At 60.0% G+C, this 57,671-nt stretch carries 51 protein-coding genes (1 of these 51 running past the window's edge); 21 read left to right on the top strand and 30 right to left on the bottom strand.

The window, feature by feature from the left end:
- On the bottom strand, positions 1-224 hold the 5' end (the start) of the coding sequence (gene cas3, locus Q6L55_10710; GenBank protein ID MEN9259180.1) for a type I-D CRISPR-associated helicase Cas3'. It extends 1,816 nt beyond the left edge of the window; 224 of the gene's 2,040 nt are visible here — the first part of the coding sequence; its start codon is at positions 222-224; its stop codon lies beyond the left edge, outside the window.
- 177 nt (positions 225-401) lie between these two features.
- On the opposite strand from cas3, the gene Q6L55_10705 reads away from it, so the two are divergent.
- Together Q6L55_10705 and Q6L55_10700 are read left to right on the top strand one after the other, a co-directional pair.
- Positions 402-1,319 (top strand): WYL domain-containing protein, encoded by a 918-nt coding sequence (locus Q6L55_10705; GenBank protein MEN9259179.1) that lies wholly within the window; start codon positions 402-404, stop codon positions 1,317-1,319.
- Between the two features lie 180 nt (positions 1,320-1,499).
- Positions 1,500-1,931 carry a hypothetical protein gene (locus Q6L55_10700; protein ID MEN9259178.1) on the top strand — a complete coding sequence of 144 codons (432 nt, stop codon included), beginning with the start codon at positions 1,500-1,502 and terminating at the stop codon, positions 1,929-1,931.
- A gap of 11 nt (positions 1,932-1,942) precedes the next feature.
- On the opposite strand, the gene Q6L55_10695 is transcribed toward Q6L55_10700, so the two are convergent.
- Both Q6L55_10695 and Q6L55_10690 read right to left on the bottom strand, forming a co-directional pair.
- A complete protein-coding gene (locus Q6L55_10695; GenBank protein ID MEN9259177.1) occupies positions 1,943-2,203 on the bottom strand; it encodes a TIGR02450 family Trp-rich protein in 261 nt (86 codons plus the stop codon).
- 33 nt (positions 2,204-2,236) lie between these two features.
- Entirely contained in the window at positions 2,237-2,995 is a 759-nt protein-coding gene (locus tag Q6L55_10690; GenBank protein MEN9259176.1) for an MlaE family lipid ABC transporter permease subunit, read from the bottom strand.
- A 99-nt stretch (positions 2,996-3,094) separates the two neighbouring features.
- On the opposite strand from Q6L55_10690, the gene Q6L55_10685 reads away from it, so the two are divergent.
- Positions 3,095-5,143, top strand: a complete 2,049-nt coding sequence (locus Q6L55_10685) for a protein-disulfide reductase DsbD family protein (protein ID MEN9259175.1) — start codon at positions 3,095-3,097, stop codon at positions 5,141-5,143.
- Positions 5,144-5,145: 2 nt separating this feature from the next.
- Positions 5,146-5,769, top strand: coding sequence for a thioredoxin family protein (locus Q6L55_10680; protein MEN9259174.1), 624 nt, complete (start codon positions 5,146-5,148; stop codon positions 5,767-5,769).
- Between the two features lie 5 nt (positions 5,770-5,774).
- Here the strand turns inward: Q6L55_10680 and Q6L55_10675 are convergent, their stop codons facing one another.
- The 7 genes from Q6L55_10675 to nth all read right to left on the bottom strand — a co-directional run bounded on the left by Q6L55_10675 (position 5,775) and on the right by nth (position 16,392).
- On the bottom strand, positions 5,775-8,540 hold the full coding sequence (locus tag Q6L55_10675) for an FHA domain-containing protein (GenBank protein MEN9259173.1): 2,766 nt from the start codon (positions 8,538-8,540) through the stop codon (positions 5,775-5,777).
- Between the two features lie 68 nt (positions 8,541-8,608).
- Positions 8,609-9,268, bottom strand: a complete 660-nt coding sequence (locus Q6L55_10670; GenBank protein ID MEN9259172.1) for a HEAT repeat domain-containing protein — start codon at positions 9,266-9,268, stop codon at positions 8,609-8,611.
- The gene (locus Q6L55_10665; protein ID MEN9259171.1) at positions 9,255-9,932 is read right to left on the bottom strand and encodes a response regulator; all 678 of its coding nucleotides are present in this window, start codon (positions 9,930-9,932) and stop codon (positions 9,255-9,257) included. Before Q6L55_10665 ends, Q6L55_10670 begins: the two co-directional genes overlap by 14 nt.
- A gap of 27 nt (positions 9,933-9,959) precedes the next feature.
- The gene (locus Q6L55_10660; GenBank protein ID MEN9259170.1) at positions 9,960-11,114 is read right to left on the bottom strand and encodes an MFS transporter; all 1,155 of its coding nucleotides are present in this window, start codon (positions 11,112-11,114) and stop codon (positions 9,960-9,962) included.
- Position 11,115: 1 nt separating this feature from the next.
- Positions 11,116-13,785 carry a phycobilisome rod-core linker polypeptide gene (locus Q6L55_10655; GenBank protein ID MEN9259169.1) on the bottom strand — a complete coding sequence of 890 codons (2,670 nt, stop codon included), beginning with the start codon at positions 13,783-13,785 and terminating at the stop codon, positions 11,116-11,118.
- 263 nt (positions 13,786-14,048) lie between these two features.
- A complete protein-coding gene (locus tag Q6L55_10650; protein MEN9259168.1) occupies positions 14,049-15,659 on the bottom strand; it encodes a Ppx/GppA phosphatase family protein in 1,611 nt (536 codons plus the stop codon).
- A gap of 13 nt (positions 15,660-15,672) precedes the next feature.
- The gene (gene nth, locus Q6L55_10645; GenBank protein MEN9259167.1) at positions 15,673-16,392 is read right to left on the bottom strand and encodes an endonuclease III; all 720 of its coding nucleotides are present in this window, start codon (positions 16,390-16,392) and stop codon (positions 15,673-15,675) included.
- Between the two features lie 87 nt (positions 16,393-16,479).
- On the opposite strand from nth, the gene Q6L55_10640 reads away from it, so the two are divergent.
- Entirely contained in the window at positions 16,480-17,472 is a 993-nt protein-coding gene (locus Q6L55_10640) for a glucokinase (protein MEN9259166.1), read from the top strand.
- Here the strand turns inward: Q6L55_10640 and Q6L55_10635 are convergent.
- Genes Q6L55_10635 through Q6L55_10620 form a run of 4 tightly spaced genes read right to left on the bottom strand, consistent with a single transcriptional unit; the run spans position 17,387 to position 20,969 of the window.
- Positions 17,387-18,514, bottom strand: a complete 1,128-nt coding sequence (locus tag Q6L55_10635) for an ABC transporter ATP-binding protein (GenBank protein MEN9259165.1) — start codon at positions 18,512-18,514, stop codon at positions 17,387-17,389. The two genes, Q6L55_10640 and Q6L55_10635, sit on opposite strands and share 86 nt — an antisense overlap.
- A complete protein-coding gene (locus Q6L55_10630; protein MEN9259164.1) occupies positions 18,514-19,593 on the bottom strand; it encodes a spermidine/putrescine ABC transporter substrate-binding protein in 1,080 nt (359 codons plus the stop codon). The genes Q6L55_10635 and Q6L55_10630 overlap by 1 nt, the downstream gene beginning before the upstream one ends.
- A gap of 9 nt (positions 19,594-19,602) precedes the next feature.
- Complete coding sequence (locus tag Q6L55_10625) at positions 19,603-20,430, bottom strand: ABC transporter permease (GenBank protein ID MEN9259163.1); 828 nt, start codon at positions 20,428-20,430, stop codon at positions 19,603-19,605.
- A gap of 17 nt (positions 20,431-20,447) precedes the next feature.
- Entirely contained in the window at positions 20,448-20,969 is a 522-nt protein-coding gene (locus tag Q6L55_10620) for a bifunctional nuclease family protein (protein ID MEN9259162.1), read from the bottom strand.
- Between the two features lie 81 nt (positions 20,970-21,050).
- On the opposite strand from Q6L55_10620, the gene Q6L55_10615 reads away from it, so the two are divergent.
- Positions 21,051-21,677, top strand: a complete 627-nt coding sequence (locus tag Q6L55_10615; GenBank protein MEN9259161.1) for a riboflavin synthase — start codon at positions 21,051-21,053, stop codon at positions 21,675-21,677.
- Here Q6L55_10615 and bchH read toward each other — a convergent pair.
- The 3 genes from bchH to bchI are packed head-to-tail and all read right to left on the bottom strand — an operon-like array spanning position 21,674 to position 28,361.
- Positions 21,674-25,450, bottom strand: coding sequence for a magnesium chelatase subunit H (gene bchH / locus Q6L55_10610; protein MEN9259160.1), 3,777 nt, complete (start codon positions 25,448-25,450; stop codon positions 21,674-21,676). The two genes, Q6L55_10615 and bchH, sit on opposite strands and share 4 nt — an antisense overlap.
- Before the next feature lie 14 nt (positions 25,451-25,464).
- The gene (bchD, locus tag Q6L55_10605; GenBank protein MEN9259159.1) at positions 25,465-27,267 is read right to left on the bottom strand and encodes a magnesium chelatase ATPase subunit D; all 1,803 of its coding nucleotides are present in this window, start codon (positions 27,265-27,267) and stop codon (positions 25,465-25,467) included.
- Between the two features lie 5 nt (positions 27,268-27,272).
- Entirely contained in the window at positions 27,273-28,361 is a 1,089-nt protein-coding gene (bchI, locus tag Q6L55_10600) for a magnesium chelatase ATPase subunit I (GenBank protein MEN9259158.1), read from the bottom strand.
- A 248-nt stretch (positions 28,362-28,609) separates the two neighbouring features.
- On the opposite strand from bchI, the gene ppk1 reads away from it, so the two are divergent.
- Positions 28,610-30,778: a polyphosphate kinase 1 gene (gene ppk1, locus Q6L55_10595; protein MEN9259157.1), complete on the top strand. Its 2,169-nt coding sequence runs from the start codon at positions 28,610-28,612 to the stop codon at positions 30,776-30,778.
- A gap of 47 nt (positions 30,779-30,825) precedes the next feature.
- Here ppk1 and hisH read toward each other — a convergent pair whose 3' ends face one another.
- The 3 genes from hisH to radC are packed head-to-tail and all read right to left on the bottom strand — an operon-like array spanning position 30,826 to position 33,161.
- Positions 30,826-31,452: an imidazole glycerol phosphate synthase subunit HisH gene (hisH, locus tag Q6L55_10590; GenBank protein ID MEN9259156.1), complete on the bottom strand. Its 627-nt coding sequence runs from the start codon at positions 31,450-31,452 to the stop codon at positions 30,826-30,828.
- A 7-nt stretch (positions 31,453-31,459) separates the two neighbouring features.
- Positions 31,460-32,416: a hypothetical protein gene (locus Q6L55_10585; GenBank protein MEN9259155.1), complete on the bottom strand. Its 957-nt coding sequence runs from the start codon at positions 32,414-32,416 to the stop codon at positions 31,460-31,462.
- A 13-nt stretch (positions 32,417-32,429) separates the two neighbouring features.
- Entirely contained in the window at positions 32,430-33,161 is a 732-nt protein-coding gene (gene radC, locus Q6L55_10580) for a DNA repair protein RadC (protein ID MEN9259154.1), read from the bottom strand.
- A gap of 41 nt (positions 33,162-33,202) precedes the next feature.
- Between radC and Q6L55_10575 the strand changes: the two genes are divergently transcribed.
- Positions 33,203-34,120, top strand: coding sequence for a hypothetical protein (locus Q6L55_10575; GenBank protein ID MEN9259153.1), 918 nt, complete (start codon positions 33,203-33,205; stop codon positions 34,118-34,120).
- 4 nt (positions 34,121-34,124) lie between these two features.
- Here Q6L55_10575 and Q6L55_10570 read toward each other — a convergent pair whose 3' ends face one another.
- Entirely contained in the window at positions 34,125-34,907 is a 783-nt protein-coding gene (locus Q6L55_10570; protein ID MEN9259152.1) for a 3'(2'),5'-bisphosphate nucleotidase CysQ, read from the bottom strand.
- Positions 34,908-35,227: 320 nt separating this feature from the next.
- On the opposite strand from Q6L55_10570, the gene rpoD reads away from it, so the two are divergent.
- On the top strand, positions 35,228-36,352 hold the full coding sequence (rpoD, locus tag Q6L55_10565; protein MEN9259151.1) for an RNA polymerase sigma factor RpoD: 1,125 nt from the start codon (positions 35,228-35,230) through the stop codon (positions 36,350-36,352).
- Positions 36,353-36,411: 59 nt separating this feature from the next.
- Here the strand turns inward: rpoD and Q6L55_10560 are convergent, their stop codons facing one another.
- The 3 genes from Q6L55_10560 to apcD are packed head-to-tail and all read right to left on the bottom strand — an operon-like array spanning position 36,412 to position 38,832.
- Positions 36,412-37,794 (bottom strand): chlorophyll a/b binding light-harvesting protein, encoded by a 1,383-nt coding sequence (locus Q6L55_10560; protein ID MEN9259150.1) that lies wholly within the window; start codon positions 37,792-37,794, stop codon positions 36,412-36,414.
- 37 nt (positions 37,795-37,831) lie between these two features.
- Positions 37,832-38,317, bottom strand: a complete 486-nt coding sequence (locus Q6L55_10555; GenBank protein MEN9259149.1) for an allophycocyanin subunit beta — start codon at positions 38,315-38,317, stop codon at positions 37,832-37,834.
- 41 nt (positions 38,318-38,358) lie between these two features.
- Positions 38,359-38,832, bottom strand: a complete 474-nt coding sequence (gene apcD / locus Q6L55_10550) for an allophycocyanin subunit alpha-B (protein MEN9259148.1) — start codon at positions 38,830-38,832, stop codon at positions 38,359-38,361.
- A gap of 183 nt (positions 38,833-39,015) precedes the next feature.
- On the opposite strand from apcD, the gene Q6L55_10545 reads away from it, so the two are divergent.
- Both Q6L55_10545 and Q6L55_10540 read left to right on the top strand, forming a co-directional pair.
- Positions 39,016-40,350, top strand: a complete 1,335-nt coding sequence (locus tag Q6L55_10545; GenBank protein ID MEN9259147.1) for a metallopeptidase TldD-related protein — start codon at positions 39,016-39,018, stop codon at positions 40,348-40,350.
- A 43-nt stretch (positions 40,351-40,393) separates the two neighbouring features.
- Positions 40,394-41,128: a D-alanyl-D-alanine carboxypeptidase family protein gene (locus Q6L55_10540; GenBank protein ID MEN9259146.1), complete on the top strand. Its 735-nt coding sequence runs from the start codon at positions 40,394-40,396 to the stop codon at positions 41,126-41,128.
- On the opposite strand, the gene Q6L55_10535 is transcribed toward Q6L55_10540, so the two are convergent.
- On the bottom strand, positions 41,103-42,164 hold the full coding sequence (locus Q6L55_10535) for a DUF1565 domain-containing protein (GenBank protein ID MEN9259145.1): 1,062 nt from the start codon (positions 42,162-42,164) through the stop codon (positions 41,103-41,105). The genes Q6L55_10540 and Q6L55_10535 overlap by 26 nt on opposite strands.
- 108 nt (positions 42,165-42,272) lie before the next feature.
- A complete protein-coding gene (gene pgl / locus Q6L55_10530; GenBank protein ID MEN9259144.1) occupies positions 42,273-42,992 on the bottom strand; it encodes a 6-phosphogluconolactonase in 720 nt (239 codons plus the stop codon).
- Positions 42,993-43,036: 44 nt separating this feature from the next.
- On the opposite strand from pgl, the gene lptB reads away from it, so the two are divergent.
- From lptB to Q6L55_10515, 3 genes are all read left to right on the top strand, one after another.
- Complete coding sequence (gene lptB, locus Q6L55_10525; protein ID MEN9259143.1) at positions 43,037-43,756, top strand: LPS export ABC transporter ATP-binding protein; 720 nt, start codon at positions 43,037-43,039, stop codon at positions 43,754-43,756.
- Positions 43,757-43,790: 34 nt separating this feature from the next.
- A complete protein-coding gene (locus tag Q6L55_10520; GenBank protein MEN9259142.1) occupies positions 43,791-44,117 on the top strand; it encodes an FHA domain-containing protein in 327 nt (108 codons plus the stop codon).
- Between the two features lie 68 nt (positions 44,118-44,185).
- Positions 44,186-44,548, top strand: a complete 363-nt coding sequence (locus Q6L55_10515) for an STAS domain-containing protein (GenBank protein ID MEN9259141.1) — start codon at positions 44,186-44,188, stop codon at positions 44,546-44,548.
- Here the strand turns inward: Q6L55_10515 and Q6L55_10510 are convergent.
- The 3 genes from Q6L55_10510 to bchL are packed head-to-tail and all read right to left on the bottom strand — an operon-like array spanning position 44,545 to position 47,138.
- Positions 44,545-45,894, bottom strand: coding sequence for a ferredoxin:protochlorophyllide reductase (ATP-dependent) subunit N (locus Q6L55_10510; GenBank protein ID MEN9259140.1), 1,350 nt, complete (start codon positions 45,892-45,894; stop codon positions 44,545-44,547). The two genes, Q6L55_10515 and Q6L55_10510, sit on opposite strands and share 4 nt — an antisense overlap.
- Before the next feature lie 12 nt (positions 45,895-45,906).
- Positions 45,907-46,260, bottom strand: a complete 354-nt coding sequence (locus tag Q6L55_10505) for a DUF5331 domain-containing protein (protein ID MEN9259139.1) — start codon at positions 46,258-46,260, stop codon at positions 45,907-45,909.
- 35 nt (positions 46,261-46,295) lie between these two features.
- Positions 46,296-47,138: a ferredoxin:protochlorophyllide reductase (ATP-dependent) iron-sulfur ATP-binding protein gene (gene bchL, locus Q6L55_10500; protein MEN9259138.1), complete on the bottom strand. Its 843-nt coding sequence runs from the start codon at positions 47,136-47,138 to the stop codon at positions 46,296-46,298.
- A 199-nt stretch (positions 47,139-47,337) separates the two neighbouring features.
- Here bchL and Q6L55_10495 point away from each other — a divergent pair, with 199 nt between their 5' ends.
- Positions 47,338-49,554, top strand: a complete 2,217-nt coding sequence (locus tag Q6L55_10495; protein ID MEN9259137.1) for a ComEC/Rec2 family competence protein — start codon at positions 47,338-47,340, stop codon at positions 49,552-49,554.
- Here the strand turns inward: Q6L55_10495 and Q6L55_10490 are convergent.
- Positions 49,543-50,967 carry a TM0106 family RecB-like putative nuclease gene (locus tag Q6L55_10490; GenBank protein MEN9259136.1) on the bottom strand — a complete coding sequence of 475 codons (1,425 nt, stop codon included), beginning with the start codon at positions 50,965-50,967 and terminating at the stop codon, positions 49,543-49,545. The genes Q6L55_10495 and Q6L55_10490 overlap by 12 nt on opposite strands.
- Positions 50,968-51,127: 160 nt before the next feature.
- On the opposite strand from Q6L55_10490, the gene Q6L55_10485 reads away from it, so the two are divergent.
- From Q6L55_10485 to Q6L55_10460, 6 genes are all read left to right on the top strand, one after another.
- Positions 51,128-51,859, top strand: coding sequence for a Crp/Fnr family transcriptional regulator (locus tag Q6L55_10485; GenBank protein ID MEN9259135.1), 732 nt, complete (start codon positions 51,128-51,130; stop codon positions 51,857-51,859).
- A 32-nt stretch (positions 51,860-51,891) separates the two neighbouring features.
- A complete protein-coding gene (locus tag Q6L55_10480) occupies positions 51,892-53,112 on the top strand; it encodes a lipid-A-disaccharide synthase-related protein (protein MEN9259134.1) in 1,221 nt (406 codons plus the stop codon).
- Between the two features lie 212 nt (positions 53,113-53,324).
- Positions 53,325-54,719, top strand: a complete 1,395-nt coding sequence (locus Q6L55_10475; protein ID MEN9259133.1) for a serine/threonine-protein kinase — start codon at positions 53,325-53,327, stop codon at positions 54,717-54,719.
- 170 nt (positions 54,720-54,889) lie between these two features.
- Positions 54,890-56,557 (top strand): SulP family inorganic anion transporter, encoded by a 1,668-nt coding sequence (locus tag Q6L55_10470; protein ID MEN9259132.1) that lies wholly within the window; start codon positions 54,890-54,892, stop codon positions 56,555-56,557.
- Positions 56,558-56,595: 38 nt separating this feature from the next.
- Entirely contained in the window at positions 56,596-56,931 is a 336-nt protein-coding gene (locus tag Q6L55_10465; GenBank protein MEN9259131.1) for an NADH-quinone oxidoreductase subunit K, read from the top strand.
- Positions 56,928-57,671, top strand: a 744-nt coding sequence (locus tag Q6L55_10460; GenBank protein MEN9259130.1) for a proton-conducting transporter membrane subunit, incomplete at its 3' end; no start/stop codon positions are given. The genes Q6L55_10465 and Q6L55_10460, both read left to right, overlap by 4 nt.

Raw genomic sequence — 57,671 nt, 5'->3', positions numbered from 1 at the left:
TGGTCCTCAATCAGTTCAATGGTGGGATAAAGGGCCATAGTCCGCTGGTTCGGCTGGCACAACCCCAACCCCAATGCCGCCAGGGTTTTCCCGGCACCCGTAGGGGCGGTGTTGAAAATAACATTGGCTTGCCCCTGCTGTAGGGCTGCCCAAGTTTCAGCCTGGTGCTGGAACAGGGGACAACTTTGCCCTGAGGACGCCGCAAAGTTGGGAGCCTCTTCCATGACCCAACATTGGCGAGTACACCCCAACGGACACTGCCCTACACCAGGGTTTCGGGCTACATACAAGGGTTGAACCAGAAATCTCATATACTCGTCATTAGCAACACATTCATCCTAAACCACTTTTTCGCGAGTATGTTATCAAAAAATGACAACTTAGCATTCTACTTAGAGTTGTTGCGGCTTTTGACGGAGAAACCCCGGTGGCGACGGGAGTTGGTGGTGGCTTTGGAGGGTTGGCTGGAGCAGCAGAAGCAACCGGTGGGGGACCTGGAGCAAAAGGTGGTGCGAGCCATTCGCCGACTGCGGGACTGTGGGTTTGAGATTCGCAGTGGCCCCCATCGTCCCTACGAGCTAGTGGCTTCAGCGTTTCCAGTGCTGCTGTCGGTCGAGCAAAGGCGAGCATTGGCGCTAGGGACCCACCTACTGGCGGCGCTGGGGTTCAACCGGGAAGCGCATCACCTGCTGCAGGTGGGACGGCTCCAGGAAACGGACTTTCCCAGGGCCTTGAAGGCGGAGTTTCACCCCCCCGTTGATTACAGCGAACCCCACTACCAGGTGTTGCTGGCCGATTTGCAGGAGCGGATGCGGCAGCGGCGGCGTTTTGTGGTCCGCTACCGAGCGTCCTCGGGGCAGGAGAGTCAGTGGGATTGCGATTACTCGGAACTGCGCTGGCACAATGGGGTGTTGTACTTGTTTGCCTGGGTGCCGAATCCCCCCATTCCCCTAGTGCGTCGCCTGCCCTCGCCCAGTGTGGAAGAAAACTTCACCCTGCGGGTGGACCGGATCGTCGGGGTGGGTCCCGCGTCAAAGGTTCCCTGGCGCCGCCAATGTTTTCCCACTTTGACCGTGCGCTATCGGTTATACGGGGAGCTGGCAACCTACCAACCCCGGCGGCCCTACGAACAGGTAGTGGCCACTGCTGCGGATGGAACGTTCGTGGACTTGGAGGCAACGGTGGATTCCCTATTTTGGTTGCGCCAGCGATTGTTGCAATACGGTGCCCAGGCCCAGGTGCTGGAACCGGATTGGTTTGCTCAAGAATTGAGTCAGGAACTGCAGCGGGCGTATCAAAGATATGGCTTGCAGGGGTAGTTCAGCCACCCAACCGCTCATGGGGGCTAGACCCTTGCAGATGCCCAACAAGGGCCTATGACCCAATCCTGGGGGATTGGTGACTCCGGCAAGCGGTGATCAATCCCCTACGTCAACTCCTTGGGGTGGTCTCTATCTCTATACCCTATGATTGACATCATACCCATGGAGGTTTTTCTCATGTTTTATCAACGCTTTGCGCTCCAGGTGACGGCCCTGGGGGCTATGACCATGGTTGGCTTGACGGTCGCTCCCCAACAGACTTATGCCAATCCCATCGTCGTCAACTGTAGCTCAGCCGGACAGACCTGTGACCGCAGCGCCAACTATAACTTTCACTCGGATGGTTCTCACGTGGAGTACTTTATGCAACTTAGGGCACCGGCGAGCCATTGTTCTGATGTGAAGTACATTGTCACAACAAGCAGTGGACAACGTTGGGAAACCGGGTTCTTGGCACCAGGGCAGCAGGCGGCTGTCGAGCTGGGCAGGGGTTTCCCTCGGGGCCATCATGCGTTGCAGATTAGTGCCGTGGGACGTCTAGGGGGCTGTAACGTGGGTCGTCTGGGTTCCTGGGGGGTCATTGCTGGTGTCGGCTCGGTCCCGCAGTAAAATCTAGAGATTTATCCGTCTGATGTCTCCTGTTCGTAGGGGGGGACAGGGGGCATCCCTTCAGGGGGGTCCTGGGATGATGAAAGGGAGTGCCAACCGGGTTGCCACAGGGTTCGGTTGCGCAGTTGTTGAGCATTCAGCCAGAAACGCACCTGCGGGTCGCATACGGCCACCATTTCGACAAAAGTGAACCGGTCCCGGCGCTGGATATTTTTCACCTGAAAGTGTCGCCAACCCCACAGCGGTTCCTGTGCTGTCCAGGCAGACCCCACCCTGATACTGGATAAGCCCTGTCCCATCGGTTCCTAAAACGGTGCCGTCCCCACTCCCCGAAACATTAACCAGGACAGGAAAAAGTCGGCGATGAAGATGGCCAATAAGCCGGTGACCACCGAAGCCGTAGTGGACTGGCCAACGCCCTTGGCTCCACCTGTCGTTGTCAACCCCCAGCCACACCCAATCGTCGCCACCAACATACCAAAAATGGCGGCTTTGACCAGGGCTTTGACCAGGTCCTGGGCCTCCATGAACTGCTCCACTGAGTCTAGAAATTGCCGGATACTCAGGTCGTATAGACCATGAGCAATCAGTATCCCACCGGCGATACCCACCACAAAGGCCACCACAGTTAATAAAGGCAGCATCAGGATACAGGCCAGCACCCGCGGCAATACCAGATAATCCACCGGGTCGGTTTTCAACATATATAGGGCGTCAATCTGTTCGGTTACGCGCATGGTGCCCAGCTCTGCCGCAAAGGCCGACCCCACCCGCCCGGTGACAATCACAGCTGTCAGCACCGGCGCTAACTCCCGGATCAGGGCCAGGGCCAAAACGCCGCCGACCAAATCCCCAGACCCAAACCGGATAAACTCCCGCGCCACCTGAATCGTAAAGACCATGCCGACAAATAAACCGGTGAGGACCACCACCAGCAGGGACTCCGGCCCGACGACGTTCAACTGGGCCCGCAAATTCCGCCGATGGACCCGCCCCCGCAACAGATGGACAATCACCTGCCCCCACAACAGTAGGGCGCTGCCGAACCGCTGCACCCAAATCATTGCCGGATTCTCCTTCCCCTTTGATTGTAGAGGCTGAACTAGGGCTGCCGCTGGTGGGTATAAAATTGGGGTGGGGGGGGGGGTATGACCACAGGGGCTATGGACAGGAGCAAAGGGCTTAGACTAGGCTGGCTGGTGCTGCTATTGGTGAGCTGGCTGGTGGGGACATTACCGGCTTGGGGGGCCACTCCCCGCTATGTGCAGGCGGATTTGCTTAGCGAGGTGCAGGTGGTGCAGCCGGGGCAGCCGTTTTGGGTGGGGTTGCAGATGCGCATCGCGCCAGGCTGGCATGTGTATTGGCAAAATCCAGGGGATGCGGGCGACCGGGTGCGGGTGGACTGGCAACTCCCGGCAGGAGTCACCATCGGTGAATGGCTATGGCCCTACCCCCAACGCATCCCCAATGGACCCCTGGTCAGTTTTGGCTATAAAAATGAAGTCCTTCTCCTGGCCCCGGTGACGCCGCCGGCAACCCTTTCCCCTGGCCAAACCCTGGATTTGCGTGGGGAAGCGATTTGGTTGGTTTGCCAAACCGATTGCGTTCCCGAAGCGACAACCCTGTCGTTATCCCTGCCAGTGGGTTCCCAGGCGGTGGTGGACCCGGCAGTGGCGGCGCGGTTTGACCAGGTGCGTTGGAGTCATCCCCAGCCCGCCCCCTGGCCGGTGAGTTATGCACTGACGGCAGACACCTTGACCCTGCGTTGGCCGGAGGGGGACGTCCAACGGGCGGTTTTCTTTCCTTTGACCGATGGGGTGATTACCAACGCGGCCCCCCAAATCCTGCGTAGCCAAGGCTCCCGGAATGAACTGACATTGCAACGGGGTTACTTGGAGGAACTGTCAACTGTGGAGGGGGTGTTGGTGGCTACGACCTCCCTAGGTACGCGGGCATATCACATCGTGGCCACGCCAGATGGGACTGGCAGCACTCCCTGGTGGCAATGGCTGGGGCTGGCCTTTGTTGGGGGGCTGTTGCTGAATGTCATGCCCTGTGTGTTGCCCATTCTCTCCCTGAAGACCCTGCATTTAGTGGACAAGGTGCGGCAATCCCCGGCGCAGGTGCGCACCAGTGGTTTGGTGTATGGGGCGGGTGTGGTCCTGAGTTTTTGGGCCTTGGCGGGGGGATTGCTGGGGCTGCGGGCGTTGGGACAACAACTGGGCTGGGGGTTTCAGTTACAGTCGCCCGGCATGGTGCTGGGGTTGATGCTGGTGCTGTTTGCGGTGGCGCTGAATCTCTCCGGTGTGTTCACGGTGGGGACGCGCTGGGTGGGGGCAGGCCAATCCCTGACGGAGAAATCGGGATACCTAGGGGAATTTTTCAGCGGGGTGCTGGCCACGGTGGCAGCGACGCCCTGTACGGCCCCGTTTATGGCTACGGCCATTGGCGCGGCTTTGACCTTGCCTCCCCTGGCGGCCCTGGGGGTGTTTACGGGATTGGGGGTGGGATTTGCCCTGCCTTATGTCCTGCTGTGTTTTGTGCCGGCCTGGCGGCGCTGGCTACCCCGCCCCGGGAACTGGATGCACACGCTGCAGCAATTGCTGGCCTTTCCCCTGTACGCGGCGGCGGCTTGGTTACTGTGGGTGCTGACGCGGCAAACGGGAACGGATGGCCTAGCCGTCGGCTTGCTGGGACTGTTGCTAGTAGGTCTAGCGGCCTGGCTGTATGGTCAGGGGCAACGGCACACCTGGGGGCGACGCTGGGGGCTGGTGGTGACCTTGGCGTTGGTGGGTTTTTGCTTGACGTTGCCGGGCTGGTTGCCAGTCCCCGATAAAACTCCCGCCCCCTTGGTCACCGAAACGCTCTGGGAACCCTTTACGCCGGCGCGCTTGGAAGAACTCCGTCGCCAGGGACGACCGGTCTTTGTCAATGTCACGGCGGCCTGGTGCCTTAGTTGCCAGGTGAATGAACGCCTGGTGTTTGGCCGACCCGAGGTCCAACAGGCCTTTCGGCAGCGGGGGGTGCACCTGCTTAAAGCGGACTGGACGCGCCAAGACCCGGATATTACCCAGCTATTGCAAACCTTTGGGCGCAGTGGCGTTCCCCTGTACGTGCTGTATCCCGGTCAAGACCGAGCGCCAGTGGTCTGGCCCAGCCGCCTCCATCCCGACCAGGTGAAAACTTTGTTGTCGTCGCAAATGGGAGGTTAACCATGCGTTGGATGGGACCCGTTACAGCAGCGGTGGTGGTCACGGGAGCCGTTGCAGCTACGTTGACCATACCCACTGCGGCAGCGGTGCGGGTGGGTCAACCGGCTCCGGATTTCACCGCCCGGACCAGTACTGGCCAAACGGTGCGCCTGGGGGATTACCGGGGCCGAATAGTGGTGCTGGAGTGGGCTAACCACGAATGTCCCTTTGTGGTCAAGCACTACCAGTCCGGCAACATGCAAAAACTCCAGCAGGAGGCGAAAGCCAAGGGCGTGGTTTGGCTATCCATCGTGTCGTCAGCACCGGGACAACAGGGGTTTGTGACCGCGGAACAGGCCAATGCCATCCTCAAGGAGCGCAAAGCCAGCCCCACGGCAGTGCTGCTAGACCCGGAGGGCACCATCGGTCGGCTGTACGGTGCCCGCACCACTCCCCACATGTTTGTGATTGATAGGGCTGGGATTTTGCAGTACATGGGGGCGATTGACGACGCGCCGGGTTTAAATCAAGACCCCACCAAGGCCAATAACTACGTCCGGGCGGCCCTGCAACAACTGATGGCCGGCCAAAAGGTGACCACGCCCACTACCCAACCCTACGGTTGCTCGGTGAAGTATAGGCCCTAGGGGCGTTACACCCCATCCCGCCGGCGTTGGAGAAACGGCAGCGCCAACAACATCGCCCCAATCAACAGCCCTAGGTTCCGCCAGGTGGTACCCACATCCGCCTGAAACAGGGGGCCATGGTCTTTTTTGAAGGTGCTGAGCACCCCCTCGGCCTCGTTAATGGCGCGGCTGCGGGCTTCCTGCCAGACTTTGTACTGCTCTTGCCAGGCGGTCATCGCTTTTTCGTAGGCCCGCATGTTGTCCCGGTAGGCCCGTAGGGTATCTCGAAAGGCCGCCAGCGCCGCCGGAGTTTCCGGAATGTCGCCCGGGTCGGCGGGTTTCTGGGGCTGCACCGGTTCCGGTTGGTCCACCGCCGGGTCGTAGTACTTGCCAATGCCCGGGAAATTGCAGCGGCGAAAGACATTGGGACCTTTGCAAGCGCATTGACTCAGTTCCGCTGGGGTCAAAGCTCGGTCGGTTTGCCAGCAGGGGTCCTGCATCAGGTCACGCCCCATCCCCGACAGGCTTACCAGGGCTTCGTAGGGCCAGCGGATCACCGAAAGCTGGGATAGGAAACGGGCGGGGCCGTTCATGGTACTGACTGGTTGAATCCCCCCGCTAAAAATAATCATCGGCACCAGAAACAGGATACTCAACAGGGGGGCCATGTTCTGGTTGGGAGCCAACGCCGACACCAGCAACCCCATCACCATCCCGGCAAACGTCGCCAGCGCCAAGGTGACATACATGGCCCCGACTACACTCCAACCACCGGGTATGTCCACCGCCAGTTTTTTCACCAGCAGAAACATTGCCCCCTGGTAGGCGGCAAACAACAGCGCCAGCACCACCTTCGCCCCCAGATAGGGCAACAATTGCAACCCCACCATCCGCTCGCGCCGGTACACCTCCACCTCCTTGACCAATTCCCGCATGGTGGTGAGTTCCCCAATGAGTACGGCAATCAGGGCGCTGACAAACAACATGGTCATGGCCTGGGCTGCATTGCCCGTGTTGGTCTGAAAAATATCCCGCCGCCAAGCGATGAAATCTAACAGGCCCAGCAGAAGGGGCGTCAGCAGGATCAACGCAAAACTCCCCACATCCTGTTGCAGTAGGGCGATATTCCGGCGCAGGAGAATCCCAAACTGCTGCCAGGGGGACACGCGGGTGCTGACGTGGGGCGGTTTGGGGGGTTGGGGGCGGACACCACCACTGTCCGGCTGGCTAATGGTGCCCAGGGATTGCTGCCGCTCTAACACGTACTTGCGGTACTGGGCCGAGGCCAGATAGGTCTCTTGCAGTTGCAGTGGCGTCGGCGCGTTGGGATTTTTTTCCCGGTCCAGGGCGCGATAAATTCCTGTAATATCCCGAATGGGAAACGGCGCCAGCGCCTCGGCAAAGTGTTCTAAGAAATAGGGCACCAGTTCCCCCGGCGGCCCAAAGTAGGCCAAGCGCCCCCCCTCTGCCATGTAAATCACCAGGTCGCACAGGTTCACGTTTTGGGCGGCGTGGGTGATGAGCAAAACCGTCCGGCCCTGGTCGGCCAACTGGCGCAGCAGCTCCATCAAATCCGTTTCCGTGCCCGGGTCCAGCCCCGAGGTGGCTTCATCCAGGAAAAACAAACTAGGTTTGGTGAGCAATTCCACCCCGATGCACACCCGCCGCTGCTGCCCACCGCTGAGATTTTTGACGGGCACATGCCGCCGATGGGACAGCCCCAGTTCCCGGAGCACTTCGTCAATCCGGGCTTGGCGCTCGGCGGGGGTGGTATCCGCTGGCATGCGCAACTGGGCAGCAAAGTCCAGGGACTGGGCCACCGTCAACTCCTCGTGGATGATGTTTTTTTGGGGCACGTAGCCAATTTCGTTGTGGTAGGCGTCGAAGTAGCGGTATAAGTCCACTCCGTTGACCAGCACCATACCTGCCGTTGCCGGGCGCAGGCCATTGAGGGCATCCAGGAGTGTAGATTTCCCCGACCCCGACGGACCTAAAATGGCCACAAACTCCCGCGGTAGGATGGAAAGGGACACCCGGTCCAGGACCCGAGCGCCTGATTTGACCACCTTGGTTAGGTTCACGGCATCCAGCCGCAGGTTGCCCACCTCATTGGTCTGCACCAGGGTCTCATCCATGTTGAGCACCAGCAGGTGGGAGCCAATGCGGATCGTGTCCCGGGCGCGCAGCACATAGGGCTGGGTAACGGGTTTGCCGTTGACGAAAGTACCGTTGGTGGACCCCAAATCGGTCAGGACAAAGGACCCGTCGTGGCGTTCCACCCGGGCGTGGAAACGGGAAACCGTTGGATGAGCAATCACTAAGTCATTGCGCGGGTCACGGCCGATGGTGAGCACTTGTCGCCCCCGCAGGTTCACCAAAGTCGGCTGGCTTTCGCTGATCGCCACCGGGGCACCAGTCATAACCACCGTTTGGCTAGGGTCCTCCCCCCCGCTTTGCCAAGTAGCCGGCTGGTCGGCACTCAGGATTTGGTAGGTCAAGGTCACCCGGTTGCCGATTTTGAGGACATCCCCAGGTCGCAGGTGGTGGCGTGGTACCCGCTGCCCGTTGTAGTACAAACCGTTGCTGCTTTCTAAGTCCACAATCACGTAGCTGCCGTCAGGTTGCCGTTCTAAACGAGCATGGCGACCGGAAACGACCGATTCTTCAATCACAATGTCGCAAGCTGGATGGCGTCCCAGCAATATCCGTTCTTTCACTAATGGCTCTTTACGGCTGTCCTGGGAAGTAGTAATGACAAGGCAGGCAAGACCTGTCGGCAGGGGAGACGGCATAGGCGTCAGCGGCGCTTTTCTGCTAGATAGATAAAGTACAATAAAGCTGCCCTTCCCGCCAAACCGAGTTACTGCCCTCGCGCCGCAGCGGCGACCGGTGCTACTTCATCTTGGGCCAAGGTGGCCAAAAAGGGTGCAGCCTCGGCACTATTGAGCCGGTGCAGGGCTTGGGCCACCCGCAGTCGAATTTGCCAATCGGGATGGCGCACCAACGCCCCCAGCGCCGGTACCGCCTGAGCATCCCCCAAATCCGCTAGCGCCCCAATCGCCGCCATTTGCAGAAGTTCGTTGGGATCGGTCAAGGCCTCCAGCAGCAGGGGATAGGCGCGGCGATCCCCCAGCACCCCCAGTCCGGCCAGCACACTGAATTTCACCAGCCATTCGGGACTTTCCCGGTACGCCCGCTCCAGGTCCTCGTAGGCCTCCCGGAGACCCAATCCCGCCAAAGCATCCGCTGCCGCCGCCTGCACATCCGGTTCCGTATCCCCGTAGAGCCGTTCCCGCAACAGGGGCAACAGTTCCCGCTTCTGTTCCGGCGATAACCCCCCCATGTTGCCCAATTGACTCACTGCCGCGTAGCGCACCCGGGCGTTGCGGTCCGTCACCACCGTTTTGAGCAAAGCCAGCGCCTCGTCCGGCGGTAAACGGCGACACTGTTCCACCCCTTGCAACCGCCGCCCCCAATCCGCCTCCTGCAACAGAGCCTGGACCTGCTCAGGCGCGGACATAGTTGCCCCCCTGGAGAACCCCACGCAATTGCTGCATTTCCTCCACCAAGCGCAAAAGAATTTTTGTCTGCTGATCCAATTGAGATTGCAGCCGTTCCACCCGCGTTTCTAAATTCACCAGACGGTTTTCCTGGGACTCCCCTTGGGCATCCAGTTCCATCAACCGGGAAACAATCTCCCGCTGCACCAACCCCTCGATCCCCTGAATCAGCAAGGTTTCGATATTGATGAGCTTGTTGGTCAGGGTTTGCATTTCCGTGGCCCCCGCCACCGGTTGGCGCACCGGCATTTCCCCCGTCAGGGCCTTTTTGATCTGCCGCCGCAGGTCCTCCGGTTGAAAGGGCTTTTCCAAAAACTCGAACCCCTCAAAGGGCTGAGGGACTCTGCTGGCCACCTCATCCGGCAGCCCGGACATCATAATGACCGGAATCTGCTGCAAAACCGGGTCCTGGCGCAACAGTTGTAACGTGGCGTAGCCATCCAACTCTGGCATGACAAAATCGAGCAGGATCACATCCGGTTGCAGTTCTTTGGCCAGCCGCAACCCTTCCCGCCCATTGCGCGCCTCCAACACCTGGTACTGGTCCTGCAACAAGTCCACTACCATCTTGCGGATCATGATGCTGTCATCAATGACCAGCACCCGTTGCATTTTTCCAGCCATGGCCGTCCCGCCCACCTGTTGCTTGTATTATAACTGGGCCGGTTCCGGTAAGCGGGTCAACCCCCACACCAAACCACCGGCCATCCCCACCAGCATCCACCACAGGCTGTCTGCCCAAGGTTCCGGCAAATCCAGAAACCAGCCCCCCACCGGTGGCCCCAGCAAATACCCCACCGACCAGCACAGGGAATTCACCGCCAGGTAGGTCCCCCGCAGGTGCGCCGGTGCCCAGGCCGCCACCCACGTGGACGCCGTCGGTAAATAGGCCGCTGTGGCCACCGCCAGCACACTCAATCCCACCCCCGCCCAAACCCGCAGCCCAATCGTGGCAAACCCCACCGCCCACAGCAGCGCCGAAAACTGTAGGGTCCCCACCAGCCCCAGGGGTCGGGCCAAGCGGGCCACCGGCAACTGCACCACCGCCGTCACCAGCACAAACACCGTAAAAAACGTGGCGATTTCCCAGTTGGATAGGCGCTGTGCCCCGGCGACAGTTTTCAGATACAGGGGTAGGGCACTGTTGGTCTGGGCCAGGGAAAAGGTAAATCCCACATTCAGCAGGGCATACCAGCGCAGTGCCCCATCCTGGCGCAGGACCTCCCCCAGGTGCTCCAGCGACAGAGACGTCTTGCGCAGGGGTTCCCGGAAACCCCAGCCCACCAGCACCCCAAACAGGGCAAACGTCACCCCGTCTATCACAAACAGCCAGCGGTAGAAGTCCTCCACCAGAAATCCCCCCAGGGCCACCCCCAACCCCAGCCCCACCGCATCCGCCAAACGGGTTAACGCATAGGCCTCCTGGCGTTGGGCCGGTGTGGTCACATCCGCCACCGCTGCCTCATTGGCCGGCCAGTACAGCCCCACCCCCAGCCCCAAAATCAAATTCCCCAGGGTGAAGCTGGCGAAATCCCCGGCCACCGCCAGCACCCCACACCCCAGGGCTGCAATCGCCGCCGCCAAGAGTAAAACCGGTTTGCGTCCCAACCTATCGCTGCCCCAGCCCCCGGCTATCCGGCCAGCTATGCCACTAAGGGCCGTCGCCCCCAGCCCCAAGCCCACCGCCGTCGCGCTCAGGCCCACCCGGTGGACAAAAACAATCGGTCCATAAAATAAGGTGAAACCGCTCCCCCATTGCGACAGGAAGCGGCCCACCAACAGCACCCAGACCTGGGGATGGATCACCCTAGAAACCCGCCCCCGGTTTGAAGCTGGGCACCACCAGGGAATCGTCCTGCTTCGTCAGGCGATTAAACAGCTTTTCCGTGTTGGGGAAATTGGCCGCCGGCAGCGTGGGGAACCGCCGGTAGGGCACCGTATCCTCCCCGAAGACCGCCGCGTACTCCGCACTGCCGACCAGCGCCTCGACAAACGCCTTCAACCCCTGGGTGGCCAGGATTTGGTTATAGCGGCGGATTTCCTGCTGGTCCCGGGGCGCCCGACCCAGGAAATGCTTGGTGCCCAGTTCGATCACCTTGGTGTTGGGGTAGGGCGTGTAGAACTCCCGTAGGTACAGCTCCGACTGCCCCAACCCCAGGATGAACTCCCGCACCGTGATTTCCCCATTGGCCAGGCGACTTTCTAGGGTGCTGAACTCGTTGCCCACCACGTAGGGTTCGATGTCCCGCTCGAAAATTTGCCGGTAGGCCGCCCGGATCACCTGCTCCACCTGGACCTTGTCGGACAGGCTGGTGAGCTTGAACACCTTGGTTTGGTCCCGCCGCTTGCTTACCCCCTGATTCACCCGGAAGGCAATATCCGGTTCTGTGCGCCGGTTGCTCGGCGTCCCCAGTTCCACAAAGCGCGGCGTTTCCTCCGGCGTCACCGTGATGCCCCGCTCGCCAATGGTTCCCGGCCGCAACGACCGCAGCGCCAGCCCCTGGGGGGTCAGGTACCGCTCGTAGGGCACCGTGTCCTCCCCAAACACCTCGTTGTATTCCGGGCTGTCGATCAGGGCGTCAACCAACCCGTAAAACCCCTTCTTGGCGCAAATGTCGTAGTAATAGTTCAGCTCCTGCCGCCCGTAGGTGGGCCGCCCCAGCAACCGCCGGTGAATGTACTCCACCGCCTTACACACATACAGGCGACTCCAGTACATATCCCGGAACACATCTGAGCGGGCCAACTGGCGGATAAACTCCCGCACGGAAATCTCCCCGTTTTCCAGCTTGATTTCGGCGACCTTTTGCCGCTGCCCCTCGTAAACCATCCGGCCAAATACTTGCAAGTAGGCCGCCCGGATCACAGCCTGGGTAGAGACCTCGCTAAAGCGCACGCTGGATTGGGTGCCAGCTGCCCGGTTGCCCACCCGGGGCGTCTGGGTGAGCTTAAACACCTTGGGTCCCAATGACCCCGGCGCTTGGGCCTTGGCCGCCGGATTGCCCACCTGATTGGTAATCCCCGGCCCGTTGCGGATCAAAATCCGCCGCACATCTTTGCCGATGGGGGCCGGCGCCGCCTTGGGATTCACCGTATCCTTGGGGAAGATCGCCCCGAATTGAATCTCTAGCGGGTCGTTACCCACGCCGTAGGGGTGACGGTCCGGTAACGGCCGGTCATAGCCGGCAAATAGGGTCACAAACTGGGGCACCTTGCGAAAGGGCGCGCTGTAGTTAAACAGGTCAATCTGCGCCCCCCAGTTGCGACACTCTTGCGCTTCAATCCCCAGCCCCCGCAGGTAGGGCACCGTCTCCTCACCGAAGTAATCCCCGTACTCCCGGGAGTCCACCAGGGCATCCACCAGCCCATTGATACCCTTTTCCGAAATAATGCTGAAGTAACGGCTGAACTCCTCCCGGGAGCTAATCCCCCGCCCCAGGAAATGCCGAAACGCCAGCTCCACCACCCGGCTATTGACAAAAGGCTGCACAAACTCCCGGTAGTACAACGGCGATTTCCCCAGGCGGCGGATAAATTCCTTCATGGAGATTTCCCCGTTTTTCACCTTGGACTCCAGGTCCGACAGCCCCAGGCCGTAGCCCTTGACAATGTCCCGCTCAAACACCTGCCGATAGGCCGCCCGGATCACCGCCTGCTTTTCCACCTCCGACAAGCCCGGTTTCATGGCGTAGCGGGGCCGCCCTGCCGTCGCCAGGTAATACACCTGGGGCAACTCCAACCCCTGCAAATCTGGTGACGTCCGTTGCCGTACCTTGTTTGATGGCGCCGGGGCAATGAATTCTTGGATCACCACATCAAAATAACTGCCCACTAGGGATTGAATCTCCGGGTTTTTGGGGAAATAGCCCGTGGCTGCCCGTTTCATTTCCTTGAGCGCCACCACCGTTGCCGCCGTCGAGCAGGCCCGCTCAATGATCTCCCGCAGCCCCCGCACATTCACCGTCAGGATATTGGGGTCCCCCGCCACCAGGGCATAGGTGATATAGCGCAAAAACCAGCTCAAATCCCGCAGCGACTTACGCATGTTGTCAGCCCCGTAGCGGGAGATATTGATGGGTTGAAAGCCCGGGGGAATCTCGCTGCCGGCGGCGCTAAAGATATTGCGAATCCCCTCAAAAAAGCCCCCTTGACTTTCCACGTAAAAAGCCGTGCCCAGCTTCATCGCCTCTTTCATGTCCTCCGCCGGTGCCGCGGGCTTTTCCAGGTAGGCCATGGGCGACCCCCCCACAAAAATCCGGTTGGCTGCCCGGGAGACGATGATTTCTGAATTGGCCGTCAGGACCGCCGCCACCTCCAGCCGCTGTTGCCCCGATGCAAAATAGGTTTCCAGTTCTTGGAGTTCCGTCTGGCTCAGGAAACGGTCCTCTTGTTCCGCTTGGGCAATCGTTTCTACCCCCACTGTGCGGAAAAGCTGGGGCTGGACCGCAGGACTCCCGCCACTGGCCTTGACTGTCATGACACGGCTCCTATCACACGTTGGCTACTCCCCTGCGATCTTACCGATTGGTGTCTCCCGCCTGAGAACCCGGTAACGGTTTGTTACAAAGCCAACCGGGCCAAGGCCCAAGGCGCGGGTAGCTTCCCACCCCGAAAGCCGGATACAGCGCCCCTCTAGGGTTAGGCGGTATCTCAGACCCCGTACAGCCAACTGTAATCCCGCGACCGTCCCCATCGCGCCGGTCGGCATCAAGCCAGTCGCCAATCTACACCGGCTAAGGGTCAAGGGGTGAGCAGGGCCGTCGTGGTCGGGTGGGGAGTCGCCGCCAGATGGGCATGCACCTGCACCCCAAACAGGGACTCAAACCAAGTCTTTTTGTAGTTCAGATTCCACAGCTCCAGGGTGCAGTCGTCCTGGGGGTCCTGGGGATAAAGATACAGGTGAAAATCCGGGGGGGACATTTGACATTCCAAGCGCTGAATGGCCCCGATCTGCCGCCGGTCCAAAGCTACGGCAATGCGCAAAAACGCACTCAACCGCTCAATGACGGTCCGCGATCGCTTATCCAGACTGTTGAAGTTGTCGTGCTTGCGTTTGGGGGGACTTTTGCGGTGATAGCGGGCCACGTTGGCAATAATGGCAATTTCGTTTTCCGTGTACCCCAGCAACTCCCCGTACCGAATTAAATAATACGAGTGTTTGTGGTGGGCGTCGTGGCTAATGAAATGACCGCAATTGTGGAGCATAGCAGCAGCCCACAGGTACTCCCGCTCCAACGGGTCCCCCGGATGCAATTGCCCCTGGGTCTGGTCAAACAATTGCAGCGCCAGCTTGGCCACCTGCTGGGCATGTTCCAAACGCACCTGGTATTTATCCGCTAACTTGTACACGCTGCGCCGGCGCACCGAACTCTGGTAACGCAAGTGGTCGGCAATCAGGCCGTGGTTGAGCATCCAGTTGACGATCAACCCCTCCCGCAAGGCCCGCTCGCAAAAGATAATCACTTCGCAATCAAGCAAGTGCATGGCCTCTTGGAGAATCAACGCCCCGGCCAGGATGATTTCTGAGCGCTTGGGGGGAATGTGCAACTGGTTGCGCCGCTGTTGGTCGTTCAAACTGCGCAGTTTTTGTACCAGGTTTTGCACCTGAGCGCGGCTGAGTTTTTGTCCCTGCAACGGTTGGGGGGGTGGGGCGTTGTTGAGATGGGCTTGCAGTAAAAACAGGGCTTCAATGGTTCCCGATGTGCCGATCAGGGGCACCCGTCGCCAGCCCAACAGCCGCCGGATGTCTTGAATGGGCCACTCCAACATGCCCCGCAAATAGGCCCGCAACCAGTCGTACTCGGCACTGCTAATAGGGTCGGTGGTGATCATTTCTTGAGTGAGGCGCACCGCCCCGACTTTGGTGCTGCTGAGGTACTGAGGTTCCCCCCCATCCCCTAGAATCAATTCCGTCGAGCCGCCGCCAATGTCAATGATCACGTGGGGTTGGCCGTGGAGTTCCATGCCTGAGAGTACCCCTAGATAAATGCAGCGGGCCTCTTCCGTGCCGGAAATTAAATCCACCACCAATCCGGTTTCCTCCCGGACCCGCTCGAGAAACTCATGACCGTTGGGGGCCTCCCGGACCGCGCTGGTGGCCACGGCAACAACGGCTTCCGCCTGGTGGGTGCGCGCCAGGGTGCAACAGCGTTTGAGCGCTGCAATGGCCCGTTGCATAGCCCCCGGGGTAAGGTTACCGGTGTCGGGACAGCGCTCCCCTAGCCGCACCGTCTCCTTTTCCCGGGCAATGACGGTAAAGGCGGGCAAGTGGGGTTGAATTTGCACCACCACCATGTGGATGGAATTGGTGCCCACATCAATGGCCGCCAGGTTAAAGGGGGTGTTCACCACGTCTCAGATGGCTCTAGGACGGTGATTTTTCATCCTTTTTCATCTTAGGGGATGGTGGGACACCATTGGCCTGGGCTAGAAAGGTCTCCCGTGCAGGGCAAATATCAGCCAGGATGCAGGTGGCACATTGGGGATGCCGGGCGGTGCAGGTGTCCCGTCCGTGATAGATCAAGCGAATGGACCAGTTTTCCCAATCCGGTTGGGGAATCAGCTCCATCAAATCCCGCTCAATGCGTACCGGGTCCGTGTGGTCGGTCAGGCCCAACCGCCGGGAGACGCGCTTGACGTGGGTATCCACTGTGACACCGGCGTTGATGCCGTAGGCATGGGCCAGTACCACGTTGGCCGTCTTGCGGGCCACCCCCGGCAGGGTTAACAACTGCTCCATGTTTTTGGGCACTTGCCCCCCGAATTCCTGCACAATTTTGCGGCAGGCGCCCTGGATGTGGCGGGCCTTGTTGCGATAGAAACCGGTGGGTTTGATCAGGGTTTCCAGTTCGTGAATGTCGGCGTTGGCCAGGGCCTGGGCATCAGGGAAACGGGCAAAAAGCGCCGGCGTGACTTGATTGACCCGCTCATCGGTGCACTGGGCCGACAGGATGGTGGCCACCAACAATTGCACCGGAGTTTGGTAGTTCAAGGTGCAGGTAGCGTCAGGATACCGCCGCTTCAGACGCACTAACGCTTCATTGGCCCGCTGTTTGCGCACTGCTAACCGCCGTAGAATGGCCATGTCCTCGCCTGGGCTGCGGTTTTTAGTATAGCGGTTGGTCGGGATGGCATAATCGTCCTGAGACTTTAGACTTTGGGAGTCCGACGGGTGCTGCGACCGGTTGTATTGGTGGGGGATATTGGTGGTACGAATACGCGCTTGGAGCTGATCCACCTGGCCGACCCCCCCCAAGTCTTGCTGGCCCAACACTATCGCAACGATGACTACCCGGACTTGAATCGGATTGGGCAGGTCTTTTTGGCCCAGGCCTCCGTCCGTCCCCAGATGGCTTGCCTGGCCGTCGCCGGACCTGTGATAGACAACACCCTGAACCTGACCAATCGGGGCTGGCGTCTCGCCGGCGATGAACTGGCCCAGCAGTGGGATATTCCCCAGGTGCATCTGATCAACGACCTGGAGGCAGTGGGCTATGGGTTGGCCTATCTGGAGCCAAAGGATTGGGTGGTGCTGCAGGAGGGCAAAAAGGTTTCAGGTGCACCCATTGGTATCGTGGCCGCGGGTACTGGGTTGGGGGAATGTTTTTTGACCTGGGATGGGCAGCGGTACCGGGTCTGGCCGTCGGAGGGGGGGCATACGGACTTTGCTCCCCGCAATGACCGGGAACTGGGGCTATGGCGCTACCTACAGACCCAATTTGGGCGGGTGTCGGCCGAGCGGGTGGTTTCCGGTCCGGGGTTGTGCAACATCTACCGCTACTTGGCCCAGGTGTACCCGGAGCAGGCCCAAGCCGATATTCTGGCGGCCCAGGACCCGGCCATGATTACGGCGCGCCTAGACGACCCCCTGTGCAGCCAGGCCGTGGATATGTTTATTGCCAACTACGGCAGTGAGGCGGGCAATTGGGCCCTCAAGCTCCTGGCCCGGGGGGGTATGTATCTGGCGGGGGGCATCGCGCCGCGGTTGGTGGAGCGCTTTCGGCAGGGGGGATTTCTGCGGGCCTTTGCCGACAAGGGGCGCATGGGTCCCTTGCTGGCCGAGATTCCCGTGTACCTGATTACCAGCCCACGGGTGGGGTTGCTGGGAGCGACGGCGGCCGCGCGGCTGTATCTGGAGGGCCAACTGCCGGGTCGAGGCGGATAAGCCGCAGGGCTTGGGGCGGTAGGGCCACGGTAACCGCTTCCCCCACTTGCCAAGCGCACCCCGCCTGGCGCACGCACAGGGTAATCCCACCGGCCAATTCCACGGTGTAACGGGTGTCCAAACCCAGATAATCGGCGCTGATAATGCGGGCAGGGACCTCCTCCTCCGTGGCCGGTTGCAGTTGCACTTTTTCCGGACGGATCATCAGGGTGACCTCGCTGCCAGGGGGATAGGCCGCTTCGTTATGATGCACCCGCACCAGGTGGCCGTTGGTCAGCCGCACCCGTAACCAGGGGGAATGCCCCTCCACCACCGTGCCTGTAAGGAAGTTCGACTCGCCGATGAAATCCGCCACGAAGTAACTGGTAGGGTACTCGTACACCTCCTGGGGCGTGCCCACCTGCAACAGCCGTCCCCCCTGCATCACCGCCAAGCGGTTGGCCAAAGCGAGGGCCTCCTCCTGGTCGTGGGTGACGTAGAGAAACGTAATGCCCAACTGCTGCTGCATGTACTTGAGTTCGCTTTGCATCTGTTTGCGCAATTGCAAGTCCAGCGCCCCCAACGGTTCATCCAGCAGCAGCACCTGGGGTTTTTGGATCAGGGCGCGGGCCAGGGCCACCCGCTGTTGCTGACCACCCGACAACTCCCGGGGGTAACGGTGGGCCAGGCCATCTAAACGCACCAGCGCCAGCATCTCCCCCACCCGCGAACGAATTTCCCGCCGGGGCAGCCCCCGCATCTCCAACCCGAAGGCAATGTTCTGGGCCACCGTCAGATGGGGAAACAGGGCGTAGTTTTGGAACACGGTGTGCACCGGACGGCGAAAGGGCGGCAACCCCAGCAAAGACCGCTCCCCCAGACGAATGTCCCCCCAGTCCGGCGTTTCAAATCCGGCAATCAGGCGCAGCGTTGTCGTCTTGCCACAGCCGGAAGGTCCCAGGAGGGCGAAAAACTCCCCCGCCCGAATCGTCAGGTCCAACCCAGCAACAGCAGGGCGACTCTCCCGGCGATAGGTTTTCCACACCTGGGAAAGGGTCAACATCAGCCCCGGCCCACCCGCAATTTAATTTCATTCCAGGCCGCCTCATAGAGCTTCAGGGCCGCTGGCGGCAGGTTTTCCAGCACCTGGAGCTTGGCCAAAACCGACGGCGGAGGGTAAATGCTGGGATTCTGTAAATCCTCAGCCCGGATCAACTTCTGGTCAATGGCCGTCTGGTTGGGGGTGGCGTAGCGGGTGTAGTTGGCAATCTGGGCGGCCACCGGCGGTTCCAGCAAATAATTAATGAATTGGTGGGCCAGCTCCCTGTGGGGCGCCCCCTTGGGAATGGCCATGGCATCCACCCACAAAATCGCCCCTTCCCGGGGAATGGCATAGGCAATATCCGGGTTTTCCGCCATCACCTGGAACACATCACCGCTGTTTTCCAAGGCCAAGGTCACCTCCCCCTGGTTGAGCAACGTCTCCCCCGTATCCGGCGCAAAAGCCACGATATTGCCCCGGTGCTGGATCAACCAATCCCGCGCTTTCTGGATGTCCGCCGGGTTGGTGGAGTTGGGATTGAGGCCCAGGGCAATCAACACCGCCCCCAAGGTCGCCCGGGACTCCTCCTGCCAAGCCACCCGGTACCGGGGGTCAAACATGGCCTGCCAACTGTCAATGACCTGACCCGTTTGCTTGCGGTTATAGCCAATCCCCTGCGTCCCCCACAAATAGGGCATGCTGTAGCGATTGCCGGGGTCATAGGGCAGGTTCTGAAAGCGTTGTCCCAAATGCACCCGGTTGGGAATCTTCCCCAGGTCCAACGGCACCAGCATGTCCTCCTGGATCAGGCGCGTCACCAAGTAGTCCGAGGGGAAGATCACATCGTATCCGGGGTTGCCCGGCTTCAACTTGGCATAGAGCGTATCTGGGCTATCAAACGTGTCGTACTTGATGCGCACGTTGAATTTTTTTTCAAAATCCGTCAGCACCTGGGGCGCGATGTAAGTAGCCCAATTGTAAACATTCAGGGTTGGCACATCACCGGGTGAGGGCGGGCCATGGCCCAAACCACAACCCAGGGGCAGCCAAGCCACCCAGAGCATCACCAAGCCCCACAGCCACCAGCGTCGTCCCACCATTTACTCCCCCTACATCTGCTCCCCCCGTCGTTGCAGCCCCCAGGCCAGCAGCACCAGCACCACCGAAGCCAACAGCATCAGAGTGGAAATGGCATTAATCGCCGGCGTCACCGCAAATTTAATCATGCCATAGACAAAGACCGGTAATGTTGTAGCCCCCGTACCCGCCGTAAAAAACGTCACCACGAAGTCATCCAGGGACAAGGTAAAGGCCAGCAAGGCGCCACTGAGCATCGCCGGTGTCAACCAAGGCAGGGTGACATGCCACAGGGTCTGCCAATGGTTGGCCCCCAAATCCATGGCCGCCTCCTCCCAACAGGGATTGAGTTCCACCAATCGCGCCCGCACCACCAATGTCACAAAAGAAATGGCAAACGTGATATGGCCAATGGTCACTGTCGGCAGCCCCAGCGTCCACTCCTGTCCCGTCCAGGCCCGCCACAGGCGAAAAACCAGGTGAAAAAACACCAGCAGGGACACCCCTTGGGCAATCTCCGGGATGACCAGTGGCAGCAGCACCAACCCCTCCAGGCCCACCCGCCCCGGGCAGCGCACCCGCTCTAACCCCAGGGCCAGGGCCGTCCCCAGCACCGTCGCCACCACCGCCGTCACACCGGCCACCAGCAAGCTATTTACCAGGGCCGGCAGGAGTCCATAGCGCCCAAAGCCCACCGTTTCTGGAAAAGCCGCCCCCTGCCCGGTGAACAACACCCGATACCAATCCCAGGTAAATCCCTGCCAAGTGCCGCCAAAGCGGGAGTTGTTAAAGGAAAAAATCACCAGAACGAGAATCGGCAGGTAAAGAAACCCGAATACCCCCACCGCCCAGGCCCACAACCCCCAGCGCGGCCAACCTAGCCCCGATCCGATGATTCCTGTCCCTCGCTGCGACTCGCGCTCCAACCTACAAAATCTTCCGGGCGCACCTTAGAGACAAATTCCCGGAAGGCTTCTAACTCCGCCTCGTCCGCCTCCCGGTCCACCGGAATGGAAGCATTAGCCACCACCTCCTCCATCACCCAAATCGGCACATTGGCCTTGAGGGCCAGGGCAATAGCATCACTAGGACGGGCATCCAACTGGCGCACCTCATCCCCCTGGGCCAGGAACAAAACCGCATGGAACACATTATCCTGCAAGGAGTGAATGATCACCCGCTGGAGCGTAATCCCCCACAGCTTCCAACTATTGAGCATAAGGTCGTGGGTCAGGGGCCGGGGGGGTTCCTCACCCTCTAACGCACTGATAATTGCCCGTGCCTCCGCCTGGCCAATCCAAATCGGTAATGCCCGCCGCTCTGCCGTATCCTTCAGCAACACGATCGGACTGCGGCTGAGCGCATCCAGGGCAATCCCAGCAACCTTCATTTCAATCATGCTTGGATTCCGCCGTCTCGGGGTGAAGGTCAACGCTATCTACTACTATACTAAGGCGAAAGGGGCGCAAAGGGACACCCCATGTTCACCGGTTTGGTTCAGGCTTTGGGCCGGGTGCGCCGCTGCAGTGGGCATTGCCTGGAAATTACCACCAATATGGCGTGTTTTCCCGACCTGGCGGTGGGAGACAGCATGGCGGTAGACGGGGTGTGCCTGACGGTCACGGCCTATGACCCCCAGGGGTTTACAGCGGCTACCTCCCCCGAAACGCTGCGGCGCAGCTGCTTGGGTCAACGGGAGTGGGTGAATGTAGAAGCAGCCCTGCGGGTGGGCCAAAAACTGGGGGGGCACTTTGTCACCGGCCATGTGGATGGGGTGGGCTACCTACAAGATAAGCAGGCCGTAGGCAGCGAGTTTTGGGAAATGGCCTTTACCGCTCCGCCCGAGGTGGCCCGCTACCTGGTGCCCAAAGGCAGCATTGCGGTCAATGGGGTGAGCCTGACGATTGCCAACCTACAGGGGACCACCTTTCGCGTGGCCGTCATTCCCCTGACCTATCAGCACACTAATTTGCAATACCTACGCCCCGGCGACCCGGTGAACCTGGAGGCGGACCTACTGGGCAAATATGTGGAACGGTTTTTGCAGCCCTGGTCGGTCCCAGCCCCGCTCACGGCTGAGTTTTTGGCACAGCACGGGTTTGTCTAGGCGGCGGTTACCCCCTCTAGGCGGTCCTCCAAGTCGGCGTAGAGGTCCCGCAGTTGGGTAAGGGTGGCCTCATCTACCGGCCATAGCCCCCGACCATGGGCCTCCAGTAACCGCCCAACCATATTGCGCAAGGCCTGGGAATTGAGCTGGGCTAGGCGCTCCCGCATGGCCGGGTCCAAGACGTAGGTGCGGGCGGCAGCGGTATAGGTCCAGTCGTCCACAGCCCCACTGACGGCATCCCACCCCAGTAGATAGGTAAAGCGGTTGCTGATTTCTGCCGCACCGCTGTGGCCATGTTGCAACATGCCCTCGTACCAGCGGGGGTTGAGCAGTTTGGTGCGGTATTCCCGGCGCAGCACTTGCTCCAGGTCCTCCACGCGCGTGTCGGCAGTGTAGGTTTCGATGTAGTTTAGTTTCACGTCACTGCCCCGGTGTTTGCGCGCCGCCAGTTGCAACGCCCCTGAGGAAGCAAAGTAATGGTCAATGTCGGTAACCCCGAATTCTAGGGAGTCAACGGTGTGGGCCACACGGCTGACGGTGCGCAGCAGTCGCTCCAGGGTTTGGGGAACCGGTTGGCCGTAACGACCACCTCCGTAGGCATAGGCATTGCGGCGCACAAAGGTCTGGGCCAGGTCGTCCTCGGTTTGCCAGGCAGCGTCCTCCACCAGGTCGTCCACGTAGGTGCCGTACTGGCCGGGGGGCTGGGTGAATAATCGGGCAGTGGCCTGCTCAAAGGTCAACCCTTCCGCCATAGCAGCCGCCACATGTTTTTTGATGAAGTTCATCTCCGGGGGTTCGTCGGCTCGGGCAGCCGTTTGCACCAGCCGGTCCAGGTGGTCCATCAGCATGGCAAACGTATCCCGAAAGATGGGACTCAGTTGCAGCAGAACATCAATGCGGGGACGGCCCAGTTCCGCCAAGGGGATGAGCTGGTAATGGCTGATTTTGCCTTGACTGTCGTGGTGGGGCCGCGCACCGATAAGATGCAGGGCTACGGCAACCGCTTCCCCCTTGGTTTTGATGGTGTCTAGCCCCCACAGCACCAGGGCAATGGTTTCGGGATATTGACCGTTGTTCTCCGCCCGGTGTTTGGCCAGTAGGGCGTCGGCAATTTGTTGACCCCGCCGGTAGGCCAGCTCGCTGGGGATGCGCCAGGGGTCAATGGCGTGGATGTTCCGTCCCGTCGGCAACACCCCTAGCCCATCCCGAATAAGGTCCCCACCGGGAGCCGGGGGGATATAACGCCCGTTTAACCCCCGCACCAGGGCGTCTAACTCGCTGTGGTTATCGCGCAAAAGCTGCGCCATCTGTCGTCCGGCCTGGACCACTTCCTGTAATGCCGCCAGGTTCATTTCCGGTGAACCGTAGGGCAGGAGATGGCGTACAGCAGTGGCAGGGCTTTCTTGACCCAAGACCGTGCGCTGGACAAAAGCGCGGCACAGGTCGTCTACTCGTTCCCGCTGCTGCCACGCGGTGGGGTCCCCCTGGCGGGCTAAGGCAGCCAAGGCACTATAGCTGGGGGTCTGGGGCGCAATCGCCGGTAACAACAGGTCAGCCAAACCTTGACCACCGCTGCGCGCCTTTAGGGCCTCGGTGATGGTAATCAGCTGGGATTCGGGGGAGGGAGCTTCCCCAAACACGTGGAGTGAAGTCGTGATCAGCCGCTGCTCCAGGTCGCGGATGTAGGTGTACAGGCGCGCCACGTAGTCGTCAAAGGATTCCCCCTGCAGGTGCGGGCAATCCGCGTCCAGGTTGGCCAGGGCCACTTTTTGCAAGATGGCCTCTGCCAAAGTGCTGTCCCCGTGGCCGTAGTGTTCGAGCTGGCGCTCCCGATAGTCCTGGAGCATGTCCTTGAGGGCTGCCAATTCCCGGTACAGACCCGCGCGGGTCAAAGGCGGCACGGCATGGGAAATCATCACCGCATAGCCCCGCCGCTTGGCGATGTTGGCCTCGCTGGGGTTGTTCATGGGGTAGAGGTAAAACTGGGGCAGGTCCCCCAGCAGGGCATCTGGCCAGCAGTGTTGAGTCAGACCCAGGGGCAAACCGGGCATCCACTCGGCGGAACCGTGCATCCCCACATGCACCAGCGCATGGGCGCCAAAGCCGTGGGTGAGCCAGCGATAAAAGGCCAGGTACTGGTGGTGGGGCGTGTTTTCCTTGTCAAATAGCAGACGCATGGGGTCGCCGGTTACCCCTAAACGCGGTTGTACGCCGATGTAGATATTGCCCAAGCGCAGCCCGCCAATGAATACGGCATCCCGCCCCGCCGGTGCTATGTCCCCTGGCCAGGGTCCCCAGCGCTCTTCTACCCGCTGCCGCTCCCAGGGGGTGGTCCAGGCGCGGAACTCCTCCGCTGTAACCCGTAAACCGCCGGCTTGCAGGGTGGTCGCCGCCTCCAGTTGCTCGAGAAGGGCCTCGGGGGTTGCGGGGATGGGTCCCACCGTATAGCCTTCTGCCTGGAGCCGCTTCAGGATGTTCAGCAGGGAGCGGGGCACGTCCAGCAAAGCGGCGGTGGCCTTCTTCCCCAGTCCCGGCGGATAGTCGTACACCACCAGGGCCACTTTTTTGTCCCGGTTGGGCGTATGGCGCAAGCGGGCCCAGTTTTTCACTCGTGTCACGAGCCGTTGGACCCGGTCTGGCACCACCGCAAAGCGTCCCTGCTCCAGAGTACCAATCACCACCGGGTTGATGGCCCCGTCCATTTCCGGCAGGGCATACAGGGCGGCAGCTTGCATGGGTCCGACACCCTGGCTGTGCCACGAGTGGCTGTCTTGCACATACAGGGGCTGGGCAACAATATAGGGCACGTCCAGCCGCTCCAGGATGCCAATGGCCGCATCGCGATGGACACCGGGACTGGTGGAACCTGCCGGCCCGCCCACCAGGGCAAAGCCAATGGTGCTCACCAGCACATCCACCGACTCTTGGACCAGCCAATCCCGCACCACCACATGTCCCTCCACACCAGCCACGAAAATGGGCAGCACCTCCAGACCAGCCGCTTCCATAGCCCGGATCAAGGCGTCAATGTAACCCCGCTCTTGCAGCACGTGTTTGCGGAATGCCAATAGGGCCACGCGGTAAGGGGTCTCCGGGCGGGGGCGTTGCCTTTGCCACTGGCGATAGCGCTTGGGGTCTGGGAAAAAGTGGGGGGCGTCGGGATGGTAAAGGCCCATCATGGGCACCTCCACCACCGGTTGCACCTCGACCGGCACCTGGAAGTACTCCCGCAGCAGGAAGCGGAACATATTGACAATATTTACCGGCAGGGGCTGGTTCCAGTAGAGGTTGACCTGCATCCAGTTTTTGAAGTCCCGCAACTTGGCCGGCAGGAAACGCAACAGGGTGGGCATAAGCTTCAGAAGTTTGGTGTAGCCATAGAGGGTGTCTTCGTCCCGGCCCCGCACCAATAGGCGAACGACTTGCTTGACTGGCTCTGGCAGGCCCCCCTTGCGCCCAGCAACGGTACAGTCCCCCAGCCGGTTGAGAGCCATCACCTCTGGCATGGACTCAAAAGCCAAGACCACCCGAGCGCGGGACTGAGCCACCTGCTCCCGCAACCAGTCCGCCTGGTCTTTGAAGTTAATCATGGAGATAAACAGGCAGTCGGCCTGGTGAATGGCCTGGGCCACTTGGGGGTCCCGACGCTCCAGTTCCCATTCGGTCCATTGCTGGAAGTGGGCTACCGGCGCCAGCTCGGTTTTCACCTGCTCCCAAACCGCTTGGTTGAAGTGCTCAAGACCGACAATGGCGACCACATGGGGTTTGGACATGGCAGTTCCCTCCGTCAGGATGATGCTCGACTGGCTGTCAAGGTCTGGGCAATCTGCTCGGCGCGGGCATTGGGCAAATATACATACCGTCCCCCCAGCCACTGGGCCAATTGTGCCGCTTCACTCCGGGATAGGTAGTTTACTTGGGTATCCAGCACCAGGGCTTGGACACCATCGGCCTGAAGTTGCCTGGCCAGTTGTTGGATTTCTGCCTGCAGGCGCTGGCGGTCGCGGGTGGCCGCCTCCGTCAGCCCCACGTTGGCCCGGCCATCGGTCATCAACACCAGGGTCACATTGGCCATCCCCCGTTGGCGGGCCTGTTGGGCCATTTGCCAAGCCGTCAACAAAGCGGCAGCCAAAGGCGTCCCACCCCCCGTTGGCAACACGTCTAACTCCCGCCGGGCGCGCTCCACGCTTTGGGAGGGCGGCAGCAAGACTTGGGCCTGTTGTCCTCGAAAGGCGATGAGAGCGACTTGGTCCCGATGGACGTAGGCATCCTGCAGCAGGCACAGGGCAGCCCCCTTGGCCTCCCGCATGCGGTTGATGGCCATCGAACCGCTGGCATCCACGGCCAAGATATACAGCGTGCCGGCCTTATCCCGGAAGCGCTTCACCCGCAGGTCGTCATAGCGCACCTGCAACCGCTGCTCCCCTGGCCGTTGACGCCACCGTTGCCAAGGTGCAGCCGCCAACAGAGTCGGCACCAGGGCAATCCGACCGGTGCGGGGATCGTCCACCACCGCCCGAATATAACGACCCCGGCGAGCCTTGAGGGTCTGTCCGCGACTGCCCCGGCGGCTCCGGCGACGCAGGGCAAAGGGTAAATCCAACAGGTCGGGTGGCAAAGCCGTTGCCGCTGCCGTGAGCAGCAACTCCTGCAGAGACGGTTCCCCTGTCGCTGGCACTTCATCGGCACCGGTGTCTGTAGGAGTGCTGGGGGAAGGAGCCGTTGGTGGGGGGGGGGCCGTCTCTGGCTGGGGAACTTGGGTGGCGCGGGGCACCAGGACCAATTGCGCAGCTAGGCGCAGGTCCTCCTCCTCTACGGTCTCCCGACCTGCTAAAGCGGCACTAGCCACAGCAGCAGCCACGGCAAAAATATCCACCCGATTCCCCTCGACCCCTAAAGCCAAGGCCGTTTGCGCCAAAGCCGTGATTTGCTCATCGGTGATGTGCACCCGGGGCAGGCGTTCTCGCGCCGCTTGGATTAGGCCCCGCAGCAGAGAGACGGTCTCGATATCGGTCTGGGGGAACCAATGCCGGCGCACCACCTCCGCCCGCGTGGGGGCATCTCCCCGGGGCACCAGGGGCACCAACAACCCTAGCCGGTCCAGGAACGTCGCCGGTAAGTCGCCCTCTTGGGGGTCATAGGTGGCAATGAGCACAAAATGCGCTGGCTGGACCGTACTGATCCCCTCCCGCTCGACCCGCACCACACCGCTGCTGAGTACCTCGGCCAAGGTGGCGGTCATCAGGGGTTCCAGGCGATTGGCCTGGTCAACGTACAACACCCCCCCATGGGCGCGAGCCAATACCCCCGGCTCCAGCACCGGCACGCCTTGGATCAACGTCGCCTCCAGGTCCAATCCCCCCACCAGCCGGTCCTCGGTGATGTTGAGGGGCAATTCCACAAAAGGCGTTCCCTCGGGAAGTAGTTCGGCAAAGGCCCGCACCAGAGCAGACTTGCCGCTTCCGGGTGGTGCCGCAATCGCAGCCCCCGCTAAGGCCGGATGGACCGCCAGCAACAGCAGAGCCTGCTGCGCCGTTTCCAAACCGACAAGACGGGTAAAAGGCAAGGTCAGACAGGCACCGGCGGCCATAGCGCTTAGGTCACGGTCATGACTGGGGTCTTAGGGGCTGAACGCTGCTGCCGAGCCAGTAGGTCGGCCATGGCTTGGGCTACTTTGTCTCCCGCGTCGGTGGTCTCCAAAGGGTCGCGGCGCAGGCGATGGCGTAGGGCGGGTACGGCCACGCGGCACACATCCTCCAAGGTGGCCTGGGAGCGTGCCTCCAAAGCCGCCAGGGCGCAGGCAGCCCGTGCCAGGGTCAGCTCCCCCCGGTGACCGTCCACCCGCAGCACCATACACAATTCCGCAGCAAACTGTAGGACGTTCTCGGGTAACGTCACCTGGGGCAACCGTTTCCGCGCCGCCAGAATCCGCCGTTGTAAAGCCCGCTGTTGAGGACGCCACTGGGCGCAAAAACCGGCAGGGTCGGCGTCATAGGCCCGACGGCGACGCACGATCTCTAGGCGCTGCTCCAGGTCCGTAATGGTGACAATGCGGGCGTGCAGGCCAAACCGGTCCAGCAACTGCGGGCGCAACTCCCCTTCCTCCGGGTTACCCGAACCGACCAGGACAAACCGGGCCGGGTGCCGGACGCTAATGCCCTCTCGCTCGACCACATTCCAGCCACTGGCGGCCACATCCAGCAACAAATCCACCAGATGGTCCTCCAGCAGGTTGACCTCGTCAATGTAAAGAAACCCCCGGTTAGCCTGGGCCAGCAACCCCGGTTGAAACCGTTTGACCCCCCGCGTCAGGGCCGCCTCGATATCAATCGTGCCGCACACCCGGTCTTCGGTGGCCCCTAGGGGCAAATCCACCACCGGCACGGGAATGCGCTCGATTTTGCGGGGGCGCTCGTGAATACCCACCATGGCCAGCAGGGGGTCTGCTGCCGGCACCTCTTTCGGGGGACGGTTAAACGGGTCACCGGCTAGGCGCGTAATTTTAGGCAAGACCTCCGCCAAAGCCCGCACCGCCGTGCTTTTCCCCGTACCCCGATGGCCCATAATCATCACACCGCCAATGCGGGGGTCCACCACGTTGAGCAGCAGGCACAGTTTCATTTCCTCCTGCCCCACGATGGCGGTAAAGGGATAGGGATGGCGATGAGCTTGCCTGTTACCCATCAAAACCCCCTCTGGTCAACTGCTGCCATGACCCCTCAGAAATTTCCATTTTTCTTAATAATTAAACCGCCCACAGGTCTCACCTTCAGGTGGACTTTGCACACTAGGATTTGTATTTCTATGCTATCGAGGGAAAAGGAGCCCTGGCTGGATACGTTAACAACTGTTGCAGCCAGACCCCACCTTCGGTCGTTGGAGCCAGCGGCTAAACTTGGTACATTAGGGGTGCCGTCTGCCATAGGTTGTTTATGGACGACGTGGCTGCCTTACCGTTAGGTCATCCCAGCCATTTCCTCAACCGCGAAAAGAGTTGGTTGCGGTTCAACGACCGGGTTTTACACGAAGCGTTTGACCCACGCACCCCCTTGCTGGAGCAGGTGAAGTTCTTGGCCATTTTCAGCACCAACTTGGACGAGTACTTCATGGTGCGCATTGACGCCCTGCGGGACCAAATCGAAGCCCATGTCACCACCCCGACGCCGGATGGCCTCACCCCCCAGGATCAATTGGATTTAATCAGCGAGCATCTCGCTCCGGTGGTAGCCCAGCAGCACGAGTACTTTGCCAAAAGCATTCGTCCCCGCCTGGCGGAGGCCGGAATTGTCATTGCCGACTACCCGGATTTGACACCGGAGCAAAAGGCTTACCTGGAGCATGATTTCATGCGGCGGGTGTTTCCCATCCTGACGCCTTTGGCGGTGGACCCCGGCCATCCGTTTCCCTACATGTCTAACCTGAGTTTGAACCTGGCGGTGCTGTTGCGGGACCACCAGACGGGCCAGCAGCATTTTGCCCGGGTGAAAGTGCCCACCAAAGCCGCTACCAATGCGGGGGGCAAGGCCCTCAAGCGGTTTGTGACCTTACCGGAACCGTTGCGACCGGCGGGGGTGCGCTGGCTGGGGGTGCCGTTGGAGCAGGTGATTGGCCATCATTTGGCTGCCCTGTTTCCGGGCATGGAAATTATCGGCTGGTATCCCTTTCGGGTGACGCGGGATGCGGACCTGGAAATCCGGGAGGACGAGGCGGGGGATTTGTTGGCGGAAATCGAAAAGGAGGTGCGCAGCCGTCGCTACGGTCGGGAGGCCACCCGCCTGGAAATCGCCAAGGCCATGCCGGAGCCGGTGCGGGAAATCTTAAGGCAGGGGCTGCGCATCGGTCCCCCCTGGATTTACGAGATTGATACGCTGATTAACCTGGGGGATTTGCTGGAGTTGGCCTCACTGCCTTTCCCGGACCTGCGGGACCCGGATTGGACCCCGGTGCTGCCGGCCATCTTTGAGGAAAAAGCCTACAGTGAGACCCTGGACGGGATTGACTGGTTTCATTTGATTCAGCAGGGGGACGTGCTGGTGCATCACCCCTACCATTCCTTTGCCGGCACGGTGGAGCGGTTCATCGAGCAGGCAGCCCATGACCCGGATGTCCTGGGTATCAAAATGACCCTATACCGCACGTCGGGGGATTCCCCCATCGTCCAATCGTTGATTACCGCCGCAGAAAACGGGATTCAGGTGGCGGTGCTGGTGGAACTCAAGGCCCGTTTTGACGAAGAAAACAACATCCAGTGGGCCAAGCAGCTGGAGCGGGCGGGGGTGCACGTGGTCTATGGGCTGATTGGGCTGAAAACCCACTGTAAGGTAGCTTTGGTAGTGCGGCGGGAAGGGGATAACATCCACCGCTACATGCACCTGGGCACCGGCAACTACAACTCCAAAACGGCGCGGATTTATACGGACCTGGGCCTGTTTACCTGCCGAGAAGACCTGGCCGCCGATGTCTCGGAACTGTTTAATTTCCTGACGGGCTACTCGCGGCAACGGCGGTACCGGCGGTTATTGGTGGCCCCCGTGAGTCTGCGGGAGGAAACGGTGCGCCTGATTCGCTACGAAGCGGAACAAGCCCGTCAGGGAGGCCCTGCGTTTATTTTTGCCAAGATGAATGCCCTGGCCGATTCGGACATCATTTTGGAGCTGTATCGGGCAGCCCAGGCGGGGGTGGAGATTCGTTTGCTGGTACGGGGGATGTGTACTTTGCGACCGGGGGTGCCGGGCCTAAGCGAGCGGATTCGGGTGGTGAGCATCATCGGACGGTTTTTGGAGCACTCGCGGGTGTTTTGGTTCCATCACGGCGGCGAGGAGTTGATGTACATCGGCAGTGCGGATTGGCGCACTCGGAACCTCGACCGGCGAGTGGAAACCCTGGCACCGGTGTTGGATGCCGGTCTCAAACGGGAGTTGCAGGAGATCATGGAACTCATGTGGCAGGACAACCGGCAGGCCTGGGATTTACAACCGGATGGCACCTATATCCAGCGCCGGCCAGCACCGGGCGAACCGGAACGGGGTTCCCACACGCTCCTCATGCAACGGGCCTTGTCGGAAGCCGATGCCCCCCTTGGACGCGGCAGCGCTCGGTAATCCCTGGGCTGAGGGATTCGGCTCTCTATTCCCGTTAACGGGTAAGGCTAAGGAGGTACTCGTCCGACGCAATACTGGAGCCAGTTACGGAGAATTTGCAGGCCTACACAACCCGATTTTTCGGGGTGGAATTGGGTGGCCCAGCAATGGCCGTGACCTAAGGCCGCCGTAACGGTTTCTCCCCCGTATTCCACTGTCGCTGCCACTATCCCCGGGTCACTGGGCACTGCATGGTAGGAATGCACGAAATAAACCCAGGCCGGCGTCGGTAGGTCGCGCCACAGGGGACAGTCCCGTTGTACAAAATGCAGTTGGTTCCACCCCATGTGGGGAATCGGGTGACCGGGTGTTGGGCGCAGGGGTTGTACTTGACCAGGAATCACATCTAACCCACGTTCCTGCCCTTCGGCGCTGGCGGTCAATAGCAATTGCAACCCCAAACAAATCCCTAAAAATGGCCTATTTTGCCGAACCCACCTTTGCAAGGGGGTTATCAGATCGCGCTGGCGCAGGTGCTGGATGGCCGGATCAAAGGCACCCACCCCCGGCAGAATTAACCCATCGTAATCATCAGTAATTTTCGCCGTAATTTCGCCTTGTACGCCCAAATAAGCGAGGGCTTTGCTCACCGAATGTAGATTCCCCATATCGTAATCAATAATGCCGATGCGCATCGCTTTTTTATGATAGTTTTTTGGAACCAATCCGACGGTGCAACTGCCCTTTCCAATATCGCAATCGCCCCAACAGGGTATCCCTATCCCGCAATGCCTTTCCCCCAAAAACCCAATCGAAAACCCGCCGGTCTGCTTCAACGTGTCGGGCGACAAAGGGAGGATGGTTCATTCGCGGTAACTCTGCTAAGGCTTCCGTCGGCAGATTAGCCAAGGGATGGTTGGGATTATGGGTATGGGTGGCCCCCACGCCAAACCCTAGGTTCGACACCAGATTCACCCGGGGAGTCGCTGCCAAACCGTTCTGGCTGAAACAGGCAAACAAAAAAGGATAGTCCCACGTGTCAATTTCCTGCCGATACATCCGTTCAAATTTATCGCTCCAGTAGCGGTATTCATAGGCGTCATCCGTTACAAATCGCAAATACCCCTGATCTCGAAATTCCGGCCAGTGTTGCATTTCGACGTCATAGTATTGCCAAGCCCGCGCCCAGGTGGCCCACCCCCAGCAGTGAAAATACTTGGAGAAGTAATAGCTATAGGGTGTGACAACCCGTCCCCGTTGGTAGTTGGTGCCGTTGATGGCCATCACCCGCTCGTCATCCTGGTACTTCACCAGTAGCTCATCGCAGAATTGAAAGAAGGACAAGTTGGGTAAACAGTCGTCCTCGAGAATAATGGCCCGGTCCGTTTGGCTAAAAACCCAGCTCAGCCCACTGGCCACCCGTCGGCGACAACCCAAATTCTTCTCGGCATAATGGCGTTCCACCTGGCAATCCCAATTAATTTCCTGTTCAACCACCCGGCGGGTTTCTTGGCAGACGGCGGTTTCTGCGGTATCTCGGGGACCGTCGGCAACGATAAATAACCGTTTGGGCTGCACCTGGCGAATTACCTGAAAAACCTTGCGCGTCAGTTCGGGACGATTGAAGATCAAAAAAACCACCGGCGCCTGTAGCTTCATCCCCCGTCCCTCCCTAGAAATTGACCCCTGCTTCTTCCCACAGACGAGTCGCCCGGCGCAGGCTCACATGTTGTCCTTGCCCCAGAATCACATGATCCAACAGGGGAATATCCAGAATCTTACTGCATGCGAGCAATTGACGCGTGAGGTCTAGGTCGCTCTCACTGGGGGTGACATCCCCAGAGGGGTGGTTATGACCAACGATGAGGCGGGTGGCCCCCAGACGAATCGCTTCCCGGAAAATGTCCCGCGGGTGCGCCAGGGTTTCGGTGGCCGTACCGATGGTAAGAACCCGACTGCCCAGCAACCGGTGTCGAGCATCCAGCAATAGCACAGCAAAACGCTCCGTCTGTGCCCACATCAAATCCGGCGCCAGAGCTGCCACCGCCATTTCGGGGCTGTCAATGGGTGTGCGCTCCAAAGGTCGGCTGAGAAAAACCCGTTTGCCCAGTTCGATGGCTGCCAGGATGGTGGTGGCCTTGGCTGGACCGATGCCGGGAATCGCCATCAGTTCCGCCGGCTGAATGTCCCGCAAAACCGCCAGGGGGTCTTGTTGGTGTTGCCCCAGCACCTGGAGCAGGTATTGCCCTAGCCCCACCGCTGACAGTTGCCCCGACCCCGTGCCCAGCAAAATAGCCAACAATTCACCGGTACCCAGCGCCGTAACCCCCTGTTGGAGCAACCGTTCCCGGGGGCGCTCCTTGGCGGGCAGGTCACAGATACGTAGGCGGTAGGTATCGCTCATAGCCGATCTATACTAGAAAAAGTGCTTGCTTGATTAAGCCTATGCCCCGTACAAAGCTGACACCTGCTGATCGTAGCCAAATTGCCCAACGTTTTCGGGAGACATCGGCCACAGCGACCAGCCTGGCGGCGGAGTACGACGTAAGCATTAGCACCATCATTCGTATCTTGAAAGAGGAGCTAACCGAGGCGGTTTACGAATCATTGGTGCCCCAGAAGCGGGCGGGACGCTGGCAAGAATCCTCGCCCTCAACGCCCCCGGCACCGGCAACCGGTCCGAAAATTCGCGCCTATAAACCGGTGACCGATGCCCCGCCGGAGACAGGGACGACTCCTGCCGAATCGCCAGTTTTGGTGCCGCCGCCAGCGCCGCCGGATCGGGAGATGTCGGCATCAGAGATGGAAGTCAATGCGCCCTTACCGGAACCGGAATTAGAAACCCTAACCCCATTGACAACGGAAGAAACGACATCCCCACCCGTGCTACCGGAGTGGGACGTGGATGCCCAAGACGACTGGGATGAGGAAGAAGGGGATAGCCTGGAGGAGGAAGAACCCCCGGCCCCCGGTTTGAACGCTCCTTCCCTGAGCCAACAGATTTTACCCCTCGATGCATCGGTTTTACCCCCCACCTGTTACTTGGTGGTGGACCGCTTTGCCGAGCTGGTGGTGCGTCCCTTGACCGAATTCAGCCGTTGGGGCGAACTGCCTACGGTCAATGCCGCGGCAACGACCCTGCCCGTATTTGACAATCACCGCGTCGCCAAACGTTTTTCCGGGCGGCATCACCGGGTGGTCAAGGTCCCCGATGGCCAACTGATTTACAAAACCAGCCCCTATCTCTACGACAAGGGCATTACCCATTTGCTGATCAACGGCCAAGTGTACACGGTCACCCCCAAGTCATCCCCCCTATCTGAGGGTGAGGGTCCAGTAGCCGAACCGGCAGACCTGGCCTGAGCCGTCATGTTTGGGGTGAGGCTGCGGCAATGAACGGCCAAATGACTTCCCATGCCGCTGGGGTGGTCGCCACAATTCCCGGCAGCAAAGGGGGCATTTGATTAAAGCGCAGCGCCTGGCCCCGGGCATCGGTCACCACTCCCCCCGCCGCCATCACCAACGCCGCCCCCCCGGCCACATCCCATTCGTGTTTGGGTCCCAGACTGAAAGTAGCATCTGCCTGGCCGGCTGCAACCCGCGCCAGTTTGTAGGCAATCGAACCCACGACTTGCACCTGCAGGGTGGACTGGAACCCCGTCCATTCCCCCCGGCGCACCTCAGAACGACTGGCCAACACCAGGGGCGGCTGCTGTAAAGGATGGTCCGCTCGCACCGACCGACCATTGTAGGTCACCCCCTGGCCCACCACCCCTAGGAACAACTCATCCCGCGCCGGATTGTACACTCCCCCCAACACCGGTTGCCCCTGCACCACCAAGGCTACCGACAGAGCATACTCGGGAATCCCGGCCACCAGCTCCCGCGTACCATCGATGGGGTCCACCACCCACACCCGCTCCCGCCGCAACCGTTCTTCCTGGTCCTGGGTTTCCTCCGACAACCAACCATCCTGGGGAAACGCTCCCAAAAGCTGCTCCTGGAGGACCCGATTCGCCGCCAAGTCAGCCTGGGTGAGGGGGTCGTCGCCCCTTTTGTAGGTGGTTTGTAAACCGTCCTGGACCACCCCCTGCACCGCCGCACCCGCCGCCTGCAACGCTGTCGCCACCACCGCCAACTCCCTATCCATTCCACCTTACCCTTAGGCCGCTACTACTATCTGATATACCCGCCTCCTGGTCAATTTCCGCCACACCAACCGGCAGCTCGATAGAGTTTCCTCACCGTAAATGTAAAGTTATATAACAATTACCGGTTTTGTGACCCTTTTTCAGGGTTAAGTGGCTGAGGGAGGGAGCGAGACTAGGCAACTTTGGTTGTTATCAGGATTACAATAGGATTGCTCAAGGCGGGGAAGGTTACCGACCACCTGCTACCATTCTTTCCTTTCCCTGCTAACATGAGCATTTGTTTACGTTTAGTATTGTAGTCCAAGGAGTACCCGACGCGATGACTCAGGTGCCTGATGTCCTGCCGACCCTTGCTGACCCATCCCTCGATGACTTAGAAGACGAAACCGTGGGGGATGACCTGAGTAATTTGGAACTGGACGACCTCGACCAGGATCTAGAGGAGGAAGAGGCGGCTCCACGGTCGGGACGCAAGCGGTCAGCAAGTAAGAAAAATCCCTACACCGAAGACTCGATTCGCCTCTATTTGCAGGAGATAGGTCGGATTCGTTTGTTGCGGGCGGATGAGGAAATCGAACTGGCCCGGCAAATTTCTGTCCTGCTGGAGTTTGAACGCAAGCGGGATGAATGGACCCGGCGACAGGGGCAACCGCCCACGGAGGAACAATGGGCCGAGTTGGTGGGACTACCGGTGGAGGAATTCCGGCGGCAACTACGGCAGGGCTATCGCGCCAAAGAAAAGATGGTGCAGTCCAATTTGCGCCTGGTGGTCTCCATTGCCAAAAAGTATATGAACCGGGGCCTCTCGTTCCAGGATTTGATCCAAGAGGGCAGCCTGGGGTTGATTCGAGCGGCGGAAAAATTTGACCACGAGAAGGGGTATAAATTCTCCACCTACGCCACCTGGTGGATTCGCCAGGCCATTACCCGGGCCATTGCCGACCAGTCCCGCACCATCCGTTTGCCGGTCCACCTGTACGAAACCATTTCCCGCATCAAGAAAACCACCAAAATCCTGTCCCAGGAAATGGGCCGTAAACCTACGGAAGAAGAAATTGCTACCCGTATGGAAATTACCATTGAAAAGCTACGTTTTATTGCCAAGTCGGCCCAGTTGCCTATTTCCCTCGAAACCCCCATCGGCAAGGAAGAAGACTCACGCCTGGGGGATTTCATCGAGGCGGATGGGGAAACCCCCGAAGACCAGGTGGCCAAACACCTGCTGCGGGAGGATTTGGAAACAGTTTTGAACACCCTCAGCCCGCGGGAACGGGATGTCTTGCGCCTGCGCTATGGGCTAGATGATGGGCGGATGAAAACCCTGGAGGAAATCGGTCAAACCTTCAATGTGACCCGCGAACGCATCCGGCAAATCGAGGCCAAAGCCTTGCGCAAACTCCGTCATCCCAACCGCAACAGCATCCTCAAGGAATACATCCGCTAGGTCCAGAAAAAAACAGGAAGCGCTGGCTCCCTGTCCGGCTGGTTCCTGGGGTTATCCCCCTAGGCCGTCGGCGCTGCTGGGTCGGTTGCCACCGATGGCGGTGAAGAGGGAGGAGCAGACTCCTCCGGCGGACGAGGGATAGCGGTTTTGGTCACCGGCGTTGGTGGTGCGTAGAGGAATCCCCAGAGTCGCCGGAGAGACACATTTGCCCGGGCCGGTTCATAGAAAATCCAGGTCTGACGTCGGTAAACCGCTTGGTAGAGGGTATAGGCAACACCATTACGGGTAGCTAAGGAAGGGGCCACGGCTCCTTGCACCGGCTCATAAAGGGCATCGGCGGCAAGTGGCGTCAAGGCCGGTAGGGGTACGAAACGCGGTGCGTAAACCACCTCCGGCAAGGGGGGAGCGTTGCCGGTGAACTGGGGTTGATAGACCGCCTGTGGCTCCCCACGCCAGGCCCGGAATATCTGGGTGACGTCTAGACCCATTGCCCGCTGGAAGTGCCACAGCCCCCCCTGCAGGAAAAAGAAGGCCAGGTAGAAATGGGCGTTGGCCAACCACACCCGCGCGGAATAGACCGGGGCACCGCTGGGGTCGTAATAGGCCGGTAGCAGCGCCGACCGTAGCTTCAGGGCCGGGCCGTAAAACACCTCAGGATAGGCTAAGGTATTGAACCCGCAGTAATAGGACGCCGCAAATCCCGCCAGGGCAATCCCGAACAGGGAGTAGCTCAAAATCCCATCGGCGGAAAACAGAAAACGGCGTTTGACCCAGCCAAAGGGCGGCACCAGGATATGCCAAGTCCCCCCTAGCAGCAACAATACCGCCACGTACACGTGCCCCCCCACCAGGTCCTCCAGGTTGTTGACGTCGAATAGGTGGGTGCGGTAGCCCCAGATGGTGGCCCAGTCCAAGGTGGGCTGGATGGTGCGCACTTGCCCCAAGGTAGCGTCATATAACCCACCACCGACGGTTGCCTTGACCACCAGCAGCAAAGCCCCTAGCCCCAACACCAGCAGGTGATGGCCCAGGATAAGACCCAACTGCCGCTCGTCATTCCAGCGGAAATGAAACTTGCCCGCCGGCGGCCCCAGCATTTCCAAACTCGGCGGCAGTTTCGTGAAATGGAACCAGGCACCCCAGGCCAGCACCCCCGCGCTCACCAGATGAAAGGCAGCCACGGCCATATAGGGAAAGGTATTCACCACCCGTCCCCCCGCCCCCACTCCCAACCCCAAGGTCGCTAGGTGGGGCAAAAGGATCAACCCCTGTTCGTACATGGGTCGGGCCGGGTTATAGCGGGCCAGTTCAAACAGGGTCATAACCCCTACCCAAAACACGATCAACGCCGCCTGGGCCACATGGGCCACGATGAACGTATTGGAAAGGTCCGTAAACCGAGCATTCCCAGCCCACCAGGGATACGGTTGTCTCCTGTTCATAACTCCACCTGCCAAGGAAAAACACCCCCCATGGGGTCTAGGCCAGACCGGCAATGATGTGGTCGAGGTATCCCGCCAATTCCTGACCGGCTTCCGCCCCCACCGTCTCGTTCAACACCTCCTTCATGGCGTTGAGGGCCTGGATCACCCGGTCAATCGGCACCCCCAGCGCCTGGTAGGTGTCCTTGAGACCATTGAGCACCCGCTCGTCTAAAATCGAGGGGTCGGCGGCCAACATGGCATAGGTGGCGTAGCGCAAAAAGTATTGCAAATCCCGCAGACAGGCGGCATAGCGCCGGGTCGGATACATGTTCCCCCCCGGTAGGGTGATGTCTCCGTAGAGCAAACTTTTGGCCACTGTGCGGCTGATGATCTGGCTGGCGGTGGCGCTGATGGTGGCAGCCGCTTTAACCCGCATCATCCCCCGTTCAAAGTATTGCCGGAGTTGATTCAGGGCCGCCTCACTCAAATATTGTCCCTGGGCATCGGCGGGATTGATCAAGGCCGTAATAGTGTCTTGCATAGAGCCTCCTCCGTCATGGCTAATATCTGGGCAACGTCACCTTAAAAAGCGCGGATTAAACGGTCAAAATAAGGGGCGACCAGGGCCATTTCCTCCGGTGATAACAAACTCGCTGTGACCTCCTTGAGACTGGCCATGGCGATACGCAAATTGTTCAGCGGCACCCCCAGGGAAGTGTACATCTCCCGCATACCATTTAAGCCGATATCCTCTAGGGGTTTGTCATTCCCCGCTAGGACACAGTAGCTGATCAGCCGCAGATACCAGGCCTGATCCCGCTGGCATAGGGCAGTTTTTTGGGCGTCGCCCCGGTTGCTCGGGGTATTCGGACATTTGGCCCAAAAACGCCGGCTGCCCTCTTCCACTATCTTGCGCTCGTTGGCCGCTAATTTTTGGGCCACCTGAATTCGTAAGGCCCCCTTACTAAAAAACTCTTCTAATTTGTTCAATTCGGCGCTGCTGAGGAAACGGTCAGCCGCATCCGATTGGGCAATCACTTGGGCAACGATACTCATAGTTTTATGGTAGATAGTGAACTACAGCTAATAAGATAAAGTGGGACCTAAAGTGGCGACATATATTATGAAGAAAAAGTTGTGATTTGAAATAAATGTGCAATAAAAAAGTGCTTTTTTGTACTGCAAAATGTGTGACGGCCTGGGGGTGGCATAATGGGTGGAGGTGGGGGTGGAGTTATCATGGCGGACTGGATCACCGGGATATCGGCCAGTTGGCAGGCCTGTGGGCAGTACCTCACGACCTTGAAGGACCCCTGGCGAGCGGCGTTGGTGGCCGAATTTAGCGATTTTGTGCGGTTTAACCAGGGGAAGGTGCGTCAGGGGGGCAGGGTGGAGAAAGCGGAGTTGACCGTGACCTTGATGGGGGAGGACCGCTGGAGTTATCGCCGCTTGCCCGTAACGGGGGTGGTTGAGCTGGATTTGGCGCAAGTGCAGCAGGCAGTGGAGGACCTTCAGCGGGAGGTGCCCACGTTGCCCCCGGATCCCTTTCTGGTGTTACCAGTGGGGTCAGCCCGGAGCCACACGGTCCAGGTCGGGCAAATACCGCCGGCGACCGAGGTGGTAGCCCAGGTAGTGGAGGTGGTGGCGGGGGTAGATATGACGGGTCTCTATGCCGCCGGACCCCAGGTGCGAGCCTATGCCGACAGCGCCGGGCAATCCCATTGGTTTGTGGCGGAGACGTTGACCCTGGATTACTCCCTGTTCAATGCCCAGCAGCGGGCGGTCAAGGGTTATTACAGCGACCGGCGGTGGAACGCTGGGGCTTTTGCCCGTCAAATCCAGGCCCTACGGGAGCAACTGGAGCTATTGAACCAGCCGGCCAAAATTTTGCCCCCCGGTCGCTATCGGACCTATTTGGCGCCAGCGGCGGTGGCGGAATTGGTGGGTATGTTGTCCTGGGGTGGGGTGAGCGAGGCGGCCATGCGCCAGGGAACCAGCGCCCTTTTGCCCCTGCGCCGAGGGGAACGCCGCTTGGCTCGGGCCTTCTCGCTGCGGGAAAACTTCCAGGCCATTCCCGTACCCCGGTTTACGGATCAGGGGGACCTGGCGCCGGAGCAGTTGGAGGTGGTGCAGGAGGGGGAATTGGTGCAGACGTTGGTCAGCCAGCGCACAGCTAAGGAGTACGGCCTAACCGCCAATGGCGCTGCAGCGGGGGAATATCTGCGGGCGCCGGAGGTGCAACCGGGTACCTTGGCGACGGACCAAATCCTGACGGCGCTGGGGCAGGGGTTGTATGTGTCGAATTTGCACTACCTGAACTGGAGCGACCAGGCCACGGGGCGCATCACTGGCATGACCCGCTATGCCTGTTTTTGGGTGGAGGGGGGCGAATGGGTGGCGCCCATCGAGAATCTCCGGTTTGACGAGAGTCTCTATCACTTTTGGGGCGAAGGGTTGCTGGCCTTGACGGAAACCCGGGAGCTGGTGCCCGCCACCGACACCTACGAACACCGCCGTTTGGGGGGAACCCTGGCGCCGGGGATGCTGGTGGCCGATTTCTGTTACACCCTGTGACGTCGGGGGCAGTATCATCACAGCAAGACGGTTGAGGAGGTGAGTGACCTTGGCTTGGGTAGATGACATCCCGGAGGCGCGGCGGCAGACGCCGGTTACCCCCCAGATGGGGATGGGAAGACGCCGGGGCAGGGGGTTCCTGGTGCTGCTCTTGCTGATGGCGGCCGGGGTCTCCCTGGGAGCGGTGGGCAGGTGGCTGACCCATCCCCTACCGACGCCGGAGGCAACCGCATCCCCGGAACCGGCAACCCCTACGAGCTTACTGGGACATTTGGCCTATCCCGAAGCCAACCTGCTGGATTTAGAGGCGGTCACGGCGGACGGACGGGTGAAATTGCACCGGGATGCGGCGCGAGCATTTCTGGCTATGCAGCGGGCGGCCCAGGCGGAGGGGGTCATTCTGGTGCCGTTGTCGGGGTTTCGTTCCTACCGGGAGCAGCAGGCCATTTTCTACGACGTGAAGGCGGAACGGGGCCAGCAGGTCTGGGAACGAGCTAAGGTGAGCGCTCCCCCCGGCTACAGCGAACACCACACCGGTTACGCCATTGACATTGGGGACGGACGGCGACCGGATACCCACCTGCAACCCGCCTTTGACCAGACCGCCGCCTTTGCTTGGCTCCAGCGCCGGGCCGCCCAGTTCCACTTTGAGATGTCGTTTCCCAAGGACAATCCCCAGGGCATTAGCTACGAACCCTGGCACTGGCGCTTTGTGGGTACTCCCGCCAGTTTGGAGCTGTTCTACCGCAGACCTACTGCAGCAGCACCTGGCCGTTGACCTTGTTCAGGTCCAGCCGGTTGCCCACGCTGTTCAAAATGACATTGCGGGTGGCATTGTGCAGGTCATGGTCGCCATTGCTGTAAAAGGTGTTGTTACCGGGGCTACCGTTGTTGCCCAGGTCGGGTTGGGCGCCAGCAATCACCACAATCCCACTGCGACGATTAAAGGCGATGCGATTACCCCGCAAGATGGGCCGGGCCACATCGCCGATGACCAGACCATCCACGTTGTGTTCGATGTGGTTGTCGGCCACGATGGGAGAAGCTACCCCGCCAATGGCTAGGCCAAAACCGGTTTGAACAAACCAGTTACGCCGGACCTCTCCTTTGGCCGCCCGGGTGAAGGAAACGCCGTTGCCCCCGTTGCGGATAAACAGACTATCTTCGATGCGGGGATGGCCTTCGCCGGTGACAAAAACTCCCTCCCGGTGATTGTTCGTAAACGTGCAATTGCGAATGGTGGGGTTGGTGGACTCGACCCAGATGGCCGTACCCCGGACGTTGCGGTTGGTGACCGTCACCCCCAGGACCATACTGTTTTCACCGGCCAGGATCGTGGCGTTTTGGCGGGCAAACAGCCGACTGACAAATTGACCGCCCCCCTCAATGACCACCCCTTCACCCCGGGTGGCTTCGTTTCCCCGCAGGATCACACCGGGTTTGAGGAACAGGGGGAATTTTTCCCCGGATTCACCGCTGTACTTGCCAGGCGCCAGTTGGATCAAGGTGCCCGGTTCCGCCAGTTGCAGGGCGCGGGTAATGGTCCGCAGGGCGGTTTGGGGGGTTTGCCCCGTATTGCCATCTTGACCAGCGGTGGGATGGACGTACAACACCCGCTGGGCCTGCACAGGGGTGGATTGGGGCGGCGGCATATTGACCGCTATGGGTTGGGGAGACGGCTGATTAACCGGTCTTCCAGGAGGCGGTGTGGGCACCTGTAGGCGATTAGGGGGCGTTCCGGGACTGGCCTGCACGTTGGCTGTCAGCCACAGGGTTAACAGAAAGGTCCAACCAGCTAGGGGATAAAAGCGCATAATAACACTCCTCACCAGGTGTCACGACAAGGAATGACCACAAGCCGGAGCGAAAATTTGGTTCCCATTCTAACGGAAAGCTCGTCCTAGCAGACGGGGCAACTGGAGTCAGGGTTCCGGCGCAGCCAACACCGCCGCTTCCACCAACCACCACAATTCCCCAACTTGGGGCCGGATCAAAGCGGCGGGATACCGGTTCCCATCGGGTTGGTCACCGGTCACCTGGGCATAGGCCGTTGCCTTACTGGCGCCCGCCACCAGAAAAATGACACACCGACCAGAATTCAACGTAGGGATGGTCAACGTAATCCGGGGTTCATCCCCCTTGTAGCCCACGGTCACAATCCGGTCGCACACCTGTAATGCCGCCGTGTAGGGAAACAAAGAGGCCGTGTGCCCGTCCTCCCCCATCCCCAGCAAAATCACGTCAAACACCGGAAATTCCCCGGGCTGGAGACCGAAAAATCGCTGCAATTCCTGTTCATACCGGGTGGCTGCTTCGGCAGGGGTCAACGGCAGCGTGGGGATGGGATGGACATGGTCAGCCGGGATGGGGACGTGATCCAGCCAGGTTTCGCAAGCCATGCGGTAGTTGCTCTCCGGGTGGTCGGGGGGCACAAACCGCTCATCCCCCCAAAACAGATGTAACCGGGGCCAGGGCCACTCCCGCTGGGCGATGCGTTGGTACAGCCGCCGGGGGGTACGGCCGCCCGCCAATACCAGTGTCACCTGTCCCCGTTCAGCCACGGCCGCCTGGACTCGCTTTTCCACCAGCCATAGGGCCTGCTCACTCAAGGCCTCCAGGTCGGCGCAGATCACTTGGTTCATCGGCGGGGCACAATAGATGAAAGAACTCTGCCCATGGGCCAGGCATGGAAATTATAGTCGAAAATCTCTACAAAGCCTATAGCCGCCGCAGTGTCGTCCGGGATGTCCACCTCACCATTGGTCAGGGGGAAGTGGTTGGGCTATTGGGACCCAACGGAGCTGGTAAAACCACGACGTTTTATATCATTGTGGGCTTGGAACGACCGGATCTGGGGGTGGTGCGGCTCAACCATCGCGACATTACCTCCTGGCCGATGCACCGTCGCGCCCGCCTAGGCATCAGTTATTTGGCCCAGGAAGCCAGCATTTTTCGCCACCTGTCTATCCGGGATAATCTTTTGTTGGTCATGCAGGAAACCGGCGTACCGGCGCGGGACCAACACAGCTATGTCCAAAAGTTGTTGCAGGAATTGCGCCTAGAAGCCGTGGCCCATACCCTGGGGGGGCAGGTTTCCGGAGGGGAACGGCGGCGGGCGGAAATTGCCCGGGCTTTGGCAGCACGACCCCACTTTCTCTTGCTGGACGAACCCTTTGCCGGAGTGGACCCGATTGCAGTGCAGGAATTGCAAGGCATCATTCGCCGGTTGCGGCAACAGCAATTGGGGATTCTGATTACCGACCACAACGTGCGGGATACCCTGGCCATCACGGACCGGGCTTATATCCTGCACAACGGCTCAATACTGGCCGCCGGCACCGCCACTGAACTCTATGCCAATCCCCAGGTGAAAGCCCACTTTTTGGGGGTTAATTACGCCGTCTAATGGGGGTAAAATAGGGGCAGGACGCCGGAATTAGATGGTTGGGAAAGCAGCCGTGATTACGCTGAGTTTGATGAACCCTGTTCAGGGAACGTCCATCCGGGACTGGTGTTTTAAGGACGAGAAGGTGATCCGGATTGGCCGTGCACCGGACAACGAGGTGGTGTTGCTCAGCTCAGTGGTCTCGCGGCACCATGTGGAACTCCGCCACGAAAACGGCCAGTGGGAATTGTTGAGCTTGGGGGCTAACGGCACGTTTATTGACGGTGAACCCGTGACGGATAAAACCAAGCTGGTGGATGGGGCAACCATTCGTCTGGCGGCTTCGGGACCGATCATCCAGGTGCGCATTGACGAGCCCTGAAGCAGGCATACTAAGATAGACGATCACAGTCATTGCTAAGGAGTGGGACCATTTCTGAGCATCTGTCGTTGACGGTTAGTCTGCGGGGGACGCGGGACGTTCAGCCGACCCATCAGATTTTTCGCCTGAGTGGGATGCTGGATGCCTTCTCCGAGCAACACATCCGCAAGGCTTTACAGCAGGCGATCGAAACCGGCCCCAAGCAGATCATTATGGACCTGAGCAAGATCGAGTTCATCGACAGTTCCGGGTTGGGGGTACTGGTGCAAACCGCCAAACAGCTCCAGGCTGCCGGTGGGAATCTGTATATTGTGACCAACCCGCGCGTCACCCAGGCGGTCAAGTTGGTGCGTTTGGATCAGTTTTTATCCCTGCATCCGTCCCTGGAAGCTGCCCTGGCCGCTGTCCCCAAAGGGGATGCCCCCGCCTAAACCAGTCGTTCCCAGCCCAACTGACCCAGGGCCTGGTTCCGGCGTAGGGGACGGGTGACCAGCTCCAAAATGTCCCGCGCCCCGGCAAAACCGTGAATTTGGGCAAAGGTAAACTCCACCGACCACTTGGTGGTGATGCCCCGGGCCTCCAGGGGATTGGCATGGGCCATGCCGGTGATGACCAAATCGGGTCGCTCGGCCAGAATCCGTTGGATTTGGGCGTCGTTATCGGGCTTTTCCACAATCCGCGGCAGGGGCACGCCCATCTCCCGACAGGTCCGGGCCAATAGGGTCAATTCCGCCCCCTGGTAGCGTTTGTCCAAATAGGGGATGCCCACCTCGATCACTCGCATCCCACAGCGCACCAAAAACCGCGCCAGGGCAATTTCCAGCAAATTATCCCCCATGAAAAACACGGATTTACCCCGCAGCCACTCCAGGTAGGGCGCCAGGTGTTCCCAGGTTTGGGCCTCCCGCTGGACCAGGTTGCTCGTGGGTTTCCCCAGGGCCTGGGCAATCCCTTCGATCCACGCCCGGGTGCCGTCGGGACCGATGGGAAAGGGTGCCGAGATTAACCGGCATTGGCGACGGCGCACCAGGGCAGCGGCGGTACGGGACAGAAAGGGATTCACCCCACAGACGAAGGCCCCCGGGGGAATGGCCGGTAATTCCGTGTAGCGCTTGGCCGGCAACCAACCCGCCACCCGCATCCCCTGTTTTTCCAACTCCAGGGTCAACTGGGTTACCACCGGGTCGGGCAGGGAACCGAATAGGATCAAGGGGGGGTGGTCCGCCGAGGAAGCCGACCCGCGCCGCCCACGCAGGAATTGGGGCCAGGTTGGTGACGGGTCAGGGGGGGGAACCTCGGGACAGCGCTGGACCATGGCCGCCAGTACCGTGTCCTCCCCCTGGGTAAAGGCATAATCTAGGCCGTTTGCCCGGGCCACCACAATGGGAATGCCGATTTCTGCCTCCACTTGGGGCGCCAACCCCTCCAAATCCATCTTGATAATCTCCGTCGTGCAGGTGCCGATCCACACGATCACACTGGGATTACGGTCCCGTTTAATTTGCAGACATAACCGTTTTAGCTCTGCGTAGTCCTGCAGTTGGGCAGCAATGTCCCCCTCCTCTAACTCCGCCATAGCATAACGGGGTTCAGCAAACACCATAACCCCCAGGGCATTTTGCAGGAAATAGCCACAGGTTTTCGTGCCGATGACCAGGAAAAAACTGTCTTCAATCTTGGGGTACAGCCAGGCCACACAACTGATGGGGCAAAAGGTGTGGTAATGACCGGTTTCGCAGTCGAAGGTCAAGCCATGGGTTGCGGTCGTTGGGGTCATGTTTGTTTCTCCTCAAAAAGAGCTGCCATCAGTACTTTCAGCTTCCTGGGGGTGACCGGCGGATTCCGGCAGTTGCCCCACTGGTTTGGCTAATTCCTTGAAGGGGTCAAAGTTCAAGTCCAAGGCTTCAATAATGGCATCGGGATTACCCTGGCTGAGTTTGAAAAAGGTGGGCAGGATTTCCAGCAATTGGGGCGCCTGCATGGTGATCACCCCGAGGATTAAACCGGCATCGGGACGACGACCATGGTCCGGCGTTTTGAACCCCCGCTGTTTGAGATAGACCTCTAGCCAGGGGCGGTGGTTACGGACATAGTCCAGCCAGCCGTTGCGCAGGGCCAGTTTTAATTCCTCAAACGCGGCCATAGCTGTCCCTCCCGATGACAACAACAAGCTTAAGTTCATACCATTGCTAAGGCGGGCTGGGCCGGGGGATGCCGGTACATATCAGACAGGAGGTTAAACAATTCCCGGTCGGGGGCCTCCTGGGGGACTACTCCCTCTGGATGGGCTAAAAGTTGGTCGGCAATGTGCAGGTAATAATCACAAATGGGATCCAGGGATGGGTCTGTTTCCGCCATTTCAAAAATGGTTTTGCCCTTGACTCGGGAGATGCGAATGTCGTCAATCACCGGCAATACTTCCAGCACCGGAATCGGCACAACGGATGTGTATTTGTCAATCAAATCCCGCTTGCTCGTACGGTTGCCAATTAACCCCGCCAAACGCAGGGGATGGGTGCGGGCCTTTTCCCGGACGGAGGCGACAATGCGATTGGCGGCAAATAGGGCATCAAAGCCATTATCGGTGACAATGAGGCAATAGTCGGCGTAATTCAAAGGGGCGGCAAATCCCCCGCACACCACATCCCCCAATACGTCGAACAAAATCACGTCATAGGCATCAAAGGCGTTTAACTCCTTGAGCAATTTCACCGTTTCCCCCACCACATAACCGCCACAGCCAGCCCCAGCAGGGGGACCGCCCGCTTCGACGCAATGGACACCCGCATAGCCCGGATAAATTACATCCTCCGGCCAGATTTCCTCGTAGTGGTAATCCCGTTCTTTCAGGGTGTCAATGATGGTGGGAATCAAAAAACCGGTGAGGGTAAAGGTACTGTCGTGTTTGGGGTCGCAGCCGATTTGGAGCACCTTTTTACCCCGCTTGGCCAGGGCGACCGAAATGTTGCAACTGGTGGTGGATTTGCCAATGCCTCCTTTGCCATAAACGGCTATTTTCATGCCCCCTCCTCGCAGTGGTGTCGGTATTCCATTATCCCCACTAATGGCGCGGGCTGGGCATTCCTCAATGCTTTTCCACCAACACTTACTAAAGTCCACGGATTTTCAAATAACTTAACGCTGATGTGATGGGCGCTACCAAGGGATTGGGGGTGGTGGGGGGGATGGGCCTACAATACGAGGGCGAAAGGATTGGACTATGGGTTCCCTGGTGACGCCGGAAGCGATCCTGGTGTGGGCCGCCGCCTGGGTGGTGGGGTTGTTGGTGGCCTTGATGCCCTACGGAATGTATGGGATGCCGGTGCTGGGGGTGGGGCTGGCGGTTCTGGCGCGGCGGATGCCTCGGTGGCGGCGACGGGGGTTGGTGGCCGGGGTGTGGGTGGTGGCCGGAGTCATTGGGTTGTTGGCCGGGCTGTACTTGCACTGGCGGACGCCCCAACCGGGACCGAATGACATCAGTAGGAGGGCACCTGAGTCGGATGTGGTGGTCACGGGCCGGGTGCTGAATCCGCCGCGCTTGAATGCTGCCGGTAAACGGCGGTTTTTCCTGGCCGCTGAACAATTGGAGGTGGGGGAAGCGCCCTACACCCGCACGGAACGGGTGACCGGTAATCTGTATGTGACGGTGGCGCCGGACCAGGCCGCAGGGGTGACGCCGGGACGCAAAGTGGCGGTGAGGGGGGACCTGTATCTCCCGGTGAAGGCGGCCTTTCGTGGGGGGTTTGATTTTCGAAACTACCTGATCCAGCACGGGACCTTCGCCGGATTGCGGGGGGAACAGGTGCAGGTGGTGGATAGGGGGGGTGCCGGCTGGGGTTTCTGGCGGCTGCGCCAACGGATAACAGACGTGCATCAGCAGGCTCTGGGGGATAGGGGGGGACCCCTGGTGAGCGCTATGGTGGTAGGGGCGCGGGTGGTGGATTTGGATGGTAACCTGCGGGCGATGTTTACCCGGGCGGGGCTGGCCCATACGATTGCGGCGTCGGGGTTCCACGTGTCGCTGTTGCTGGGGGCGGTGCTGGCGGTGACCCATCGCCTGGGGTTGCGGGTACAACTGGTGGCGGGTCTGCTGGCACTGGGGGTGTTTGTCCTGTTGGCGGGGTTTGAGGCGGGGGTGGCCCGGGCTTCCCTGATGGGGGCGGTCGGCTTGTGGGGGTTGGTGCAAACGGGACAGGGAGATGTCACTGGCAAACGCCAGCCCTTGCCCTTGTTACTGCTGGTGGCGGCGGTCCTGTTACTCTACAACCCTAATTGGATTACGAACCTGGGGTTTCAGTTCAGTTTCCTGGCGACCCTGGGGCTGATGCTGTGGGCGACCCCCATGGCCCAGCGGTTGACCTTTTTGCCCCCCCGGTTGGCGGAGTTTATTGCGGTGCCGACGGCGGCGTACCTGTGGACCTTGCCCCTGCAACTGCATTACTTCGGCCTGATCAATACCTACACCATCCCCTTGAATGCGGTGGCGGCGCCCTTGGTGACGGTGTTGACGTTGGGGGGGATGGTGACGGCGGTGCTGGGTCTGGTGCAGTTCCAGGTGGGGGTGTGGGCGGCTGCCCTGTTGCAGTATCCCTTGAATCTGTTGCTGGGGCTGGTGCAGTGGACGAACCAACTGCCCTGGAACTCCATTGCGGCGGGCCGGATCACGGTGGGACAGGTGGTGCTCCTGTACGGGCTACTGGGCTTGCTGAGCTGGGGGTGGCTCTGGCAACGGCGGCGCTGGTTGTGGGCGGTGTGGTTGGGGGTGGCGGCGGTGGTGGTGCCTTTGTTGATTGGCCATGCCACTCGCTTACAATTCACGGCGCTGGATACGGGGCGGGTACCGGTGATGGTGGTGCAGGCCCGGGGCCGGGTGGCGGTGATCAATGCCGGGGATGAACGCACGGTGCGGTTTACGTTGTTGCCCTTTTTGCAATTGCAGGGGGTCAACCGGATTGACCTGGGGGTGGCCTGGCCGGGGGTGCCCAATCAGGGGTGGACCACTTTACGCCAGTTCCTACCGGTGCGGGCGGTCTATGGGGAGGGGGCAACCCAACCTTTGTCGGCGTTGCAGGGGGTCAGGCTGGGGCCGGTGCGTTTCCAGGTGACCGATACGCAGCCGCCGTTGTTGCATATCACGGCCAGTAGGGAATCGTTGCTCTGGTTGCCGGACACCACCTTGGAACAGCAAGATACCCTGGTGCGCCAGGGGGTGCCGTCAGCCCAGGTGATCTGGTGGAGCGGCGGCCGTCTGGGCAACAACCTGCTGCGAACCGTACAACCCTACGGCGCCATTGCCTCCAACTTTCGGGTGCCCAAGGGGGAAATGGGCCGCCTGGAACGCTGGAAAATTCGTACGTTTGTAACCGGGCAAGCGGGGGCCGTGCAGTGGCAACCGGGACGGGGCTTTAGCGGCGGGCGCCAGGAATCAGCCGGTTGAACGGGCCAGTTCCTGCTTGCCCATAAAATCCACCAGCCAGCGGTACAGGTGATAGGTGGCCAGGCAGTCGTCGTAGTTATAACGTTGCAGGGCCTGGAGATAGGTGCGGTCGCCGGTCTGGAGCCACTGGTTATACCACTGGGTGCATTGGGCGCCGTCGGCCCGGGGGTGCTGCCACTCAAACCCCAACCAGCGGGCAATGGCTTTCAGGGTGTAATTCTCCACCGGCAAGACCACCGAGCGCACCAAGCGGGCGTGCAAATCTACGCAGCGCTGGCGAATCCCATGCACCCGTTCGGGGGGAGTGCCATACCGCTGGCCCAACCGCTGGATGGTTTGGGGTTCGAAGGGACAGAAATGGTAAATGGGGGCCTGGGGATACTGCGCCAGGACCACCAGCAACTCCTGCCAGATGCGCCCTTCGTCCTCAACCCGCTCCGCCACCAGGGAATAAAACTCCTGTTTCTGGGGTGTGACCACCAAAACCCCGTGCAAATACACGCAGTCCAGATAGGGGTCGGCCTCGATATCAAAAAAGTAGCCGACGGCTGCCCGGGGTAAACGGGTGATGGGGGCAATCGCCAGGGCCTGTTGCTGGGCAATCGCCTGGGCCTGACGCACCAATTTATTGCTGGTGTTGACCCCTAGGCTGGTGCGCCGGTAGAGTTCAAGGGGGTCCGCCTGGGCCAGGGCTTCGATGCTGCCTAACCCTAGGGTTTGCAGTTCCTGGTAGCGTTTTTGAGTGACACCGGGCACCAGGCTGAGGTGGTGCTTTTGTTTGGCGACCGTACTGCAATAGTCCAGCCAGGGGCACAGCTGACAACGGCTACGGCTGATGAACACCTCCGGCGCTTGGTCCTGTTTGAGGGTTTCCAGACAGGCCGCCAGCATTTGGTGCATGGAAGGGAGAGCTTGGGCCAGATTAACCCGCAAAAACCGGGGACCCGGTAAGGCCAATTCCCCCCAACAAGGCCAAACTCCTTGGATTTGGGCCAGCAACCAACTGTGAAACGCCGCCGCCGCCTGATATTCCGGTTTGAGCCGTTGGCCGAGCCGAATATCCACCGGTCGGTAATGCCAGTCCCCCCAGCGGGAGGCGCCCGGTTCCCGAATCAGCAAGTCCGGTCGTCCCACTAAAACAGCGGCAGGGGTTTCCACCCGCAACACCCCCTGGTGAATAACCGGCACCCCCTGCTGCATCAAGGCAACCGTCCCCTGAAACCCCTGTTCCCAATCCGGCGGCTGATACACCGGACGTACCCCCGGCCAGCGCTGGTAAAGGTCTTCCCGGTGCCGCGACCGTTCGGGTTGGTGCACTACGCCCTGGCGGTGGTCCAAAAAACTGCGACGGGCGCAGCGATGGTAGTAAAACAAATGCTCCGTCAGCACCACCAGCCCTGGGTTGGCAGGCATGACTCAAACCCCTTGACTGGAGTTGCCGACCGGGATTTGCTTGAATAGTAGAGAGATCATATCCAGTCTTCTCGGCCCACGGTTGTGTAAATACTTTTTGTACAAACTGTAGCATAGGCCCCGCTTTAGTCCCGGACGTTTCCCACTCAGAGGGCTATTGATGACCAGACCCACCCCCGACATCCTCACCGCCTTGCGGCATTCGCCCCTGTTCGAGGGTTGGGAGTCAACGGCCTTGGAGTGGGTTGGTCAGCGGTTATCCCTGGCCCCCCACGGGGCGGACAAAATCCTGATTATGGAGGAAGAGGGGGGCGGCACCGTGTACTTCATCATCGAGGGCTGGGTCAAGATCCGCACCCATAACCGGGACGGGCGGGAAATTACCCTGAATATTCTGGGACCGGGGGAAATCTTTGGGGAAATGGCGGCCCTGGCGGCTTCCCCCCGCTCCTGCGATGTGGTAAGTGTGACGCCCGTGCTGGTGGGTGGCCTGTCGGGGCGGGACTTTATGCACCTGGTGCGGACGGAGCCGTTGATGGGATTGCGGCTGTCCCAGTTGATGGCCCGGCGGCTGCGGCAACTGAACCGGCGGTTGCGGGTGCGAGAGTCGGATAGCGTGGCGCGGGTGGCGGATGTATTGCTGTTTCTGGCGGAAGGACAGGGACGCACCAGCGCCCGGGGGATTGAAATTCCTAACCTGCCCCACCGGGAACTGGGCAGTCTCAGTGGGTTAACGCGGGAAACGGTCACCCGGGTGTTGCGCAAGTTGGAGCAAGAAGGGGTCATCGAGCGGGTCGCCGGCAAAGGCGCCCAAGGGTCGGGGGAGGGGACGGCGGGACGAGGCTTGATTCGAGTGCCCGATTTGGCCGCCCTGGAGGCCTTGTTGAATTAAACGGTGCTGGTGTTGTGCGGTAATATCAGTCCATGAATGGCCTGGAACCCCCGATGCGGTTGTTGTGTTTGAGTAATGGCCATGGGGAAGACCGGATCGCCGGCAACATCTTAACCGCGTTGCAGCAGGAACAAATGGGGGTTGTCTGCCGGGCCTTGCCCCTGGTGGGTCGGGGAGAAATTTACCGGCAGATGGGGATTCCCCTGATCGGTCCGGCGCGGGATTTACCGTCCGGCGGTTTTATCCACAAGGGCTGGTGGCAAGACCTGCGGGCGGGGTTATGGAGCTTGATTGGGCAGCAATGGCGGGCAGTCCGGCAATGGGCGCGGGCGTCACCCCGGGGACTGGTCTTGGCGGTGGGGGATATTTGGCCCCTGTGGTTGGCCTGGCAAAGTGGGCGCCCCTTTGTGTTTGTGGCCACCGCCAAGTCGGAGTACCACCTGCGGGATGAACAGGGGCCTTTACCCACAACCCAGTGGTGTGAGGGCTGGGCTGGGTCGGTGTTTTACCCCTGGGAACGCTGGTTGATCCGCCGCTCCCTGGTCACCTTTGCCCGGGATGAACTGACCAGCACCTGGCTCAAACGCTGGTCCCTACCGGTGCAGTGGGTGGGCAACCCCATGATGGATGGCCTAGACCCCACCGGCCAATTGACCCTACCGACGACCTTTACCGAAGCCCTGGTGATTGTATTGCTCCCCGGTTCCCGGGTCCCGGAGGCCTATCGCAACTGGGAATTGATCCTGCGGGCGTTGCCGGGGGTGGTGGAGTGCTTGACGGCATCGCAAATTTTATTCCTGGCGGCTTTGGCCCCCAACGTGGAGCGGCAGCCCATCGAAGCAGCCCTGCGCCAACACCGCTGGCCGGTGTATCCAGGGGTGGGGTTTGGCTACGGCCAGGTGGGCCTGATGGTGGTTCAGGGAGCGTTTAACGACTGTTTGCACCTGGCCCACGGGGGGATCGCCCTGGCGGGGACGGCCACCGAGCAATTGGTGGGTTTAGGGAAACCGGTGGTGAGTTTTCCGGGGGAGGGTCCCCAGTACACCCGCCGTTTTGCCCGTTACCAGCAGCGCTTGCTCGGCCCTTCCCTGCGCCTGGTGGAGCGGCCAGAAGCCGTCGGCCCCGCCCTCCAGGACATCTTTAGCAATCCCGACGAACTGCACCTGATCGCCCGCAACGGTCGGCAGCGGATGGGTGGCCCTGGCGCCAGTGTGACGATTGCCCGCTGGCTGGCCCAGTACCTACGGCGTTAGGGGTAGCCGTTAGCTGGTTTCCATCAGACCTAATGCCGCCCCGTCCCGCCAACAGCCAGGTCTGTGAACCTAGAGGCAACTGTTGTCGTTGGCATGCCCTGAAAAGCAAAATACAGGTGCCGATGGAAGTGCCTAGGTTCCCACTGCTCAGCTTTGGCTTCCGACTACAATACAGTTAGCCTGGTTGCGGCCAGGTTTTCCTGTGAGCGCTCGTGCCTGGGTTCATGGATTTTTACTGCACCCGCCCTGGTTGTCCTGGCCCCCTGAACCGGCTAGATATTGACGAGGAAAAGCTCCGCAGTATTCCTCAAGTCCACTGTCAAAGCTGTGGGATGCCTTTGATTCTGGCGGGGGCCTATATTCCCATCCGGCCCTTGGGTAAGGGGGGCTTTGGGGCGACTTACCTGGCCATCAACCGCTATCTCCCCACCATGGAGTACTGCGTGGTCAAACACTTTCGCCCTGGGGGGATGGATGCTGAGGAGGTGGCCATGGCTAAGCGGTTGTTCGACCGGGAAGCGCGGGTGCTGCAAAAGGTGGGCAACGAACATGACTGTATCCCCGACCTGTATGCCTATTTTCCCCTAGCAGTCCCCAAAAGGGATAACCCCAAGCAACTGCAAGAACACTTCTATCTGGTGCAGGAATACATTGACGGCGAAGATTTGGAACACGAATTGCAACGGCTTGGCCCCTTCACAGAACAAAAAGTTATTGAGTTACTCAAGGCGCTTTTGCCCATTCTGGATTTTGTCCACAGCCGCAATATCATCCACCGAGATATCAAACCGGCCAACATCATGCGCCAGCGGCAAACGGGCAAGATTTATCTGCTGGATTTCGGTGCGGTACGGGACCTTTTTGCTGGTTCCAAGTGGACGACGATCGGCACGGTGGGCTATGCGGCGCCGGAGCAATACCACGGAGGAGAAGTCTATCCTTCGACAGACTTATACGGGTTGGGGGTTACTTGTTTGCGGTTATTGACGGGGTTGCCGCCGGAGGAACTCTACGACGCCTACCGGGGTACCTGGCAATGGCGGGATAAGGTGCGCGTGAGTCCTGAGTTGGCCCAGATTCTCGACCGGATGGTGCGGACGGTGGTACAAGAACGCTTCCCCAGCGCCCAGACGGTTTTGGAACGGCTCAACCAAATGCCCCGCAAAGTCCAGTTGCCCCCTTCCTCTAAGCCCCTGCGCCCCACGTCTCCCCCAACGATCGCCCCCCGTAGCGGCGCTGTGGCGTCCACCCATCCTTTGCCTTCTCGGCAAATGGCTCAACCCTGGTGGCAAGGTCTGGGACAGGTGTTTTGGTTGGCGGCGGAGATGGGCTTGGGGGTGATGGCAGTAAGTTGGTATTGGGCGGTGCCGCCGGGCTGGAGTCTCCTGGTGGGGTTGCTGCTGGGGGGATGGGTGTGGTTTTGGGGGCGGAGCTGGCTGCCGGTGTGGGGCTTGGCGGGGCTGTGGGGGATGACGCTGGTGGGGTTGGCCGTTCTGCTGCGGCAGGGCATTGACCGCTTGCTGCTGGGGTCCCTGGTGCTAGGGGTAACGCTCACCGCCATCGTCGCCCTGCTCAAATGGCTGAAACAAAACTTGCAGGCCCCCTGACCGGTTTTGGGGTTACGCAGCGGTAGCTATAGCCCCTATCCCCCGGTGTAAATACCTATCAAACCCGGTGATAACAACAATAAATAAGACTAATGAGCTTAGGTCCACAGTTCTCTTTATAGTAAACATAGTCCCGGCTTATCCCGGTACAGGAGCGTTTATTTTTACCTATGGCCATCACCAACCAGATACATTTAGGCAATTTGCGGGCGGATATTTTGGGGGGAATCACAACGGCGATTGTTTCGATTCCCTTGGCGCTCACCTTTGGGGTGGCGGCGGTGCGCAATCCGGTGGCGGGTCTGTACGGGGCGGTCTGTGTGGGTTTTTTTGCGGCGCTGTTTGGGGGGACACCGACGCTGATTTCGGAACCCACCGGACCGATGACGGTCGTTATGACAACCATTGTGGCCAGTTTGACGGCGGCTAACCCGGAAAACGGTCTGGCGATGGCCTTTACGGTGGTGATGCTGGCGGGGATTTTTCAGGTGATTTTGGGCCTGTTTAAGTTGGGAAAATACATCACCCTGATGCCCTATAGCGTGATTTCGGGGTTCATGTCGGGAATTGGGGTGATTTTAATCATTTTGCAAATCGGGCCATTTTTGGGTCAGGAGACACCTAAGGGGGGAGTTATCGGCACGCTTAAGGCGCTCCCAGACTTGCTGCGCAATATTGACCCCAATGAGGTGTTTCTGGCAGCGTTGGCCCTGGCGATTATTTTTTTGACACCTAACCGGTGGAAGCGTTTTGTGCCCCCCCAATTGTTGGCGCTGATTGTCGGTACAGGGGTGTCGTTGCTGTTTTTCCAGGATGCGGATATTCGGGTGATCGGGGAGATTCCGGTAGGATGGCCCACTTTGACGCGCCCAACCTTTACCCTGGGGCAGATGGGCACGATTTTCGTGGATGCGGTTATGCTGGCTATCCTGGGTTGTATTGATACGCTGTTGACGGCGGTGATTGCCGATAGTTTGACCCGCACGGAGCATGATTCCAATAAGGAGTTAATCGGGCAGGGAATTGGCAATTTTGTTTCGGGATTGTGTGGGGGATTGCCAGGGGCGGGGGCGACGATGGGAACGGTGGTGAATATCCAAACGGGGGCGAAAACGGCCATTTCTGGGATGACGCGGGCGTTGGTGCTCTTGGCCATCGTGGCGGGGGCGGCGCCTTTGATGAAAGACATCCCAATGGCGGTGTTGGCGGGTATTGCGGTGAAGGTGGGGATCGATATTTTGGATTGGAGTTTCTTGAAGCGGGCGCATGTGGTGTCGTGGCGGGCAGCGCTGATTATGTACACGGTGCTGGCGTTGACGGTGTTGGTGGATTTGATCGTGGCGGTGTTTGTGGGGGTGTTTATTGCCAATATGCTGACGATTGAGCGCCTGTCGGAGTTGCAATCAAAAGAGGTGAAAACGATTACGGATGCGGATGATGCGATTCCCTTAACTCCGGAGGAGAAGGCGTTGCTGGCCCAGGCGCAGGGGCAGGTGCTGCTTTTTTATCTCAGCGGGCCGATGATTTTTGGGGTGGCGAGGGCCATTGCCCGGGAACATGCGGCGATGCAGAATGTGGGGGCGATTATTTTGGATTTGACGGATGTGCCGATGCTGGGGGTGACGGCCTGTTTGGCGATTGAGAATATGGTGGTGGAGGCGCTGGAAAAAGGGCGGGTGGTCTATATCGTGGGGGCGGCGGGGCGGACGCGCAATCGCCTGCAAAAGTTTGGGCTGCTGGACCGATTACCCCTCGACCACCTGGTGAGCGACCGCAAGTTGGCCCTGCAAAAGGCGCTGGTGGAATTGAACCTACCCACGGCGGTGGAGGCGGCTTAAGATAAGATCAAAGCAGGCACGCGGGGGGGGGGGAAGATATGTTGGAGGCCTGTGTGTTTGCCACGGTCCTGTTGGGTTTTGGGGGTATCCTGCTCAAGCGCAATTTGCTCATGAAAACCATCGCCATGGATGTGATGAGTACGGGGGTGGTGGCGTATTACGTGGTGGCGGCGGCCCAAAAGGGGGTTTTTACACCTATCTTTACGCCGGGACGGGCGGTGCAGTACGCTGACCCGGTGCCCCAGGGAGTGATTTTGACGGCGATTGTGATTGGGCTTTCGATTCAGGCGCTGATGCTGGTGGCGGTGATGAAATTGGCGCGGGATTTTCCCACGTTGGAGGTGGGGGACATCGAAAGCCATTACCGCCCATGAATACGGGAACGATTCTCTGGCTTGGGGGGGCGTTTTTCCTGGCCTTTTTGACCTATTTGCTCCCGGGGTTGGCGCGGTTTTTTAGTGTTTTGGGGGCGGCTGGGTCCCTGGGGTATGGGGTGGCTCTGCTGGGAGGACAGGCACCGGTATCCCTGCATTTGCTGGATCACTTTGGGGTGAGTTTGTTGCTGGATGAGCAGGCGGCGTTTTTTGTCCTGACCAATGCCCTGGTGACCCTGGCGGTGACCTTTGCAACCTGGAATACCCAAACGCCCTTTTTTTGCGCCCAGTTGCTGATCCTGCACGGCAGTTTGAATGTGGCGTTTGCGGTGACGGATGGGGTGAGCTTGTATGTGGCCCTGGAGGTGGTGGCGATTGCGGCGTTTTTGCTGATGACGATTACGGGCCAGGAACGGTTGATCTGGGTGGGGCTGCGCTATTTGTTTGTCAGCAACGTGGCCATGCTGTTTTACCTGGTGGGGGCGGTGTTGGTGTACGAGGCCCAGGGTTCGTTTGCTTGGCAAGGGTTGCGGGGGGCGCCCCCGGAGGCGAAGGCGCTGCTGGTGCTGGGGTTGCTGGTCAAGGGGGGGGTGTTCTTGCTGGGGTTCTGGTTGCCCATGACCCACGCGGAGGTGGCGGCGCCGGTGTCGGCTCTGTTGTCGGGGGTGGTGGTTAAGGCGCCGTTGCTGGCTTTGGTGCGCATGGGGGGGGTAGCCCCGGAACTGGAGGCTCTGGTGCGG

The sequence above is a fragment of the Gloeomargarita sp. SRBZ-1_bins_9 genome (genome assembly GCA_039794565.1).
Classification (GTDB): domain Bacteria; phylum Cyanobacteriota; class Cyanobacteriia; order Gloeomargaritales; family Gloeomargaritaceae; genus Gloeomargarita.
The sequence above is the reverse complement of the archived record's forward strand: the minus strand, read 5'-3'. Positions and strand labels throughout refer to the sequence as shown.

Coding starts and splice junctions, on each gene's coding strand:
- Q6L55_10495 (MEN9259137.1), top strand. CDS start 47,338: ATGGGTTCCCTGGTGACGCCGGAAGCGATCCTGGTGTGGGCCGCCGCC.
- Q6L55_10465 (MEN9259131.1), top strand. CDS start 56,596: ATGTTGGAGGCCTGTGTGTTTGCCACGGTCCTGTTGGGTTTTGGGGGT.
- Q6L55_10490 (MEN9259136.1), bottom strand. CDS start 50,967: ATGCCTGCCAACCCAGGGCTGGTGGTGCTGACGGAGCATTTGTTTTAC.
- radC (MEN9259154.1), bottom strand. CDS start 33,161: ATGAGCGATACCTACCGCCTACGTATCTGTGACCTGCCCGCCAAGGAG.
- Q6L55_10615 (MEN9259161.1), top strand. CDS start 21,051: ATGTTCACCGGTTTGGTTCAGGCTTTGGGCCGGGTGCGCCGCTGCAGT.
- Q6L55_10585 (MEN9259155.1), bottom strand. CDS start 32,416: ATGAAGCTACAGGCGCCGGTGGTTTTTTTGATCTTCAATCGTCCCGAA.
- ppk1 (MEN9259157.1), top strand. CDS start 28,610: ATGGACGACGTGGCTGCCTTACCGTTAGGTCATCCCAGCCATTTCCTC.
- bchH (MEN9259160.1), bottom strand. CDS start 25,450: ATGTCCAAACCCCATGTGGTCGCCATTGTCGGTCTTGAGCACTTCAAC.
- Q6L55_10520 (MEN9259142.1), top strand. CDS start 43,791: ATGGTTGGGAAAGCAGCCGTGATTACGCTGAGTTTGATGAACCCTGTT.
- Q6L55_10505 (MEN9259139.1), bottom strand. CDS start 46,260: ATGGCCGCGTTTGAGGAATTAAAACTGGCCCTGCGCAACGGCTGGCTG.
- Q6L55_10480 (MEN9259134.1), top strand. CDS start 51,892: ATGAATGGCCTGGAACCCCCGATGCGGTTGTTGTGTTTGAGTAATGGC.
- Q6L55_10655 (MEN9259169.1), bottom strand. CDS start 13,785: ATGACAGTCAAGGCCAGTGGCGGGAGTCCTGCGGTCCAGCCCCAGCTT.
- bchI (MEN9259158.1), bottom strand. CDS start 28,361: ATGGGTAACAGGCAAGCTCATCGCCATCCCTATCCCTTTACCGCCATC.
- Q6L55_10690 (MEN9259176.1), bottom strand. CDS start 2,995: ATGATTTGGGTGCAGCGGTTCGGCAGCGCCCTACTGTTGTGGGGGCAG.
- Q6L55_10570 (MEN9259152.1), bottom strand. CDS start 34,907: ATGGATAGGGAGTTGGCGGTGGTGGCGACAGCGTTGCAGGCGGCGGGT.
- Q6L55_10535 (MEN9259145.1), bottom strand. CDS start 42,164: ATGCGCTTTTATCCCCTAGCTGGTTGGACCTTTCTGTTAACCCTGTGG.
- Q6L55_10665 (MEN9259171.1), bottom strand. CDS start 9,932: ATGGCTGGAAAAATGCAACGGGTGCTGGTCATTGATGACAGCATCATG.
- Q6L55_10630 (MEN9259164.1), bottom strand. CDS start 19,593: ATGGTGGGACGACGCTGGTGGCTGTGGGGCTTGGTGATGCTCTGGGTG.
- apcD (MEN9259148.1), bottom strand. CDS start 38,832: ATGAGTATCGTTGCCCAAGTGATTGCCCAATCGGATGCGGCTGACCGT.
- Q6L55_10675 (MEN9259173.1), bottom strand. CDS start 8,540: ATGCCGTCTCCCCTGCCGACAGGTCTTGCCTGCCTTGTCATTACTACT.
- Q6L55_10545 (MEN9259147.1), top strand. CDS start 39,016: ATGGCGGACTGGATCACCGGGATATCGGCCAGTTGGCAGGCCTGTGGG.
- Q6L55_10685 (MEN9259175.1), top strand. CDS start 3,095: ATGGACAGGAGCAAAGGGCTTAGACTAGGCTGGCTGGTGCTGCTATTG.
- Q6L55_10470 (MEN9259132.1), top strand. CDS start 54,890: ATGGCCATCACCAACCAGATACATTTAGGCAATTTGCGGGCGGATATT.
- Q6L55_10700 (MEN9259178.1), top strand. CDS start 1,500: ATGTTTTATCAACGCTTTGCGCTCCAGGTGACGGCCCTGGGGGCTATG.
- bchL (MEN9259138.1), bottom strand. CDS start 47,138: ATGAAAATAGCCGTTTATGGCAAAGGAGGCATTGGCAAATCCACCACC.
- Q6L55_10485 (MEN9259135.1), top strand. CDS start 51,128: ATGACCAGACCCACCCCCGACATCCTCACCGCCTTGCGGCATTCGCCC.
- hisH (MEN9259156.1), bottom strand. CDS start 31,452: ATGCGCATCGGCATTATTGATTACGATATGGGGAATCTACATTCGGTG.
- nth (MEN9259167.1), bottom strand. CDS start 16,392: ATGGCCATTCTACGGCGGTTAGCAGTGCGCAAACAGCGGGCCAATGAA.
- Q6L55_10510 (MEN9259140.1), bottom strand. CDS start 45,894: ATGACCCCAACGACCGCAACCCATGGCTTGACCTTCGACTGCGAAACC.
- bchD (MEN9259159.1), bottom strand. CDS start 27,267: ATGGCCGCCGGTGCCTGTCTGACCTTGCCTTTTACCCGTCTTGTCGGT.
- Q6L55_10635 (MEN9259165.1), bottom strand. CDS start 18,514: ATGTTGACCCTTTCCCAGGTGTGGAAAACCTATCGCCGGGAGAGTCGC.
- pgl (MEN9259144.1), bottom strand. CDS start 42,992: ATGAACCAAGTGATCTGCGCCGACCTGGAGGCCTTGAGTGAGCAGGCC.
- Q6L55_10670 (MEN9259172.1), bottom strand. CDS start 9,268: ATGTCCGCGCCTGAGCAGGTCCAGGCTCTGTTGCAGGAGGCGGATTGG.
- Q6L55_10620 (MEN9259162.1), bottom strand. CDS start 20,969: ATGATTGAAATGAAGGTTGCTGGGATTGCCCTGGATGCGCTCAGCCGC.
- Q6L55_10560 (MEN9259150.1), bottom strand. CDS start 37,794: ATGAACAGGAGACAACCGTATCCCTGGTGGGCTGGGAATGCTCGGTTT.
- rpoD (MEN9259151.1), top strand. CDS start 35,228: ATGACTCAGGTGCCTGATGTCCTGCCGACCCTTGCTGACCCATCCCTC.
- Q6L55_10555 (MEN9259149.1), bottom strand. CDS start 38,317: ATGCAAGACACTATTACGGCCTTGATCAATCCCGCCGATGCCCAGGGA.
- lptB (MEN9259143.1), top strand. CDS start 43,037: ATGGAAATTATAGTCGAAAATCTCTACAAAGCCTATAGCCGCCGCAGT.
- Q6L55_10575 (MEN9259153.1), top strand. CDS start 33,203: ATGCCCCGTACAAAGCTGACACCTGCTGATCGTAGCCAAATTGCCCAA.
- Q6L55_10680 (MEN9259174.1), top strand. CDS start 5,146: ATGCGTTGGATGGGACCCGTTACAGCAGCGGTGGTGGTCACGGGAGCC.